This is a genomic window from Psychrobacillus sp. FSL K6-1464 (genome assembly GCF_038003145.1).
Lineage (GTDB): Bacteria > Bacillota > Bacilli > Bacillales_A > Planococcaceae > Psychrobacillus > Psychrobacillus psychrotolerans.
The window spans coordinates 2476041-2533711 of record NZ_JBBOOP010000001.1; the positions used below are offsets into that span (position 1 = coordinate 2476041).

Here is a 57671-nt window from a genome sequence, read left to right on the forward strand (position 1 = left end):
GACCAGCATGAACATATTGAAAAAACCTTACTAGCAGATTACGCTTTTGAGTACGGGATAAATCACACTGCCATCCTGCTTGGGTATGGTATGTTATTTAATCATTCATATGAACCTAATGCAGACTATGAGATTAATTTTGATAATCACACATTTGATTTCTTTGCTTACGTCGATATTAAAGCTGGAGATGAAATTTTGATTAATTATAATGGTGAAATAGATAACAAAGATGAACTTTGGTTCAATAAGGAATAGAAAAAACTTGTAACTTACACATTCGTTTATATCATAAAAGAGTCATTCAAAAGTATATTTTGAATGACTCTTTTTGTTTTATTCTTGCATGCTACAAACAACTTGTCCGACAGCTTTTGCTGCCACTAACAGTGCATCTTCGTCGATGTCAAATTTAGGGTTATGGTTGAAATATGGTTCTTCAACGCCCTTTGGAGTACACCCGATATAAAAGAAACAAGCAGGAAACCTTTCCGCATAATACGCAAAATCTTCAGAAGGAGCCATTGGTGGGACCTCCATTACTTCTGTAATTTCCTTCACATTCGCATTTAATAATGTTACCGCTACTTTCTCTGTAAGTTCAGGATTATTGTATAAAGGTGGATAGTCGGGTGTATATGTAAGTTCACAACTTACATCAAACTCCTCCTCAAGTCCTCTGACAAGACGTTTTACTTCCCGTTCTATCGTTTCTTTCGTTGCATCTGTCATATACCGAATATCACCCTCTAGTACTACGCTATCTTTAATAACATTAAAGATACCAGCCCCATCAAACGACCCAATGGTGATCACACCAATATCAAATGGACTTAATCTTCGGCTTATAATAGTTTGAACAGCAGTTACAAAATGTGCCCCTGACACAATTGCATCATTTGCTAAGTGAGGCGATGAACCATGCCCGCCTCGTCCTTGTATTTTCAATTTCATGTATGCCCTACCATTGAAAGCATAGCCCTTATTGTACCCAACCATTCCAACAGGAGCAATTGGAAGTAAATGAATCCCATATACTTCATCTAAATCATCCAACAGACCAGATTCTACAATACTTTTCGCACCACCTGGTGGTACTTCTTCCGCATGCTGATGAATTATTTTTATCGTTCCAGCTAGCTCAGACTTCAGTTGAATTAAACAATCAGCCAGAACTAACAAATAAGCTGTATGACCATCATGTCCACATGCATGCATGACACCCTCATTTTTCGATTTGAAAGTTACAGGTGTTTCTTCGACAATCGGAAGCGCATCAAAATCTGCCCGTAACCCTATTGTCTTTCCTCGTTTTGCCCCTACTATTGTTACAATAATTCCATAACCATTTCCGATGTTCGTTTGTACATCTACGCCTTTACCTTTGTAAAATTCTGCAATATATCGAGAGGTCTTTTCTTCTTTAAATGATAATTCAGGATGTTTATGTAAATAGCGACGAATCTGAATCATTTCATCTTTACGTGCATCTAGCATTTCCATAAGTTTTTCTCTCATATACCATAAGCTCCTTTGTGAGAAATTACTGTTCCTACGTTGATTGGAATTGAATAAATTCAACTTAGAAATAAGCATACACCTTTATGAACTTATTAGTAATTTTACTGATTCATTCACAGCCCTATCAAAAAAATTCTCATCATTTATCGTTCACTCTGTAATATCGATTTTAAAATAACAAAATTTTCATCAAAAAACTGTTGATGCTTTTCGATTCCACGGCGTTTACACCATCCAAGTGAATTAAATGCATCTGTAAAACGATAAAACGGCAAGATAACCTCTAAATCTATTAATGGACGAATAGATTGATACCCCTTTTTGTACGCTTCTAATGTTCCGGAGTTTTTAGTAAAAATATCACGATTGATTTTGGTGAAATCCATTTCCGTGGAACCAAAGCGAGCACTTTCAAAATCTATAATTCCAGAAACTTGGTTGTCCTGAATAATAATATTTGCCGGACGGAAATCCATATGTATAAAGCTCGGTCCATCTGAATGAGGCAGACATTTACGTTGCTCTTCAAAAAGCTCAATAGATTTTTTTAACAAGTCCTCTGGTATCACCTCTTTTACATCTTCCGCAAATCCATAAAAATGCGATTTCATAAAAGTAGACCATTGTTCATACACATTTGAAATCCCTTTAAATGAATTACCTTCTTGTGGAGTCACATTATGCATTTTTGCATGATGGACGCCAATATCATAGGCTAATACTTCACTCACATTTCCAGTGATTGGCTGCCCTTTCATCTCTGACAGCAACATAGCACCTGGAATATTATCATCTCCTTCCCAAAATTCCAATAATCTAGGAACAGGTAGCGCTTCACTTAAGATTTCTATCGCTTCATATTCACGTATTAGTTTCAATTTGGAATATGGGATTTTCAAATATACTACTTCTTTATTAATCTGTTCCACTCTATATACAGTCGAGCTAAATGAATTAGGTACATCCTCTATGGAAAGAACATTTATTTTTAGCTTTTCAATAATTTGACCTAATTGTTCCAATTAATTTCACCCATCTCTTATAGACTTTGCATGTACTATTCCAAGCCCCCCTAGGGCATTTTGTTTAAATCAATCCCCCAAAATTAGTCTGAGTCACTGTTAGTATTAATAGAACTCCAAATATTAACTGGCTGATTGTAAATATATAATCTTTTTTGTTTACTGCATACTTCCACTCCATCACAGCTCTAACGGTTTCAGACACAACTATAAAAACAATCAATAAAAACCATGTTTCGAAAAACCAAAACCACTCCATTGGCTCCGTCGTAACATTTATGAAATTCCCTAGCAGCAGTACCACTAGAAAAACGACCCTTATAGTCCAATCCATTTTTTTGTGTTTCTCATTAATATGATTATATGAAAACAGTTTCTTCTTCTCGACTTGTAGCCATTTTCTCATAACAGCATTAAACAATAGGAATAGTAACATAACAATTGTTAGTAGGAGAAGTAAGGCAAGCCAATCAGTTCCATACATAATTTTCACCTCCTCAGCATCCTTTTGTTAGCTAATATAAATACAAAAAGCACCGCTATGTGCAGTGCCATTTTGTATTTATATATTCTAGTAATAGATTGACTTAGATTACTAGTCTTCCATAGTAGACAAATCGCCGGTTGGCAGTTTTAACTCCCAAGCTTTTAATACACGGCGCATAATTTTACCACTTCTTGTTTTTGGTAGCTTATCTTTGAATTCGATCTCTCTAGGTGCTGCGTGTGCAGCAAGTCCTTTTTTCACAAATTGTTGAATATCTGTTATTAGTTCTTCCGATGGTTCGTACCCTTCGTTTAACGCAACAAACGCTTTAATAATTTCGCCACGGACAGGATCGGGTTTTCCAATAACACCAGCTTCTAAAATAGCTGGGTGCTCTAATAATTTACTTTCTACTTCGAACGGCCCAACGCGTTCGCCAGAAGTCATAATAACATCATCTACTCGACCTTGGAACCAAAAGTATCCATCATCATCCATATAAGCAGAGTCCCCAGAGAAATACCACTCATCGTTAATGAAGTATGACTCATACTTTTCTTTATTGTTCCACACCTGACGCATCATGGCTGGCCAACCCTTTTTAAGAGCCAGATTCCCCATTGTATAAGGTGGGACAATGTTCCCCTGATTATCTATAATAGCTGCTTCAGTCCCAGGAAGTGGTTTCCCCATTGAACCTGGTTTAATAGGCATGCAACCATAATTACAGATCATCAGTGCACCAGTCTCTGTCATCCACCAAGTATCATGGATTCGTTTATTGAAAACTTGCATACCCCATTTGATAACCTCCGGATTTAACGGTTCGCCAACTGACAACACATGACGTAATGAAGATAAATCATGCTTTTTAACGATGGCATCTCCTGCTCCCATCAGCATGCGAAACGCTGTAGGTGCACTGTACCATACCGTTACTCCATAATCATCTATCGCTTTATACCAAGCATCTGGTGAAAATCTGCCACCAAGAATAAGGGAGGTAGTTCCCGTGAGCCATGGACCAAAGATGCCATATGCCGTTCCCGTCACCCAACCTGGATCTGCGGTACACCAATAGATATCGTCATCTCTTATATCCATCACCCATTTCATCGATTGGTATTGCTGTACCATCGCATTATGGGCATGTAAAATCCCTTTTGGTTTTCCTGTGGAGCCAGATGTATAGTGTAAAATCAGGCCATCTTCTCTATCGACCCATCTAATTTCAAAGTCTTCTGATGCATTATGTAATGCTTTTTTGAAATCGATGAACTTATCGGATTCCTCTATATTTTCACCAACTATAAATACCGTCTCTAATTTAGGTAATTTATCCATTGGAATTCTATCTAATAATTCCGGTGTTGTAACAATTGCTTTTGCTTCACTATCTTGTAAACGATCATAAACAGCGCCTTCCATAAACGCTTCAAAAAGTGGACCAACAATTAACCCCATTTTTGTAGCACCAAGAAGTGCAAAATACAATTCTGGTGATCTCGGCATGAATATAAACAGACGATCCCCTTTTGACAAATTTGAATGGGTTACGTATACATTTGCAGCTTTATCCGTCCATTTTTTCATATCGCCAAATGTATAAGATTCCTTACGATCTACATCTTGATAATGAAGTGCGACTTTATCCTTTTTATCGGATTCTGCATGACGATCAATTGCTTCATACGCCATATTCACTTTGCCAGTTTTATACCATGAGAACTCTTTTTCTGCATCTTCCCATTTAAAGTTTTTTGCAGTTTCCTCATAATTTTTTAACTGAAAGTCCCCTTGAACTACTTGTAATGTTTCCATCTTCATCCTAATCACCCTTTCTATAACTATACTATTTCATTCTACAACACTTTTTATCCTTTTTGCTAATCTTTCTACTTTTTAGAATCTTTTATCAAATAATTATGGTAATCGCTTTCTCTGTTTAAAATCATGTATAATAAATACAATTACAATACTATTAATGGGTGGTGAATCCTTGATACATACCAAAACGTATAACTCCATGCAGAAAGAGACGGTACATGGCACTGTCATTATAGAGGGTCCTGTTCCTTCCGAGGAAATTGCCAGGCTTCAGTTCCATGAGGATTTGGTAGCTTTTCGTGCACCTAAACAACAGCATCAAGCAATTATTGAAATTGCCAAGTTACCTGAAGGAAGAATAATTATTGTGCGTGATCAAGAAACAATTGTAGGTTATTGCACATATTTACATCCAGACCCCTTAGAAAGGTGGTCACAAGGTAATATGGAAAATTTGATAGAATTAGGAGCAATCGAGGTAATTCCAAAATTCCGTGGCACCGGAGTTGGTAAAACACTCCTTCGTGTCTCCATGATGGATGATGCGATGGAAGATTATATTACGATTACGACAGAGTATTATTGGCACTGGGATTTGAAAGGCACTGGTTTAAATGTTTGGGAGTATAGAAAAGTAATGGAGAAAATGATGCAAGCAGGTGGACTTGAATATTTTGCAACGGATGATCCTGAGATCAGTTCCCATCCTGCTAATTGTCTAATGGCGAAGATTGGTAACAGGGTGGACAATGAATCTATCCAACAATTTGACCAATTACGATTTATGAATAGATTTATGTATTAATCTTTGAATACTATCTGACAAAAGGAGTTCATGCCAATGCTAGTTGAACAAATCATGAATACTTCCGTACCGAGTCTAACTCCGGATCACACGATAAATGATGCATTAAAACTACTGAAAGAGAAGAAAATACGTCATTTACCAATTATTAATGACAAGCGTCAAGTATTAGGAGTTGTGACCGATCGAGATTTAAAAGATGCAACTCCGTCCACCTTACAAAATGTATCAGACCCTGAAATATATAATCGTACATTAGAAGAAATTATGACTAAAAATCCAATCACAGGCCATCCTCTAGATTTCGTAGAGGAAACTGCAAGTATATTTTATGATAATCGAATTGGTTGTTTACCAATCGTATCGCACGGAAAACTGGTAGGAATGATCACCGAGTCCGACTTACTTTACAAATTTATTGAACTTACAGGTGTACATCAACCAGGTTCCCAAATTGAAATTCGAGTTCCAAATAAGCCTGGTGTTCTGTTCGACGTTTCAAAAGTTTTCCACGACCAAAAAGTCAATGTATTAAGTGTATTAGTTTATCCCGATAAGGATCACAGCGACTATAAAATCTTAGTGCTTCGCGTAAAAACGATCAATCCACTTGAACTTATCAAATCTATTCGTGCTGAAGGCTATGAGGTATTATGGCCGAATCATCCAGGACTGGGACTATGAAAAATGCTGTATTCGTCTTTTCCGAAAACCAATTAGGCTATAAGTTTTCGGATACTCATCCATTTAACCAAAAACGCCTAACATTGACGGTGGATCTATTAAAAGAAGTAAATGCTTTATCCTTATCAGAAATTGTTTCTCCTAGAATAGCAACGGACGAGGAATTACTTCTCGTCCATGATGCAAACTATATTGAAATGGTAAAAGAAGCTAGCAAGATAGACGCTGATAGCACTAAATATGAGAGTTACGGCATCGGTACGGAAGATACACCTATCTTCCCAGATATGCATGAAGCAAGCGCAAGCCTTGTAGGTGGAACGTTGACTGCTGTGGACTATGTAATGGAAGGTAAATCTACTCATGCGGTAAACTTAGGTGGAGGTCTTCATCACGGTTTTAAAGGTCGTGCATCTGGTTTTTGTATTTATAATGATAGTTCTGTTGCTATTAAATATATGCAAGAAAAGTATAATGCTCGTGTTCTTTACATAGATACAGATGCTCACCACGGAGATGGTGTCCAATGGAGCTTTTATGATGATCCAAATGTATGCACGATTTCAATTCATGAAACAGGAAGATATCTATTCCCCGGCACAGGGAATATTACCGAGCGAGGGACAGGAGAAGGGTACGGAACGTCTTTTAATTTCCCTATTGATGCATTTACAGAGGACGAGTCCTTTTTAGATATTTACCGGACAAGTTTTCGTGAAATTGTAGAAGCATTCAAACCGGATGTCATTCTAAGCCAAAATGGTGCAGATGCTCATTATTTTGATCCACTTACACATTTATATGGAACAATGAATATCTATCGAGAGATTCCTAAGTTGGCGCATGCGCTCGCACATGAATTTTGTGATGGCAAATGGATTGCAGTTGGTGGTGGTGGCTACGATATTTGGAGAGTAGTACCTCGTGCATGGTCCTACGTATGGATGGAGATGAATGATATTCCATTGCCAGAAGGCGAATTACCAAAAAGTTGGTTGGATCGATGGTCGAAAGAAGCACCAGTCCCACTCATCCCTACTTGGCAAGATCCAAATCCGCTATACGAACCTATTCCACGTAAAGAAGAAATTACCGAAAAAAATAAACATATGCTCGATAAAGCACTTTACCAGTTGCGAAATCAGCAAGCATTTAAAAAACACCAGTAACTGTTTAGTTTACTGGTGTTTTTTTTATTTAACTGATTTTCGTTCCTCAATCCAATACGGAAGAATTACGTTATTCTCTTCAATATTTTCTTTGTTCATATGCTTCGTCAGCAATCGCATTGAGACTGCCCCAATATCATACAATGGTAATACGACACTCGTTAGTTGAGGTCTAACCATTCTTGTTAGTTTCGAGTTTTCAAAACTCATTACTTCTATATCCTCGGGTACGCGTAATCCGTTATCTTGTGCACCATGGATTAGACCAATAGCAATTTCATCGTTACCAGCAAAAAATGCTGTTGGCGGATCCTTTAACTCTCGTAACTGATCCCATGCAACAAGACCATCGTCGTATGTATTATTAACACCTACTATAAGATCTGTGTCAATTTCGATACTAGCCTCATTTAATGCTCTTTCATAACCTGATACCTTGTATAGTTTAGTAATGGTGCTATCAATAGATCCAGATACAAAAGCAATGCGTTTATGTCCATTTTTAATCAGACGATTCACTGCGTCCACTGCTGCATCATGGTATTCAATATTTACAGATGGAAACGAGTTTGATGTTTCCACTGTTCCTGCTAAAACAATTGGAACGGTTGCTCTGTTCATTTCATGCAACATTTCAGGGGAAATTTCATCACTCATCATAACTACCCCATCTACTTGCTTACTAAGTAGTGTAGATAGTAATTGAACTTCTTTATCTTCTTGCTGATCGGAGTTTGTTAAGATGATGTTATAACGGTACATCGTTGCAATATCCTCAATACCACGTACTAGCTCTGCATAAAATACATTTGAAATATCGGGAATGATAACGCCGACCGTTTTTGTTTTTTTACTCGCTAGTCCTCGTGCAACAGCATTTGGTCGATAATCCAGTCGTTCAATTACTGCCAATACTTTTTGACGGGTAGCTGGCTTCACATTCTGATTTCCATTAACAACGCGTGAAACAGTTGCCATTGATACATTTGCCTCTCTGGCAACATCGTAAATTGTAATAGTCAACATATATCCCTCCTTCACCTTTTTTACATACAAAAATTTATATATATATTAATAATACTTGATAACCTTCCTAACTTTCAATCAAATAGTAAAACCGACTCTAAAATTAGAGTCGGTTTTGTGAATTTTTTCACTATCTATGCGTGGATCTCATGATTTTTCAAGAATTTCTGTACAGAATCATAAAACTCATCAAATTGTTGTAAGTTCATTTGTTGAGCCGCGTCCGATAAAGCAACAGCTGGATCTGGATGAACTTCTGCCATTACCCCGTCAGCACCAATAGCAATTGCGGCTTTAGCAGCAGGTAGAAGTATATCACGACGACCCGTTGAATGTGTTACATCTACAAATACTGGTAAATGTGTTTCCTGTTTCAATATTGGCACCGCAGATATATCTAACGTGTTTCTTGTCGCACGTTCATACGTTCGAATACCACGTTCACATAAAATAATCTGGTCATTACCTTGAGACATTATATATTCAGCTGCATGGATGAATTCATCCAATGTAGCAGCCATTCCTCGTTTTAATAGGACTGGTTTATTGATAGAGCCTACTGCTTTTAATAATTCAAAGTTTTGCATATTACGAGCACCGATTTGAACTACATCAATATAGTCTAATGCTTCGTCTAAATGACTTGGCGTTACAATCTCAGAAACTGTAGACAAGCCAAATTCTTTTGAAATTTGTTTTAAGATTTTTAGTCCTTCTAATCCTAGACCTTGGAAATCATACGGAGAAGTACGTGGCTTATATGCTCCACCACGGATTAGCTTCAATCCTTTAGATTGGATAGCTGCTGCTACCTCTGCCACTTGTGTATAGGACTCAACTGAACATGGTCCAAATACAAACGATGGTGTACCTGTTCCAATAAGTTCTCCATTAATATTAACGATCGTACTCTCAGGTTTTCTTTTACGAGACACAAGAAGTGCTTTCTTTTGATCATCTACTTGTATTTCCAATGCAGTTTTGAAAATTTCTTTGAAAATATGCTCAACAGTTGATTGTGGAAGTGGTCCAGCGTTATTTTCTTTCAAGTGATCTAGCATATGTCTTTCACGAAGAGGATCATATCTATTAACACCCTGTTTTTCTTTTACTTTACCAATCTCTTGAATAACACCAGTTCTTTCGTTTATTAACTGTAAGATCTCTACGTTAATTTCATCAACACGTGCGCGTAAAGCGTCTAAATCTACATGACTCATAGATAATTCTCCTCTCTTCTCTCCATCGGTACTTTATAACGACTGAAAATTGTGATACATTTTTAGATATAAGACATATTATAATCAATGCATGAGAAAATGTCACGCATTTTATTTTAGCGATTCAACTCGTTAAAGTATTTGTCTAAAAAAGGACGTGGGAATTTGGCATCTAAATTATTTGCATTAGATATTGGGACAAGGTCAGTAGTGGGAATCATTTTAGAAGAGCATGGGGAGTCTTTCCATGTTGTTGATATATTAGTAGAAGAACATAAGGAAAGAGCAATGGTTGACGGTCAAATACATAATGTCTTAAAAGTGGCTGAGATAATTCAGTCTGTCAAAGAAAAGTTAGAAAAAAAGCATGGCAAGCTAGAAAAGGTTAGTGTAGCTGCTGCTGGTAGAGCACTAAAAACAGAGCAAGCTGAAGACATAATGGATATTAAAAATAGACCTATCTTCTCAGAAGACGATATGAGTCGACTTGAGTTATCAGCAGTACAAAAAGCACAAAGTAACCTACTTCAAAATAGTACGGACAAAAACACCAATCATTATTATTGTGTAGGCTACAGTGTTGTCTATTATCGATTAGATGGAGAAGAAATAGGCAGTCTAGTTGATCAACAAGGAAACGAAGCATCTATAGAGGTTATTGCTACATTTCTACCTCGGGTTGTTGTAGAATCTCTTATTTCTGCATTAAAACGAGCTAACTTAGAAATGGAAGCATTGACACTGGAACCAATTGCCGCGATTAATGTGTTGATCCCTCCTTCTATGAGAAGATTAAATGTAGCATTAGTCGATATTGGAGCAGGAACATCCGATATTGCTATAACAGATTTGGGAACTGTAGTTGCCTACGGAATGGTTGCAACGGCTGGTGATGAAATTACTGAGGCTTTAAGTGACATTTACCTATTAGACTTCCCATTAGCCGAAGAAGCAAAAAGAACCCTCAATACCGAAGAATTCATTCAAATACAGGATATTTTAGGCTTCGAACAAGACATTCCAAAAGAAGAAGTTGTCGACTCACTAAAGCCAGCTATAGAGGTTTTAGCTAGTTCCATTTCAAACGAAATCCTTCGACTGAATAATAATAAACCTACGAAAGCGGTAATGCTTGTTGGTGGAGGAAGTTTGACTCCAACGTTGCCTCGTATTTTAGCTGAAAAACTAAATTTACCTGCCAATCGAGTAGCTGTTCGTGGCATTGATGCCATTCAGAACTTAACGAAAGCAGATCATATCCCAATTACACCTGAATTGGTGACTCCTATTGGTATTGCTATCGCTGCAAAGCGTGCACCAATCCAATATATGTCTGTACAAGTAAACAATCAAATTGTTCGGTTATTTGAACTCAAAGAAATGACTATAGCCGATGCCTTACTAGCCGCTAATATCTCTGCACGTAAACTCTATGGAAGGCCTGGTGAGGCCCTATCAGTACATGTGAATGGGCAAGTTATTCATATTCCCGGAGAGCATGGAAAACCTGCCGTTATTCAACTGAATGGTATAGAAGCCAATACAAAATCATCTATTCAAAATAACGATAAGATTGAACTATTGGAGGGCATCGATGGAAAAGAAGGAATGGCCACAGTTCGAGATCTTTTAGATGATGCTACTATTAAATCTATAACATTCCAAGGAGTTATGTATATAGTAGAACCTTCCGTACAAATAAATGGCAAGAAAGTATCTTTAGACACTATGTTGCAAGAAAATGACAAAATTACTGTGGAGACTCCACAAACTGTTGAACAAGTTTTGTATGCAATTCATAAAGAAAATTATTTGACTCAGCTCCATCCATACACCGTCACGATAAATAATAAAAATCATTTTATCCCGCCATTTTCAACCAAATTATCACTAAATGGCAGTCCAGTAAAACTTTCCTATTCTGTACAAGAGAATGATATTATACAAATGGAAACACATAATTCACCTACACTGGAACAACTGGCAAATCAACTCGATAAAAAACTGGTAGATCAGATAAAAATTACGTTCCAAAATAACACGCTAGAGCTTTCCAGAGATTGCGCCGTTGTTCATAAAAATAACGTCCAATTGTCCTCAAAGGATATTATTGCGAACGAATCGAAAATTCAGTGGCAAGATATAAATAGTTCCCCTTGGATCTTTCAAGACGTTTTTCGCTTTACAGAATGGACTATGCCTGAACAAGCTGGCTCCTTCCAAATCTTAAAAAATGGAAATCCTTCCCGTTTCGATGAAGAAATATTCGGTGGGGATCAACTGGAGATTGTCTTTGAATAAGAGCTCCCTTCGATATTGGCTACAATTTTAAATTGCATAAAAGCATGAAAAAACGAGCATCTGACATAGTCAGTCCTCGTTTTTATTTTGTATAAAATTACCTATTTCAACTTGAGCCTCAAGAATTCCAACTACAGTCCCGTTTATTCCAACTAAGCCCTTCAAAATTCCAACTAGAATAATCACCACTTTAAAAGTTCATCAAAATTACCCTTTTCTAGAAAATAATCCTCATTGGAATTTTTTAAAACGACATCAAAATTCCGATGATAAGGATGCATGAATAATTCATATTGAATTCTACGCATTTCATGAGATTTTCTTAAATAATTTATATCTGTTCCTCTTTCAGAAATATCACGGATACCCCTTCTTGTTAACTCAGTTTCTCCATCAGTATACAAATACACTTTTAGGTCATATAGAGCAGGATCTGTAAATGCAACACTCATCCCTTCGACTATATTAATATTATTTTGCGAAGAAAGTAACTTGCTCGTTGAATAATTCGTACCTATTGTATAAAAATCTAAACCATCTCTCATCATATGAATATCTCTCTCTAAAGCCAATATATTATGAGCAAAAGGGTGACAGGCTGTCATTTTATCATGATGAGTTTCGTTATGATATTCATAATCTATCAACGCAGATTTTCTAAGTTGTGATCCAATAATATAAGGGTCCGTATTAATATAATTTACACAGTCCTGTCCTAAAACCTTTATAAGATTATTTGCAAGTGTTGTCTTTCCAGATGCACCATGTCCTGAAATTCCAATAGTAATTCTTTTATCCGTCGCGCTTATCCAATTGGCTATTTTATGTATTACATTCTCCATGCGTCACCTCTTCTGCTCTGAAATATTAATATCAATCCAGCTTTACCTTAATCTAATATCGTTTCTTTTTGTGGATTCCTCAGAAACTCGAAGAGCGTTTTAATCTGTGACTCCGTATTTCTATTCGTAGAAAGCTCCGGTAAATTATGTTCCGAAAAAAAGTTAATACTATTCGTTTCAATTCCTAAAGTAGGTTTTCCCCCAATAATTTCACACAATATAAATATCTTATAATAATGATAAGCTTCAGGAGGATGTGGATGTTTATTTTTATCCATTAAAGCAATTAGTCTTATTGGTAGTACGTCAAAGCCTGATTCCTCTTTTATTTCCTTCATCACATTCTCAGATGGGGATAGTCCTATATCACAAAAGCCTCCTGGTAATGCCCATTTATCATCTATATTTTCTCTTACCATTAAAATTTGATTGTTTTTAAAAACCACACCCCGTACATCTACTTTAGGAGTTTGATAGCCAGTTTCACTTGTAAATAAACCCCTAATTTTATCCATTTCTAATTCTGTATGTTCTCTCATAATTTCTATACTAATCTCACGTAATTCTTCATAACGTTCGATATCATATATATCTTTAGAAAATGCCAGCCCTGACTGAGACAAAGCTTGTATTCTTTTTGCCCACTCTAACCATTGTTTGCTCATAAGATACCTAACTTAAAGGAACTTTTAAATTCTTTTATACTTTTAATTATCAAGTTGGGTTGTTCGCTAAATGTAGATGTTTGATACTCTGACAACCACTGTACCCCAATCGTGTACACATTAGCTTGTACCCCCGCAACTATATCAGCATCACTGTCACCTATGTAAATTGTATCCGAATTATTTACTCCTAATATAGATAATGCTTTTATCAGCCCCTCTGAATCTGGCTTCGGACTTATCACATCATCCCCCGTTATGATAACATCGAATAATTCATCCATATTCAATTCTTTTAAAGAAATATCTAAACTTCTTTTTGCCTTTCCAGTAAAAATCCCTATTTTAATATCTAGCTTTTTCAAGTAATTCAGCAATTCTAGAATTTCAAGATTAGTCTCTACTAATCTATTATGATGCTCAGAATACGTTTCGTAGTAATATTCAATAGCCTCTTCCTTATTTGCACTAGACAAATTATTTCTTATAATACCTGTTTCAGAAGGACCAAACATATCCTTTATACCATCGGAAGAAATATCCTTATTATCAAACTTTTTAAACACATTTTGAAAAGCATAAAAACAAATAGGTAAAGTATTAGCCAATGTTCCATCAAAATCAAATATAATTGCCTTCATAATTGTCCTCCTCATGTTCTACAAAAATCACAAAATATTTCTCCCTTTTTTCTATATGCAATCAATGACGTTTTTAAAGCAGCGTAATTGCCTATCTCTTACTTAAATTCTATAGGAACAGGAAATTCCCTCTTATTTTTTTAAAAACAAAAAAAGCACTGCTAGATGCAGTGCTTCCTTTGATATTTATTTTATTCGATTACTTTTTATCTGATTCGGCAACAGCTTCTTTGATAGCCTCTGCTACTGCAGTTGCATTTTCTTCTTGTTCTGTTAACTCCTCAGTTGTATGAGAGATCGTTTCCATAAATTCCATTGGCTCTTCTCCCTCAGAAGAAGCAGTACCATCATCAAGAGGTGAAGAAGCACTTGGTTTAATAGCTTTTACTTTATCAACCAATTGTCCAGATTGTTCTTGAATTTGCTTAGAAAGTTGTGTTGTTTTTTCTTTTGCAGTTGATGAAAGATCGATGGTTTTATCTTTAAGCTGATTAGCTTGAGTGGAAAGATTTCCACGAAGCTCTGTTCCCGTTTTAGGTGCTAATAATAATGCCGTTGTTGCACCGATAATACCACCGATTAAAACACCGATGATAAAGTCCTTACCATTTACTTCTTCATCACGATAAATATCATCGCTATTATAGTAAGGTACTGGCGGATAATTTGAATTTCCTTGCTGATTATAAGAAGGTTGGTTTGCATAGTATTCATGATTATAAGTTGCTTCATTGTAGTTAGGTTTAGTCTGTTTTTGATTTGTCATGTAAATTCCTCCGATTATTGTGGTTTATTTTGATCGTTTTCATAGGTATAATACCCAGCACGTTCTAATGCTTTGCGTTCTTTCCATTTGTCGCGAACACCTAAGAAAACGTTACTCCATTGCACTACTTGCGCTATCTTTTCTTCATTCTTCTCCACTTCAGTTGTTACGGAAGTTGTTAAGCGTTGGATAGAATGATTAAATCCATTAACTGAACTACCTACATTTTTTACTGCATCTACTACTGTGTTCAGCTTCTCAGATTTAACTTGAATGTCTTCTGCTAAGTTATTTGTTTTATGAAGTAGTTCCGCTGTTTCTTTCGTCATATTCTGCAGATTTGTTTCTAATCCATCTAACGTGTCTGCTACATTATTTAGCGTCTTTTTAACTGAAAATAATGTCATTGCCAAACTAATACATAAGATTAGAAATGCAACAGCGGCTATAATAGCTGCTATGTATAAAAGATTTTCCATTGTCCATCCTCCTAGAAACTTGTATGTCTTATTACATTTTTACCCTATTCAAATCAAATTAAACTTCCTACCTATACTATACTACGTTTCTTTTAAATATCCTTCAAAAAAAAGCTTAATCCTCATCGGATTAAGCTTTTTCTTATTTATTTAACTTTTTTTCAAAAGCTTGTTGATACTTCTGTACGTCGCCTGCTCCCATAAATAAGAAAACAGAATGTTCATTTGTCTTTAATTCTTCTACATTTTCTTCTGTCAGGATATGACTTCCTTCAATAATATCTCCAAGCGTTTCGATGGTTAAATTCCCTGCGTTCTCTCTTGCAGAACCAAAAATATCACATAGATAAACCCGATCTGCCAAGCTCAAACTCTCACTGAATTCTTGTAAAAACTTTTGTGTTCTTGTGAAAGTATGTGGTTGGAAAATCGCAATAACTTGATGATTTGGATACTTTTGTCTAGCAGATTGAATTGTTGCTCTTATTTCTGTCGGGTGATGAGCATAATCATCAATGATAATATCATTACCTACGACTGTCTCCGTAAACCTTCTTTTAACCCCTTCAAACGACTCTAAGCCTTTTTGTATAGTATCTGCAGGGACACCTTCATATTGGCAGAGAGAGATAACTGCAAGGGCATTTAGAATAGTATGATCTCCAAACAAGGGAATTGCGAAGCGATCATAATATTCGTTACGAACAAATACATCAAAAGATGTACCTTCCGGCGTTATTTCAATATTGCGAGCTGCAAAATCATTATGTTCTCCAAAACCGTAGTAGACTACAGGAACTTCTGATTTTATTTGTTGCAAGTATTTATCATCTCCACATGCAAAGATGCCTTTTTTCACTTGCATCGCCATAGATTGAAATGCCTGGAATACATCATCAATATCTTGGAAATAATCAGGATGATCAAAATCAACATTTGTCATTATTGCATAATCCGGATTATAGGCTAAAAAATGACGTCGATATTCACAAGCTTCAAACACAAAGTTAGATGCATTTAGCATACCTTTTCCTGTACCATCACCTATTAAATAAGATGTCGGTTCGTGTCCGCTCAATACATGCGATAACAATCCTGTAGTCGACGTTTTTCCATGAGCGCCGGTAATTGCTATAGATGTAAACTGACTCATATAATTGCCTAAGAAGTCATGGTAACGAATGATTTCCAAGCCAAGTTCTCTAGCTTTGACTAACTCTGGATGACTGTCAGGAAATGCATTTCCTGCAATAACAGTCATGCCCTCCTGAATATTGGATTCATCAAACAATAAAATCTCTATATTCCGCTCGTGTAATGGTTTTTCAGTAAAGAAGTATTTTTCAATATCAGAACCTTGAACTTCATAGCCAGTATCATGCAAAATTTGCGCTAATGGACTCATTCCAGACCCTTTAATGCCTGTAAAATGGTACTTTGTCATACGTATAAACCTCCTGGGATTAGCCCCACTCATATACATTATATAATTCATGCGTCTTTTTAGACGTATTTATAATTATATCACTATTTCTTATAATACTTAAAAAATAATTTTAACCAAATATTCCCTCTAATGTTTCACTTGTTAATAATACGTCTCTTGCTTTACTTCCTTTTTGTTCTGTAATATATCCATTTTCATACATTGCATCTATTAATCGGGCTGCACGGTTATATCCTAGATGAAACTTACGTTGTAGCAACGACGTAGATGCTGTGCCCTGTTCTACGATAAAACGGCAAGCCTCTTCAAATAATTCATCCTGCTCAGAAGTAATTTCTTTTTGTAGAAGTTCCTCTTGCTCAAACAAATAATCAGGATTCCCTTGACTCCTCGCATATTCAATAACACTTTCAATCTCATCATCAGAGACATACGTACCTTGGATTCGTACAGGGCTAGACATACCATTTCCTTGATAAAGCATATCTCCCTTACCTAGTAAACGTTCTGCCCCTTGCTGATCCAAAATAGTACGAGAATCGATTTGTGATGAAACAGAAAACGCAATTCGTGTAGGGATATTTGCTTTAATCAGTCCAGTAATAACGTCAACAGAAGGACGCTGTGTTGCTAATACTAAGTGTATTCCACATGCCCTTGCTTTTTGTGCAATTCGACAAATAGCATCCTCTACTTCCGTTGGCGCCATCATCATTAAATCTGCAAGCTCATCGATGACAATAACAATATAAGGAAGTTTTTGTGCAAACTGTCTCTTCTCCGTAGCCAGCGTATTATACCTAGATATATCGCGAACGCCGATATGAGCAAACAGCTGATAACGTCTTTCCATTTCCTCCACTGCCCATTTCAATGCAGCTGTTGCAGCTTTTACATCCGTAATAACTGGGCTTACAAGATGAGGTATATGATTGAAAGGTGCAAGTTCTACCATTTTAGGATCGATTAATAGTAATTTTACTTCATCAGGCGTCGCTTTATACAATAGACTTACTAATAATGAATTAATAAATACAGATTTCCCAGATCCGGTTGCTCCAGCTATGAGTCCATGGGGCATTTTCCGAAGATCCAATGTCACTGGCTTACCTGTTAGATCCAATCCCAATGCCGCTTCTAGAGGTGAATCGGATTTTAAAAATGTATCTGTATTTATCACTTCCGATAAGCGCACTGCTCGAGACTTTCTATTCGGGATTTCTATTCCTATGGAACTCTTTCCTGGAATGGGTGCTTGAATACGAATATCTTTCGCTGCTAACGCAAGTTTTAGATCATCTGCTAGATTGCGTATTTTACTTACCTTTGTTCCTTGACCAACCGTTATTTCAAATTGAGTAACCGCTGGTCCCTGTACCATTTGAACAATCTCACCTGTTACTTGGAAATGGGACAAAGCATCTATTAATGTAAAAGCTTGCTCCTCCATCCATTCTCTATCCTCTACATTCATTTCGGGAGGTAGTAAATGACTAATAGATGGTCTCACATAATTTGATTGTTTCGCTTTTTGCTCCTGTTCCTTTAAGGTTTCAACTTCTTGCTCACCTATTGGAACATTTTCTTTTATTTCTTTTTGCTCCTGCTGAATAATTGACTTTGTTACAGGAACCGCTTTCTGTGCTATCGGAGATAATTTGTTCATAGTATCTATTCTATTCATTTTACTTTTATCTGATTTCAGCATTAATACATTAAATGGTCTAATCTTTTCTTTGACAGGTTTTTCTGTTGCTAAAATATCCGTAGTTTGCATTGGAGCATGTGTTATTTCAGGTATTTCAGTCACTGCTACCTCTGCTTGTACAGCTTCAACAAGCTCATTCACTTGCTCCAACTCGTCTACTATTTCAGCTATTTGTATATCTTCGTTTACTACCTCTATTATTTGCAAATCCTGTTCTAAAACATCCACTTGGGGGTTTTCGCCTAGTTCTGTAACAGGCGATAATTCTTCAAATGGTTTCACTGCTGCTTCTTCAATAATATTTTCTACTAACTCTATTACTTGTACATCCTCGTTTACTGCCTCAGTTACTTGCATATTTTGTCTGTTTACATCTGCTACAAGGACTTGCTCTTTTACTTCGCTCAGTTCTGGACCAGGCGTAATAGCTTGAGCATTATTTAATACGTTCGGATTTATCGTTTCCGTTCTTTGTTCTTTTTCTTCCACTTTTTTATTTAGGTTTGCTCTTGAAAATCCATAAACTGGTGATGGTACTTCTGTAGGCGTGAATGCTCTTTTCTTTCGAATTACAGGAGGAGTATCAGCTACTACTTTTTCCTCCACTATCTTCTTCTCTGCTCGGTGAACGATAGTAGGTTTCTGTGCTCGTTGTTTCCAAAGATCTTGTGTATATAGAGGTTTATATATTTGCTCTTCAACTGGAGCCTCTTCTTTATAATTTTCACCTATTTGCTCTTCCTTTGGATATCCATATACAGTTTCATTTTTTTCTTCGTCTGATATCAATGGGAAACGAAAAGGAGTTTTTTTCTTTGTAGGATCTAACGTTTGTTGCTTCTCTTTGTATTCCTCTTCATATTCTTTCTCATCTGAGGCAAATAATTTTTTTAACCAATTCAAATTCATCACTCTTTCTAAAAGATACCTCTTATTCTACCAATAATAATAGGTTTCGTCTGTATTTATAAGGTAGAATGGTAAAAAAATCATGTGTTTTAGGATTTTATCCGAGGGGAATATGCCACTTATGTATCGGAATAGCAAAATTTATGGTTAAATATTCCACTCACTTTGTTTCTTTTTAGGAACAAAAGCGTAAGTACTATATCCTCCTGGACGACACTGGAGTCTGGAAAAGATTCAATTACAGATAGTTTTGGGTCCAGAGTTTTATAATTTTCTTTTCATCAAAAAAGCACACCTTAAAGGCATGCTTGTCATTTCTTTATACTATAAATTCACTTCCAACTTCTTTTTGCTCATCTAGGATTAAAATCCCTTTTACTTCAGGTGCATTCGGAATAGCCAATTCTCTTGCAGAACATAGCATTCCACTTGAAGCTACACCTCTAAGTTCAGCATCCTTAATAACCATACCTGAAGGCATAATTGCTCCAACTTTAGCTACTACTACTTTTTGACCTGCTTCTACATTCGGAGCACCACATACAATTTGTAAAGTCGATTCACCAACATTTACTTGGCATACTTTTAACTTGTCCGCATTTGGATGTTGTTCCAATGAATCTACAAGGCCTACCACAAACTTAGGAGATAGATCTGCTTCTAATGTATAAGAAACACCGTTTTTCTCTAATGTTTTTTGCACGGTTTCGATTAATTCTGCAGTTAAAGATATATTACCTTGAACATCTAGCTCTTTGTATTTGCTAAATTCAAAAATGTTTATAGCCAGTACTTCATTTGTTGTTGCATCTTTTACTTGTGTAACATCACCATTAGTTTCCGTAATAACTTTTTCTGTTTTTTCAGGTGTTAGTTGGATTAATAGTACATCTCCAACTCCAGGTTTGTTGTAAAAAATATTCATTTTTCCTCGTTCTCCTTTGATACTCGATTTTTCGCCATGATGAATATAGGCTCTAAATCTCCGTTTTCGTAGATGAAAGATAATGAAGTAATAGGCACTGTTCCAACCGTGAAGAAATGCATCGTCATTTGCGCTAGAACATCGTAACCTGTTTCATTTCTTATATCACCAATTATCATAACATCTTGATGGGGTACAGAAATAGTCATATCTCCAGTAATTTGTTTTTTCATATCTTTTAATAGCGATTCGTTCAATATACGACTTGCATCATATCCATCGTTATTATTAAAGAAATAAAAAGTATTACCTGCTACCTCATCTATTTTATAATGATTTTCTAATTTTCTCACTTGGAAGAGTGCTCGTTCCCTTACTTCCGTTTCTCTGACTTTCCACTCCAACAACATTTTTTCATCTAGTAAACGGTAAGTCTTACCAAGATCGACTGCATAGTATACGCGTGTTTCTGCTGTATGATCTTTCGTTATAAAACGGTTACCTTCATTCGATTTAAGTGGAAAGGAAGTGGAGCGGATAACGGGATACACGGACAATGATGGATCTATTTCACCGGCCATCTCTTTTTCCATCGCTTGGAATGTTTCGTTTATTGTATATACAACCTCGTTAATCGCCACTTCTTTTTTCATTTCATATTTAGCTAAAATCGGAGGGATTGAAATCTCAATTCCCTTTCCTATTTCTTTATGAGTCAAGCGTAGCTTGTTTGTTTCTCTATTATAATCATACGTGTATATATCTTCGGAAAGCTTTGTTTTTAAATGCCTTACAAGTTCAAGTGCTTTCATTTATTATCTAGTCCTTTCAAAGTGAAACTTCAAGCCGTCGGGTTACTTATCCTGTTGAAAAACGGAACCATACAGGTTTCCCCCAGAAGTTGAACTGCCACTAGGGCATGTTTGGCTATCCTTTGGGGTGGCAGTCCTACTACTTCAGAATAAACAAAACGGTCCACTAGGTGAACCGTTTGGATGGGGTTAAATCGATTGAAGAAATGATTCAATTTCTTCTCTAGTTTTACGGTCTTTACTAACAAACCGACCTTTTTCTTCGCCATTTTCATATGCTAGAAAACTAGGGATACCAAATATATCAAGCTCGATACATAAGTCTATGAACTGATCACGATCTACAGAAATAAATGTAATATCTGCAAATTTTTCTTCTATCTCTCCCATAAATGGATCGATGAAATGACAATCTGGACACCAATCAGCTGTGAATTTAAATACAACTTTTCCTTGCTGTTTTATCTCTTTGAATTGTTCTACTGAAGCTAGGTTTTCCATATGTACCACTCCTCTAGTTTGTTGAAATGGAACGAACGATAAGCATCATTTTTTCTAAATTTTTCGCAACATCTTGTTGGTCAGAAATAGTTGTTAGTTTGATGCCACCAATGCTCGTTATAAGTTCATACTTTTCTTCACTATTTTCAATAATTGCAGCAAATCCAAATCGTCCATTTTGCTCAAATGTTTTTTCTTCTAATACTTTTAAATTTTTATCAGATGTCATCAAATCATAGTATAGTTGACTACTAGGTAATTCATTTGGATTAATAAAGAGTATAAATGATTCTTTTCCTTTAGAAAGAATAATATTTGTTTCATTAGATTCTTCTTCTATCGAAAAACCACTAGGTATAAAAATATTAATATCATTTACTTTTTCATTTGGTTTTTCTGCGTCGCCTTGAAAAGCTACTTTTGCGTTCTCAAGTCCATCTGAAGTTTGTTCTTCCAAAGAAGAGCATCCTGCTAATAAAATGACAGCTAATGACGCGATCAATAATCGCATCCAAATTCGGGTCATTCTCTTTCCTCCATTCAGTGATAACTGCTATATATTTTATCGATGATTCCCTACAGTTGCAACTACTTGGGCTTATTAGTAAATTCAAATTGCCCAATCAATAATAACATTATATGCTCGAACATTGCACTTCTATTAACAAGTCCATTGGAGAAGACACCAATGGCACCTTCATCGTGACGTATACCTTTCTTATTAGTATAGACGTCCATTACAGGTCCAAGTTCGGCACCGCCTCGTAATTGTTCAGCTATTTCCCCTGGTAGGGGTACACCAGCTCCTGTAGCAGTAAATACGTCACCGGCAGGCGTCGCCAATGCCCCCCAATTACAAATATACAATTGACCATCTATTTCTTGTACGCCGCCTTCTAAACCTATACCAAATAGTGTGTCTGAATCTTCCATTAGCTCATCTATTAACTGCTTTGCTCGGTTAATAGCACCTTGCCTAGTCTCTTCCTGACCCATCGGTTGATCGGACACTAGTGATGGAACTTCTTTGTTTTCATAATTTGCCTCTGGATAATATATACTAGTAATAGTTTGAACTGCTTTTGTTTTAGCTCTATTATGCGTACCTATTAATATTCTCATGCAATAATATTCCTTTCTAGTTAAAAAGATGCCCCGGAAGGCATCTTTTTAAAAGTATAGAGTAACATAGTCACTCCACTACTTATACATTCGATTTAATTGTCTCTAAAGTAGTACGGTCACATGATTTAACTAGTTTCACAATAAGCTCTTTGGCTGCAGCATAGTCATCTGTGTGGATGATAGATGCAGAGGTATGAATATATCGTGAACAAATACCAATTACTGCACTAGGAATACCTTCATTCGAAGTATGAACGCGTCCCGCATCAGTACCCCCTTGTGAGATGAAATATTGATATGGAATATTATGTGTTTCTGCAGTATCTAATACGAACTCACGCATTCCACGGTGTGTCACCATTGTACGATCGAAAATTCGTAAAAGTGTTCCTTTTCCTAGTTGTCCAAACTCATTTTTGTTTCCAGATGCATCATTTGCAGGACTCGCATCCAAAGCAAAGAATAAGTCTGGATTAATCATATTCGCAGATGCTTGTGCACCACGAAGACCTACTTCTTCCATTACATTTGCACCGGAATATAGCATGTTCGGAAGTTTCTCGTTTTGCACTTCTTTCAAAAGTTCAATAGCCAATCCACAACCATAACGATTGTCCCAGGCTTTAGCCATTATTTTTTTATCATTCGCCATAGGTGTAAACGAACAAACAGGTAAGATTTGATCACCAGGCTTTATACCCATTCGTAGAGCATCCTCTTTATCGTCTGCTCCAACATCTATTAGCATATTTTTTATATCCATCGGTTTGCTACGAAGTTCATCACTTAACAAATGGGGAGGAATAGAACCGATTACTCCTGGAACTGTTTGAGTCTTAGTAACAACTTCCACTCGTTGTGCAAGTAAAACCTGGCTCCACCAACCACCTAGAGGTTGAAAACGAATCATTCCATTATCTGTGATCCCAGACACCATAAATCCTACTTCATCCATATGGCCCGCAACTAAAATTTTCGGTCCATTTTCATCACCTTTTTTAAGACCAAATATACCGCCTAAATTATCTTGAACAATTTCATCTGAATATTTAGTCAGTTCATTTCGCATAAAGGCACGTACAGCATATTCATTCCCAGGTGCTCCTGGTAGTTCTGTCAATGTTTTAAAGAGCGAGCGCGTTTCTGCATTCATTAAAAAAGCCTCCTAAAGCTGTGTAGAAAATTATCTTCCCCTCTATTGTAATAAAAGTTGGGTTCGTTTACTACAATAAAACTTCGTAAACCGAAAAATTTAATCGGAACGAGGATGTATGATACACTAAAAAAAATACGATGAGGAGGAATACTGATGAAATTAAAGGATTACATGATGGGACTTGGAACTGGAATTGTAATTGGTGTTATAGCCAGCCAAGCCACGAAACAAATGGATTTCAATCGTTCAGCAGAATTAGTATTAAATGAAATTAAAAGCTCATTCAAAAAAGAGGGTCCAATCGATGGATCCTGGATATATATGACCCCTGAGAAGTTTCAAAAAGAAGCAATAAGTATGAATGTATATAAAGGCGGAATTTCTCGAGTGAAAGAAGGGGAAATTGAGCAATTTGAGTTCGCAGCAGATGCAAAAACAGGATCCGTCGTAGAATTGGTGAAAATTTAAATTTAAAAGTGGATGGTTGGTCATGATTTTCTCATGATCAACCATTTTTTTGTCATCTAATATAGTTTAGTTGGAATTTTTGGGGAGTTAGTTGGAAAAGAGTAAATTTTCCACAAAAATAACGAGGGCTGACATCGTCAAGGCCCTCGCTTTTTATCTGTCCAACGCTAGAACTGTGTCTGAGTCACTCAAGATTTCAGAAAAGTCAAAGGACGCCTTAACTTAAAATCTACCAAGTGATTATCGGGGCTGAAATAGGTAATTGAACTTTTCTTTTTATCTACTTCTCTCAACTAAATCTACTATTTCTTTTCCATCTTCGGACCATTTGATCATTCGATAGAAAGCATCGTGATAAAAGCTGAACCAATAATTTTGTTGAAGTGCTTGTTTGACCCATTTTTCTTTTGCAAACACTGAAGTCATCGGATAATCATCATATGCAAGCACCCACAGTGGGTTTTGGTGAGCATGGGTAGGCATTAGATCTGCCATATGTATGACAGTATCCTCCTGCTGCTTGAATACAACAATACTATGGCCGTCACTATGGCCTCCCGTGTGAATCATCTCAATTCCCTCTACTATTTTAAGAGAATTTGTAAATGGTATCACTTGGTCTTCTATTGGCTCCCAATTTTCTTTCCAATATGTGTTTTTAGAGCGAATGTTAGGATTTTTCATTTCATTCCATTCCACATCGGATACATAAATTTTAGCATTTGGAAAAGTGGAAACAATTCGGTTTTCATCCCATTTTGTTAAACCACAGGCGTGATCGAAGTGAAGATGAGTCATCATAACAATATGGATGTCTTCTGGCAATAATCCTAATTCTACAAGATTATCTTCCACTTGAGATTGATCGGTAACACCGTAGTTTCGCAATTGCTTCTCCGTCATTTTCCGGTAGCCAAGACCTGATTCCATTAAAATGTTTTGCCCCTTATATTGGATGAGTAATGGATCCGATGGCAGTTCAATTTGATTTTTCTCATTGACAGGATATTTCTTTTCCCATAATGGTTTTGGAACAACTCCAAACATGGCACCCCCGTCCATAAAAGTTGTTCCTCCCTTTAACCATGTAAATGACATTTCGTGAAATTGAAACTTGTCCATTCTCCCACGCCCCTTTTCAAATATTCCTCGGTGTATACATTTATCGAGCTAACTAGCATTTCCACTCACTAAAGTTACACGTATTTTGCTTCAACTCGGTATATTGGTTGACCTTTTGCAGAAAACTTTTCTTCATATTCCGTCATAATATTATCTTCCGGCATATTAACATGCAAATCGAGAGAGACCTCTTTGATAAGCATTCCAAAAGCTGACATACTCGTTAATGAATACTCAAATAAACCTCGATTATCTGTTTTGAAATGGATTTCAGCATGATCTACTAGAATCGATTTGTATAGTTCTAAAAACTCTGCATGTGTTAAACGTCGTTTCGCATGCCTAGTTTTTGGCCATGGATCTGAGAAATTTAGGTATACACGGTCTACGTCATTTTTTTCAAAATACTTTGCAAGATCAGATCCGTTTACTTTCAATAATCGTAGATTAGGTAATGGCTGAGCGGCAATCGCATTTTCTAGCGCTGACACTATCACACTGTCATATAACTCTATGCCAATATAATTGATATCGGGATTTTGCTTTGCCATTCCTGTTACAAACTGCCCTTTTCCTGAACCTACTTCAATATGCAATGGATTGTTATTCTTAAATACTTCTGCCCATTTCCCTTTAACTTCTTCTGGATTTGGGATAACTATTTCCGGATGAGCATTTATAAAATCCTCTGCCCATGGTTTATGTCTTAACCTCATTATTCAAACTCCTCTTTCTTTAACGGTTTGCTAAATTCCATGCATGTGCTTCTATTGAACATGAATAAGCTATATCTTTTTCTGTTATACATGAAAACTCACCATCCACATGGCCATACACTTCATCATGAATAACCATATTAAAATCTGATGATTGATACTGTTTTACCTCTTTAAATTTAGTATGTTTTCCAAAGAATACTGTACCAAAAATAAATAACAATTTCCATCTTGATAATTTGCTTACTACTGTCATCTCAAGTAATTGATCATTAGGAATGGAATCAGGAGAGATTTTCATTCCACCTCCAAAAAAAGGCTGATTACAAATTACAAAAAACCAAACATCATCATATCGAGTGACTTCATCTTTATTATGTAAGGTAAAAGAAAACGTTTTAAACGTTAGTAACTCTTTTATAAGAAATAATATGTATGCAAGTTTACCTAGCCTAAAAAGGTTCAGCCTGCTTTTCCAAACAGAATAATTTGCAAGGTAAACAACTTTTGCATCAAAACCAAATCCGGCATTATTAACAAATTTGTATTCCGATTTTGGAGTGTTTACTGTTCCAATATCCATCTTGGTGTGGGAATTACTATGTGCGACTTCCTTGAGGTCTTTCAATGTATGAAAAACATAAAAAGTTCGTCCAAAGTCGTTTCCACTCCCAGCCGAGATTATTCCAACTCGAACATGCTCAAAACCAACTATACCCAAAATAATTTCGTGAATAGTACCATCACCACCAACTCCAACTAAAAGCAAATCATCCATTGATTCGGCGCATTTTTTGGCTATTTCGGTGGCGTGATCTTCTCTTTCCGTCATATAAACTGTGTGAGGAAAATCGATTGTTTCTCTCCATTTCCTCCACACCTTCTTGCCTAAACCATTCCCTGCGTGCTCATTTACGATAAAGACAATATTATTCATTGGTTTCCTCATTACCTATATCCCAACTAGATCTAGAATATGAAGTGGTTTGTACTAGATCTAATATCGCCTGGGCTGCTTTAAATTGCATATGCTTCATCGGAGAATGTGAAGATTTCAATGAAAGAAACCATTCAGGAAACTTTCTCGTATCGACAAATTCTGTATTAAACGAATTCCCCGGATAATCAATATAACCATTTCTTGAAAGAATTACTTTTTTTATCGGCAATTCTACGTCCTGCTGTTGGAAAATTCGTCCTAATATCGATTCCATTCGATTTAGATTAATCGTAGGATTTAATATTTTCTTTTCATCTTTCCCACTTTTCTTAAGCCAGAATCGTTCCCCACTCCCTATAAAAGCATCGGAATTTTTGCCCTCAAGTACTACAATACAAACAACTTCAGTAGGAAGTATAAGTATGATATCTAGCTCTATTGGAGCCTTTTTTAGCTTCAAGATTGGATAATAAAAGACAAAATAATTATCTGGTAGTTTCAGTGTAAAATCCCTCAGTAGTGTGTCACGCATATATTTTGGATCTACATAAGACTTTTCACGTAAAGTGGAACTTGCCCATTTTAATTGAAAGTGAAACAGCTGATCTAGATACATACGTTTTAACTCTTCTTTTGTTTGAGGTTTATAAACTAGTTTAGGTTCAAAAAGCAACGTAGTAGATTCTTCTGATACTGGAATCTCTTCCGTCAACTCTTTATTTTCCCAGTCTAAGTCTTCTACTATTTCTTTCTTGCTTTTTGGAAACAGAATCGAGAAAAGTGATTTTTTCTTGTATTCTACAACTACTTCATCTTCCTTTTCAATCCACTCAGAAGTAAAAGAACCTCTTTCCCACTCTTCCTTTGTACGATCCCACTGTTGTTTTTTTAAACGTACAAACTGCGTTGGGTATCTTTTTAAATCTACTTGATAACGGGAAACATAATCTTGTAATTTAACTAGTTGGGCCATTATTTTCACCCCTCCTCCACTTAACTGTGCATATTTCTTCATAACGCGGAGACCGATTCACATTAACGGTAAAAATGGAGAAACTTAATACGTCAAAGACTACATCAGATAAGTTGAACGCTTTTAAATTTAGCAACTCCAAAGAAGCCCATTTTTTTGCCATTGTAATATGAGCAGTGAAATCGTTTGTTTTCTGTACCTCTATAAAGTTACTTAACAGTTGCACAATTTTTTGCTGCAATAATTGTAAAGAATCGCTTTTTTCTAATGACGTATATACAACACGCGGGGTAGCTTCATTACCAAAATGAGCTACTCCACTTGTTTTCAATTCGAACGATTCCCACTCTAAACGATTTAGCGAATGAATTATTTGCTGTAATATACCATCTGCTACATGCCCTAAATAATAGAGCGTGATATGAAGATCTTCTGCAACTGGTAAGATTTTATGAGTCCTGTGTAAATTGGTTTTATCACGTTCCTGAATAATTGCAGCAGCTAACTCCTTAGGGATTTTTATAGCGATAAAACAATGCTTGTTCATGCTTCAACGGATGTAGGAATTCTTTTTTCAAAAGCTAATTGTAGCTTTTCAGCCCATTCGCCACGTTTTCCAGTACCAATTATTTTATCGTCAATCGAAATGATTGGCATTACTTCCGCATTCGTAGAAGACATAATCATTTCATCCATTTCTAATGCTTGCGCTTTTGTAAATGCTTCTTCCACTACCGGCAGTCCTACTTCTTCACAACAATTCAAAATAACTTGGCGTGTAATTCCGTTAAGTATTAAATTACTAACAGGATGTGTATACAAAACTCCATCTTTAATACCATACATATTAGAAGATGAACCTTCTGTAATTGTTTCTCCACGATGTAGTACAGCCTCATAGCAGTCTTTACTAACAGCTTCTTGTTTTGCTAGAACATTTCCTAACAAATTTAACGATTTGATATCACATCTAAGCCAACGAACGTCCTCTACAAAGCAAGCTTTTACTCCATTTTCTAACTGTGTATGTGGGCGTGTTGTTTCTTTTGTATAGGCTGTTAGAACAGATTCCACTGCTGGAACTGGAAAATTATGCTGACGCATGCTTGTTCCTCGGGTAACTTGAAGATACACTTGACCATCTTGAAGTTCATTCATTTCAATAAGTTCGTGTAACATTTTATGCATCACGTCTTTTGTATATGGAATAACTAGTTGAATCTTGTCTGCACTCGCATATAGTCGATCAATATGCTCTTTAGCTGTGAACATATCGCCGTTGTATATTTTGATCACTTCATAAATTCCATCTCCAAATTGATAACCACGATCTTCGAATCCAATTTTCACGTCTTCTTCTTGTACAAATTGATCATTCCATAATACTTTTACCATGTTCATTCTCCCTCCGAATTTGAGCTTCCAGCAAGTTCAACTATTGCATCTGCATAAATAGCAGTTGCTTTTATTAAATCTTCGATATCTACATATTCATCCACTTGATGTGCTACATCTTTTCTGCCAGGGAACACCATACCAAATGCTACCCCTTTTTCTAATACTCTTGCATACGTGCCGCCACCGATAGATAATAACTCTGCTTTTTCACCGGTATGTCTTTCATATACTTTTTGTAAAGATTTAATAAGTATATCTTCTTTATCGACATAATGAGGCTTAGAATTAGTACTTAAATCCAAAGTAATGCCTGAACCACTAAGTACTTCTCTGCAGGCACTTAATTGTTCGTCAAAAGGATAGCTTACAGAATAACGCAAACTTACTTGCGTACAAGATCCTTGTGCAGGGGCATAGTGAATAACACCAGGATTTAAGGTCGTATCTCCTGAAAGCTCATCTGTGAAATTGAGTGCCAGGGCATGCCCTCTACTATCTTCTCCAAATGAATTTACTAAAAAGTTAACGAAAGCTTTGGAATGTGGAGTAAGATTAATATTTTGTAAAAATTTAGCCAATAGTATACCTGCATTAATCCCATCATCTGGCTCCATTGCATGTGCAGATTTACCAAAAACAAGCACTTTAACCATAGGGCCTTCTTGTGTGACTTCTCCCTCAACATTAAATTCAGCTGCAAATGTTTGGAACTTTTCTTTAATCATATGGAGACCACCGTAGATAACTGCGAATGCTTCATCTGGCACCATATTTGTACGGTTACCTGCTTGGAAAAACTGAATCGTTTCTGTATCAGCAGAACCAGTTTGTGTAAAGATCAAACTCGCGATTCCTTTTTCTGCATTAATAATTGGGAAATCAGCATCCGGTGCAAATCCCATCTGAGGCATTGCTTCTTTTGCAAAATATCTATCCATACAACGGAATCCACTTTCTTCATCTGTCCCAATAATGAGACGGACTTTTTTGGATAGCTTAATCCCTGCTTCTTTTACTAATTTCATGGCCATCCATGCAGCAATAGTTGGACCTTTATCATCTATAGCACCACGGCCATACACTCTATCGTCAGCTACAACACCTTCAAACGGTGGATACATCCAATTTTTACCTTCTGGCACGACGTCAACATGACAAAGGATTCCTAATATATCTTCGCCTTCACCCATTTCAATATGTCCAGCCATATTATCTACATTTTTTGTGATAAATCCTTCTTGCTCACCTTCGTTCAACATGTGGAGAAGAGCCTCCAACGGTTTAGGTCCAAAAGGCATTTCATCACTACCTGCTTTTTCATCCATCACACTTGGAATTTGTATTAATCTTTGCAATTCTGCTATGATATCTGCCTTTTTGGATTCTGCTAGTTCTAACCAATTCATATTAATATCCTCCTAAGTAATGCTTATATTCCATTTTACACTTTTTATAGTAAAAGACACAAAAAAAGAAGGCATTTTATAACCTTCAGACAGTGTTTTGCCAACAAAATAACATTCTTTTCTGACTTGGTATTCACTGGCAAGAATTGTGAATGTTTTGTAAATATGATTATATCTATAGAAATTTTAATAGAAATCTATTATAATGGAATTGTCAGAAAGTAAATACTTTGACTATCATTTTGTAAAGGGGCTGTAAATTGCAATTACTCAGTTGCTTTTCACCCAAGTCGTCCGCTAGTCTAGCCAAGGGATATCATGATGAAGGAGTGGTTACTTATGAAACCAACTACTGATCGGATGCTAACTCGAATAAAAGACATGTATATGTTCATCCGTGATCACGGGACAGTTACAACACAAGATTTAGTCGATGAATTTGGCATCACTCCTCGCACAATTCAACGAGATTTGAATGTGCTTGCTTTTAATGACTTAATCATTAGCCCAACAAGAGGTAAATGGACCACGACGAACAAACGCGTTAAAATGACATCTTAGATAAACAATATGAAAAGAATGACCAAGCTAAAACTTAAGCCTGGTCATTCTTTTGCTGTATTTGTGTTAGCTCTTCTTCTGTTAGTTCTCGATATGTACCTTCTGCTAATGTAGCATCCAACTCAAGTAACCCCATCGAAAGCCTTTTTAAGTAAACTACGTTTTTTCCAACTGCTTCAAACATTCTTTTCACTTGATGAAATTTACCTTCTGTAATGGCCAATTCGATTTCAGAAATAGAATCACTTTTTAAAACTTTTAGTATGCCTGGCTTTGTATGATAGCCATCATCTAATATTACTCCATTGGAAAAGGCTGTAATATCCGATTCATCTACTACACCTCCTACTTTCGCGTAATACACTTTGGGTACGTCTTTGTTTGGTGATAGAAGTCGGTGTGTCAAAGCCCCGTCATTCGTTAATAGAAGAAGACCTACAGTATCCTTATCTAATCTTCCTACTGGATATGGTTCAAAATGACGTACGTCTTCATCTAATAGATCTATGACTGTTTGCTCCCTAGAGTCCTCTGTCGCAGAAATTACTCCAGGTGGTTTGTTCATCATTAAATAGATGAACTCTTTATATACTACTACGTCTCCGTAAACTGTCACTTTATCCTTCAGCTCGTTCACGTGCATGGAGCTGTCTTTTACAACAGCTTCATTTACTTGAATAGCTTTGGATTTGACCAATATTTTTACTTCTTTTCTTGTACCATATCCCATATGAGATAGAAATTTATCTAATCGCATTTTATTCTCCTAAAAACCAATTTTTTTGGTAAAGCGTGTAAGTCTCTCTCCGAAGAGTTTTTGAGCAAGACCCAAGCGTAATGTAACAAAAGCATAAAATACAGCTCCAATACCAGCACAAACGATAATCGCAAGTAATCCTTCTAGTTTAGTATCAATCGTCATGAATTGTCCAAATCCTAATTTGACTAGGAACACAAGCACTAACATGATTACATTGACGATAATAATAAGCATTACTCTTCGAACGACCATATTCGATTTATAATGTAATGTCTTGCGAATAGCAAATAAGTTTAACCCGATTGCCACTAGATAACCACATGCTGTAGCGATAATAGCACCATCAGTTTCAAAAGCTTTAATAAGCGGCGTATTTAGGATAAGCTTCGTTAGAATTCCAAGCAATAAGTTTAAAATTATTAACTTTTGACGATCAATTCCTTGTAATATCGCAGTCGTTACTGGATATAAAGCAAACAATATAGCAACTGGAGCGTAATGGGCAAGTACGGTTGCCCCTGTTTCACTAGCTTCATAAAACACTAAGTAAAATTCATCTGCTAACACAGAAATCCCCATTGCTGCAGGTACAGTTAAAAACAATAAAATTTGGAATGATTGGTCCAACGCTTTACGAACCTGTACAAAATCTTGTTTTGCATAATAACTAGTGATCAACGGGATTAGCGTCATACTAAAACCAGTTGCGAGCATGACAGGAATCATTACAAGCTTATGGGTAGTGTAATTTAACATGCCTAATAATGTGTTAGATATATCCCCACCTATTCCAATGACAGACATCGCATTATTAAACGTAATCATATCGATAAATTGGAATAAAGGATTAATAACTCCTACAAGCGCAAAAGGAACAGTATAAATTAACATTTCTTTATAAATATTTGTTAATGATACATCTGAACTAATCTTCCCTGATGTAGTTAACAAATTGTTAAACTCCGGCTTCAATTTTTTCCAATACCATACGAGAACGACTAATCCTGCAATTGCACCTAAAAACGCGGCAAATACAGCAAAGGATACTGCAGTCTTTTCTGTACCATTGAATACATAAACAACAAAGAAACCACCAACTAACACAAATAGAATTCGAACAATTTGTTCCCATAATTGAGAAATTGCTGTAGGTGTCATATGTTGATATCCTTGGAAAAATCCTCTTACTAAGCTCATAACCGGAACTACAATAACTGCAAAACTGACAAATCTAATCACAGAAGCTACATCATTTACGGAAAATACTGCTTCATCATCTTTAATAATAAGATTAGCTATTGGATCTGCAAGGAAGTAGAGGATTAAAAACCCTAAAAACCCGGTCACTCCCATAAGCAACATGCTCGACTTCACGAGCTTTCTTCCAGTAGCATAATCTCCTTGGGAATTATATTTAGATACGAACTTTGATACAGCAATTGGTACTCCAGATACTGCAATTGCTAGCATGATGGAATATGGAGTATAAGCGTATTGATAAAGTGCAATATACTCCTCCCCCACTATTTGATAGAAAGGTATTACATATAGAACACCTAGTATTCTCGATAATAAGAGACCAATTGTTAAAATCATTGTCCCTTTCAGTAAATTTGATGCCATCTAACCCTTCCATTCTTATCAAATTCGCCTCGGCGAATGTGCTCCTGCGTAATCTCGTCGCAGAAAACAGTGCGCCCAGATTTTTCTCAAGCTCGCCTGAGAAATTCATCTAAAAATCTGTGGCATCCGCCGGAGGCTTTAACTTTATTAAGCAGAGGTTTGTGGATACCATTTAGTTGAATACATATTTTGCATTCACCACATCACTTATAGAAGTGGGATACTTCTGCTCCTGAGCAAGCTCGTCGCAAAAAATATTTGCTTAATAAAGTTAAAATGTCTATCTTACAGTTTACAACTGTCTAAACAAAACCACAATCATGTATAATAAAGAAAAAACTGAAAGTGTGAATATATTATGTATGACGTTATTGTAATTGGTGGGGGTCCCTCAGGACTTATGGCTGCTGCGGCGGCTGGGGCAGAAAACAAAAAGGTACTACTGATCGAAAAAGGAAATAAGCTTGGGAAAAAGCTTGCTATATCTGGTGGTGGTCGTTGTAACGTTACAAATAGACTACCTCAAGAAGAGATTGTAAAAAATATCCCTGGAAATGGCCGCTTTTTATTTAGCCCTTTTTCTGTATTTAATAATGAGGATATCATCGAGTTTTTCGAAAATCTAGGAGTTGCTTTAAAAGAAGAAGATCACGGAAGAATGTTCCCAGTTTCTAACAAGGCGATGGATGTTGTAAATGCTCTATTAGATGAATTAAAAAGACTACAAGTAGAAATCAAGTTAAATTCAGTAGTTTCCAAGTTGTTAATGAATGATGAAAAAGTAATTGGCGTAAGACTAGCTTCAGGTGAAGAAATCACTTCCGGTGCAATTGTCGTAGCGGTTGGGGGCAAAGCAGTTCCTCAAACCGGATCTACTGGAGACGGATATCCTTGGGCAGAAAAAGCGGGTCATACTGTCACGGATTTATATCCGACAGAGGTACCTCTTTTATCCAATGAGACATTCATCAAATCGAAAGAACTTCAAGGCCTTGCACTTCGAGGCGCTGGTGTTTCTGTGTTAAATAAAAAAGGAAAACCAATAATTACGCATGAGATGGATATGTTGTTTACTCACTTCGGCTTAAGTGGACCAGCCATCTTAAGATGCAGTCAATTTGTTGTAAAAGAACAAAAGAAAAATGGCGGACAACCTGTCTCTGTTCGAATTGATAGCCTTCCAGAACAAAATGAAGAACAAACTTTTCAAATGCTTCTATCTGCTTTGAAAGAGGATCCCAAAAAAGCAGTAAAAAATGTGTGGAAAGGTATTGTTCCTGAAAGATGGCTATTGTTTTTACTTCAACGTACTGCTATTCAAGAAAGTGAAGATGGCCAAAACCTTCCGCATGAAAAGATTCGTGCACTCGCACATGAGTTAAAACAATTCAATGTCTTTGTTTATGGGACACAACCATTAGAAAAAGCCTTTGTTACTGGTGGAGGTGTATCCATCAAGGAGATAGAACCAAAAACAATGGCGTCGAAGAAGAAGCCTGGACTCTATTTTTGTGGGGAAATATTAGATATCCACGGATACACAGGCGGCTACAATATCACCTCTGCTCTTGTTACAGGTAAAATTGCTGGAATGAGTGCCGCAAAATCGATTGAATTATAAGATAATTTATATTACAATATACGTTAATAAGCGATTAGGAAGAATAGTAACTTTATGAAATGCTCTAGAGAGCTGACGGTAGCTGCGAGTCAGTGCAAGCAATAAAGTGAATGGGCTTCTTAGCTCCAAAGCTGAACGTATATAATCAGTAGGTTTTGGCGTTCGTCTACGTTATAGGACTCGCAACTGTCAGGTTGCAATAAGTGGATTACAATAGTAATCAATAAAGGTGGCACCACGGCTCCCCGTCCTTTGCGATGGAGGGCCTTTTTGTGTTTAGTTAAGTTAGTTGAGCTGAGATTAGTTAAGAATAGGAGAGCTGAGAAATGACAGTTGAGACAAAAAGTTATCAAATGAAAGAAATCCAAGGAGATATGATGACTCCTATATCCATTTACCAATCTTTGCACGGAAGGAAAAAAGTGTTATTTGAATCCTCCGCTAAGCATGAGGAAAGTGGAAGATACTCCTTTATTGCAGTTGACCCTATAGGGGAACTAACCGGAGACCAGCATGGATATTCACTATCCGTCGAAAATCGTGCAACCGAAAGTGAACACAGGTCAGTGATAGAAAAGCTTAAACAGATGATGCCAATTCATCAAGACTGCTATCCATTTTCTTTTTTTGGTGGTGCTATTGGCTATTTCGGATATGAAACTGCTTTTTATAATGAAAAAATAGGAGATTTATTAAACGACGAATTAGATATGCCAGATGTACATGTTATGTTTTACGATACGTTTATTATTTTTGATCATCTAAAACAGACGGTTTCCATAGCTGCGATCGATTTATTCCAAAATGGGCGTTCTTCAGATTCGATGACTGATGCTATTGATAAGATATTGTCTGAACTAGAGCAGGGACCGATAAATCCTGAACGAACGGAACCCTCTCTCTCTTTTAAACCACATATTCAGGAGAAAGATTTTACGAATATGGTGGAAACAGCAAAGGAACATATTTTAAAAGGCGACATATTCCAGGTTGTCCTATCTCAACGTTTTAGCTCTCCATTTGACGGAGACCCTTTCTCGTTGTATCGACAGCTTCGTACTTCCAATCCATCTCCTTATATGTTCTATATGGACTTTGAAACTTACACTATTTTGGGGACATCTCCCGAAAGCTTAGTAAAAGTAAAAAATGGAATAGTAACAACGAACCCTATAGCAGGAACAAAGCCTCGCGGGAAAACTCCTGAGGAAGATGCTCGCATTGCTCATAATTTATTGCATGATGAAAAAGAAGTTGCAGAACATCGAATGCTCGTAGATCTTGGACGTAATGATATTGGTAAAATAGCTGAAATAGGAACTGTTCAAATTGAGAAATATATGAAAGTTGAATACTATAAATACGTCATGCATATTGTGTCTGAGGTGACTGGTCAACTAATTGAAAATGCACATATTTTAGATGTGTTAACTACCTGCTTACCTGCTGGAACTGTTTCAGGAGCACCGAAAATTAGAGCTATGCAGATTATAAATAATTTAGAACCAATGAAACGTGGGATCTACGCGGGGGCTGTCGGCTATGTATCTGTTACAGGTAATATGGATTTGGCACTTGCCATTCGTACAATGGTTGTAAAGGATCATTATGCCCATGTTCAAGCTGGAGCTGGTATTGTCCACGATTCTATTCCAAAGAGCGAGTATGAAGAAACGATTAATAAAGCTAAGGCTCTCTTGGAGGTGCAGCGATGATTTTGTTAATCGATAACTATGATTCTTTTACGTATAATTTATATCAACAAGTCAGTATGTTAGGCAAAGAGGTTAAAGTCGTTCGAAATGATGCTATTACTATTGAAGAACTGGAAGAACTGAACCCTGAGGCTATTATTATCTCTCCTGGCCCTGGTACTCCTGTAGATGCAGGTGTTTCGATCGACATTATTCAGAAGCTATATAAAAAGTATCCCATTTTAGGTATCTGTCTTGGCCATCAATCGATTGGCGCAGCTTTTGGAGCAAAAATTGTGCAGGCAAAAACCATTAGACATGGTAAAATGTCCACCATATCTTATAGTCCTCAAGCTTTGTTCAAAACTTTCGAGGAGCCAATTTCAGTCATGCGATATCATTCGCTTGTGATAGACGGAGAGTCATTAATAGACGAGCTAGAAATTCTAGCAAGGTCAGAAGACGACAATGAAATAATGGCCATCAAACATGTCGACTACCCTTTATATGGCCTTCAATTCCACCCGGAATCTATTGGGACAGAACAAGGAAGCCGAATAATGCAGTCATTCATCGAAAGCTTCTGAGAAAATATATAAAAGGGAGCTCCTAGGATCGTTCTAGGAGCTTTTTTAATCCGAAAAATCTCTTACAGGTGTTTTAGTTGGAATTTTGGAGGGTTTAGTTGGAAAAATGAGAAGTTTAGTTGGAATTTTGAGCACGCTAGTTGGAATAAACAAAAAATAGCAAAAAGCAGCTTATCCCTATAAAGGACAAGCTGCTCTATAAGATATTAACATCTAACATGCTTGCGTTTAAAACCAATTCTTCCTTTATCTACCGCTGTTTGAATACTGTCATAAGCATTTAAGAAACTGCTTTTTTTGTTGTCTCTTTTGACTTCAACTATACCTATTTCCTTTGCAGTCTCCAGTGCTTTTTCATGCAGAGGTACATAAGAAGTTCCCACAGTTAATATAAAGTTATTCATCGAAGATTTTGTTCGTTCAGGTGATTCATGAATCTTATTTTTCACCATATCAAGCATATTAGACATTTTGCTTTGGGAAAACTCAACGTCTTTTCGATTCCCCAAAAGCCAGCAGTAGCAACTCCACCCTGCTGACATTTTCAACTCATCGTCGCTTGTAATCCATTTGTCCGCAACTTCTTGAGCGATATCGGACTCTGACAAAGTTACAGCTACTACAAAATCAGAAAGCATATAAAAATATGCTGAATCCATCCAGCGATCATAATCCGCTTCAGTCATGCCGTTTGGATCTGCAATAATACCGGCAAAATACATGGCATCATAGTTCCCTGTTGCGTATAGCTCATCCGCTAACTGTTGATTTATTTTTATTTTCTTTGAAATTGGTTTCATCACACCAGTAGCCACGCCGAAAAGTGGCTCATGTGCTCCATTGGATATGTATATTTTTTTAGTTCTTTCTTTACCAAGAGCTTCGAGTTCCTGCATAACTTCTTCAAAATTCATCTATTTGCACTTCCTTTATTTTTGATTTTCACAGATATAACGCTCGTTCAAATATCACTAAATCATTTTAATCCAATCTATCCTTGAAAGTAGGACTCAATTCACTCCATACATCAAACATATTCCCGTCTAAATCATAGAATACAAAATTGGTGCCGGGATGCCCCCGATTTTCAATTTTCCCAACACGTACTCCCTTTTCCTGAAGAAAGCTGTTAAATTCTATTAATCGATCTATTCCATTCACTTCAAAAGTCATTGTAAAATGTTCCTGTTCATAAATATCCAAAAAACAAGACCGTTCTCCTTTTTTGGCCTTAACAAGAAAAAAACTTTGATCTGCAAATTCTAAAATCGCTTTGTCCATATTTCTAAAATTTTCAACAGCTCCTAGCATTTCTTGATACCATAATGATGATTTCTCTGGATTAACAACTGGTATGTATGTAGTTCCCACTCTTTTAATAAATGAACTCATTGCACACATCCCTCCCATATTCTTATAACCTTCATCATATCATTTTTTAGAACTTTCAAGGCATAGCAGGAAAATAATTCAGAAAAATCCAAACTTTAAAGCTCTAGGAATCGTTTATATATGGAAAGGAGTTGTGGTTTTGATAAATATTAATGACCTAAAAACGTTAATGCTGCAATTTACAGAACCCCTAATACGTTTGGCTTATTACTACGTAAAGGATCTCCAAGCGGCAGAGGATATTGTACAAGAAGTATTCATAAAATTTTATCATAATCAGAACAGTTATGAAGAGCGCGGTGAGTTAAAGGCATTTCTGACAACAATGACTGTTAATAAAAGCAAAGATTATTTAAAAAGCTGGACCTATAGAAAAGTACAACTGCAAAACAAACTCTCCACGCCAACTAGCAAACGAAATACAGATGAACTGGTTAGAAAAGACGAGCAAGCAATTATTGGAGAAGCTATCCTTGAATTGCCTTTAAAACACCGAGAAGTTCTTATTTATTTCTATTTTAACGAGATGACCATTGGTGAGGTTGCCCATATTCTTTCTATTCCAGAAGGCACTGTAAAAACTCGATTGAGGCGTAGCAAGGAATTATTAAGAAATCAACTGAAGGGAATAGAATGGGAGGCGCTTTTAAATGAATAACTATATACCTTCTAAAGTAAAAGATTTAACAGCGAGTCGACAACGAGTTATGCGAAACGTATTGAAAGAAATAGAACTAAACGAGGAAAGACCAAAATATAAATGGCGATATGTCGTGATTAGCGCACTACTAACAATGAGTGCTGTGCTTTTTGTCTTAAACGAATCTATTATGGAAAATGAACAACAGTCTGCAACTGAACTACCATTGGATTTAACCAAACCCACATTTTCAGAAGAACAAGGTTTACTTTATCTTAATGGGGTTACATTAGGTGACTCACAATCGAAAGTAATAGAAAGCTTAGGTAAAAATTACTCCGTAGAATATCAAGAGGATGGCAGTATTGCTGACTTAATATTAGATTATGATGGTAAAGCAAGATTTTATTTTTATAAAAATAAATTAGACGTAATAATATTCCAAAAGACAGATGTAAAATACTTTGACAAACTTTTTAATAATTTTGATGGGATTAAAGTTATTTCTTCAACCGATGCTGATCGCTTTATTTACTCTAAAGAGACTTCTCATATTTTAAAGGCTACGTTCGTTCCAAACGGGGACCTTTACTTGTATCTATCATATGCCGGCCCGGATCTCTTAGAAAATCCTGATTTTTTAAATTTAGAGCAAGATGAGATTCTTGAATCACATGATAGTTATGATTTAAATATCGATAGTCCTAATTATTATCCTCTTGAAGAATTAGTTAAGATGACACCAGAGGAATTAATAGAAATAGGTTATCCTAACCCTTATGAATTCCAATAGTTATTGCAAATAAAAAAGCTGCTCATTTCTACTAACCATTCAACAAAAAAATCATCTCAACTCTAAGAAAAGCATAGAGTTGAGATGATTTTAAATACTCTTATTTATAGTCACAGCTTCATTAAATTACGATATTGACCATTTTACCTGGAATTGCAATAACTTTCTTCACTTCTTGACCATCCAACCATTGTTGAACTTGTTCTGAAGCAAGAGCTAATGCTTCCAACTCTTCTTTTGTTGCATCTTTAGCAACGTTCAATTTTGCACGTACTTTCCCTTTAATTTGAACTGGGATTTCTACTTCATTGTCTACTAGTTTCGATTCATCAAATGTTGGCCAAGATTCGTAAACGATTGTATCGTCATGTCCAAGAATACGCCATAATTCTTCTGCAATATGTGGAACGATTGGAGAAATAAGCTTCACAAATCCTTCAACATATTCTTTTGAAATTTGCTCCGCTTTATATCCTTCATTGATAAATACCATCATTTGTGAAATAGCGGTATTGTAATGCATTGCTTCAAAGTCTTCCGTTACTTTTTTAACTGTTTGATGATATGCTTTTTCCATATTATCAGAAGAAGTATCCGTAACTTTAGCACTCAACTTACCGTCTTCATCGACCAATAGACGCCATATACGATCTAGGAATCTTCTTGATCCATCTAAACCATTAGTAGACCATGGTTTCGAGGAGTCTAGTGGCCCCATGAACATTTCATAAAGACGAAGTGAATCGGCTCCATGACTTTTCACGATATCATCAGGGTTAACTACATTCCCTTTCGATTTAGACATTTTCTCGTTACCTTCTCCAAGAATCATCCCTTGGTTAAATAGCTTTTGGAATGGCTCTTTCGTAGTAACTACACCAATATCATAAAGGAATTTATGCCAGAAACGTGCGTACAATAAATGAAGTACTGCATGCTCTGCTCCACCTACATAAATGTCCACTGGAAGCCAGCGTTTCGCTAGTTCTGGATCGACAAGTGCCTCGTCATTGTTTGGATCGATATAACGTAGGTAATACCAGCAGCTACCTGCCCACTGAGGCATAGTATTCGTTTCACGACGGCCTTTTTTACCTGTTACTGGATCCACAACATTAACCCATTCCGTAATATTAGCTAGTGGCGACTCACCTGTACCACTTGGTTTAATATCTGTAGTAACTGGAAGCATTAACGGTAATTCAGACTCTTCTACTGGTGTAGAAGTGCCATCTTCCCAATGAATAATTGGAATCGGCTCGCCCCAATAACGTTGACGACTGAATAACCAATCACGTAGACGATACGTAATTTTCTTCTCACCTTTACCATTTGTTTCAAACCATTCAATCGCTTTGGCAATTGCTTCTTGTTTGTTTAAGCCATTTAAAAACTCAGAGTTAATAAGTGTGCCATCAGCAGTGTAAGCTTCTTGTGAGATGTCTCCACCAGCAACTACTTCCACGATTGGCAAATCAAATTGTTTTGCGAACTCGTAGTCACGCTCATCATGTGCAGGAACTGCCATAATAGCACCAGTACCGTATGTCGCTAATACATAATCAGCAATCCATATTGGCATCTTCTCTCCACTTACTGGGTTAACGGCATAAGCACCTGTAAATACACCTGTTTTATGTTTTGCAAGATCTGTACGTTCAAGGTCACTTTTTAATTTCACTTGATCTTTATAAGCTAGCACTGCTTCTGCTTGTTCCTCAGTAGTTATAGCATCCACAAGCTTATGCTCAGGTGCTAATACTGCATAGGTTGCACCAAAAATTGTATCCGGACGTGTTGTAAATGCACGGAAGGATTCTTTCGTGCCTGCCACTTCAAAAGTAAGCTCCGCACCCTCTGAACGTCCAATCCAATTACGTTGCATTTCTTTTAAGCTGTCTGGCCAGTCAAGATCATCTAAATCTTCTAAAAGTCTGTCTGCATAAGCAGTTATACGAAGTACCCATTGTCGCATCGGACGACGTTCTACTGGATGTCCTCCACGCTCTGACACACCGTCAATTACTTCTTCATTAGCTAAAACAGTTCCTAATGCTGGACACCAGTTTACCGGCACTTCATCTACATATGCTAGGCCTTTTTTGTACAGCTGGATGAAAATCCATTGAGTCCATTTGTAATACGAAGGATCTGTCGTATTTACCTCTCTGTCCCAGTCAAAAGAAAATCCTAAATCCGTCATTTGACGTTTAAAAGTAGCAATATTTTTTGCCGTGAACTCTGCAGGATCGTTCCCAGTATCAATTGCATATTGCTCCGCTGGAAGTCCAAAAGCATCCCACCCCATTGGATGAAGAACGTTATAACCTTGTTTACGTTTAAACGAACTTAGAATATCCGTTGCGATATATCCAAGTGGATGACCTACATGTAGACCTACTCCTGAAGGATAAGGGAACATATCCAATGCATAGAATTTTGGTTTAGACGGATCATCTGTCATCTTATACGTTTTGTTTTCTTGCCAATACTTTTGCCATTTTTTTTCGATTGCTTCATGATTAAAGCTCATAAATTTTTCCTCCTCCAATGTATGAAAAGCGGAAGCGTCTATTTCTGCCTCGACAGGCAAATGTGTTTAGGATAGATCTGTAAAGTGCGCCACATCCTGTGGCATAGCAGACATAACCCGAATCGTGCGGACCTAGGAAGAAGCACCTCAGCCACATCAGCTATTTCACATTTGCCCCGAGAGGTTAGACTCTAAAGCTAGACATAAAAAAACTCGCCCCTTAAAAAACTAAGGGACGAGAGATATACTCACGCGGTACCACCCAAATTAGTGAAAAATTCACTCAACTTGATTCCTTAACGCGGAAAACGGTACAAGCTACTATTAGTTCACTTATACAGACTCAAAGGCGAGTTCAATAATTCGTAACGCTAACTTACACCATCCGTTAGCTCTCTAAAGATACGAGATTTATTTACTAATCCTTTTCACAGTCGACTTCTATTAGTTTTAATAATAATGGATTCCACTTTAAAATACAAGCTGATGTTAAATAGAGACATTTTCCCTTACGTTATTAATTATAAGTTCCGCTTCTGTAGCATCTATAATATCCTGAACAGAGTAACCCTCGAATACCTCTTTCAATTCAAGTCCATTTTCTGTTACTTCTATCATTGCCCGTTCTGTTATTATTTTATTCACAACTGCCTTGCCTGTTAAAGGTAATTCACATTGTTTTTTAATTTTAGCAGAACCGTCTTTTGCACAATGATCCATAATGACGATAATTTTCTTTGCACCGTGCACGAGATCCATTGCCCCTCCCATGCCTTTAATCATCTTGCCTGGGATCATCCAGTTAGCGAGGTCACCTTTTTCGGATACTTCCATCGCACCTAAAATAGCCACGTCGACATGTCCTCCGCGAATCATCGCGAATGACTCTGCACTATTGAAAAAAGCAGAGCCTGGAATAGTCGTTACTGTTTCCTTACCTGCATTGATAAGGTCAGGGTTAACTTCTTGCTCGGTTGGGTACGGTCCAATACCAAGTAAGCCATTTTCCGATTGTAAAACGACCGTTTTATCGGGAGAGATGAAATTCGCAACTAAAGTCGGAATTCCAATTCCTAAGTTTACGTAGTTTCCATTTTCAATTTCTTTTTCCGCTCTTCTTGCAATTTTTTCACGTGAATTCAATCGAAACTCCTCCTTAAGAACGTGTCGTTAAACGTTCGATTCTTTTTTCTTGTTCCGCTTGGAATAGACCTTGAACATAAATGCTTGGTGTATGTATTTGAGCAGGATTTAAATCTCCTGTTTCTACAATTTCTTCTACCTCTGCAATGGTAATTTTACCAGCAGCAGCCATCATTGGATTAAAGTTTTGCGCTGTCATATTATAGATAAGATTTCCGAATTTATCTGCTTGAGCTGCACGTATGAAAGAATAATCCGCTCGAAGTGCCTCTTCTAGTACATATTCTTTTCCATCATAAACTCGCACTTCTTTACCTTCCGCCACTGTAGTACCTACACCAGCAGGAGTAAAGAAAGCGGGAATTCCAGCCCCACCAGCACGGATTTTCTCCGCTAGAGTTCCTTGTGGAGTCAATTCCACTTCTATTTCACCCGAGATTACTTGTCTTTCAAACTCTTTGTTTTCTCCAACATATGAACCTATCATTTTCTTTATTTGCTTATTTTTAAGTAGCAGACCTAGACCCCAGTCATCCACGCCACAATTGTTCGAAATAACCGTTAAGTCCTTCACACCTTTATCGACTAAAGCCAGTATTAGCTGTTCTGGAATTCCAACTAGTCCAAAACCTCCAACCATCAGCGTCATTCCATCTTGCACCCCTGCAACAGCCTCTTTAGCTGAATTGTAAATAGGTTTCATGCTCCAATCCCCTTTCATCTAAGCTTGATACATTATTATTTTCTCAAATATTCGACAACTTAGCAAACTATATTCTTATACCTAGATACTAAGCATTATTATTCTGAATCGCACCTAGAATTGAATCCAAAGTTTTTATATAAATAGAATACTTATTGACTAGTGTAGCCACCATCCAAAACAACTGCTTGCCCAGTCATTCCTTTTGCGGAATCACTTGCTAAAAAAAGAGTAAGATCTGCAACTTCCTTCACTTCTAACAATCGTTTTTGTGGAACTAAAGGATATAACACGTCTTCCAATACAGATTCCACTGGAACATTTCGTACTTTTGCTAAGTCTTTGAATTGGTTTCGAACGAGTGGGGTATCCACGTAGCCTGGGCAAACTGCATTGACAGTTATTCCATCTGCTGCTGTTTCCAGAGCTGCAACTTTCGTAAGTCCAATTAAACCATGTTTAGCTGAGTTATACGCTGCTTTCCCAGCAAAACCGACTAAACCATTTATAGATGCCATATTGATAATTCTCCCGAATCCGTTCTTCCGCATATGCGGAAGAACGTGTTTAGTTGCTATAAACGGAGCAGTCAGCATTATTTTTATCAATAGTTCAAAGCGTTCTGTTGGAAAATCTTCCAACATTGCAACGTGCTGCATACCGGCGTTATTAATAAGAATATCCACACTTCCATACTTCTCTATAGTGACATTAATTGAGTCAATAATATCTTCTTCCTTTGTCACATCGCATTTAAGACCTAATACATCATCCCCTAAAAGTTTTGCGGCTTCTTTTACTTTTTCTTCATTTACATCTGTTAGTACTACAATCGCCCCAGCCTTATAAAATTCATGAGCAATCTCCAACCCAATGCCCCCTGCTGCTCCCGTAATAAGGAGCACTCTATCTTTTACCATTTTATAACCTCCAGAAATATGTCGTATAGTAATTTTAAATCCCTAATCCAAACGAGAAGAGAATAATCGCAATTATTACACCAAGTGTTGGTACGACTACAGTGGTCGCAGCAACTGGCCAATAAGCTGCACTATGTTTTTCACCACAGATTGATTGAATAGTAGTGACGACATAGCCATTATGCGGCAATGAATCAAGGGCACCCGAAGAAATGGCTACGACCCTGTGTAATGCCTCAGCATTTACTCCCATATCTAGATAATGCGGGGCTAACAATGGCAATGCAATTGTCTGACCACCCGATGAAGAACCCGTCATACCAGCAATTACCGATACCGCAATTGCAGCACCAATTAGAGGTGAACCAGGAATATTTGTCATTGCCTCTACTGCCGTTGTAAATGCAGGTACGTTTTTAGCAACTCCTCCGAAACCCACTACTGCGGCAGTATTTCCGATTGCTATAATCGCACCGACTGTACCTGCTGAAAATGCTTCCCAGAAATTTTTAGAATATTTTCGTCCAACAATATAAGTGGCAATTACACCACCAAGTAATGCAATTATTAAAGCCGACTGCGCAAGTTTATCATGGAAAATATATGAGATTATTAGTACTACTAGTAATGGAATCATTGCTAAAAACGGATTTGGCAGATTTCTATTAGTATCAAATGTTGGATCTGTTTCACGATCTATAAAACGTTCTCCTTTATTGACAGCCTTTTGAATAATACGTTTCAACCACCAGTATCCAAAAGTGGCCATAAACAAAGCGACAATTATACTTACTTCCCAACCCGCATATGCATCAGTCCCTAAATATTCAATTGGGATCCAGTTTTGAATTTCAGGTGAACCCGCAGATGTCATCGTAAACGTGACAGATCCTAAGGCTAATGTTGCTGGTATAAAACGACGCGGTAAATCTGCTTGTTTAAACAAAGAAATAGCCATTGGATAGACAGAAAAAGCAACTACGAAAAGACTTACTCCTCCAAATGTTAATACCGCACAAGCTAGGACAATAGCTAGTACTGCATACTTCATCCCCAACTTACCAACAATCCACTTGGATACGGAATCTGCCGCACCACTATCCTCCATGACCTTTCCGAAAACCGCTCCAAGTAAGAACATCAAATACCACGAAGCGATAAAACCAGTAAAACCTGACATATAACTCGTAACATAATCAGCCTCATCTTTACCAGCAAGCTGGGAAAATAAAGGCATTCCACTTGTCACAGCTACCAATAGTGCAGAAATAGGACCAGCTATTAAAATATTAACGCCTTTCATAGTCAACACTATCAGTAAGGCTAAACCTCCTATAAGACCGACCATACTCAATATTTCCATTTACATTTCCCCCAATTATTTAAGAGTAATAAGTTGTATTTGTAGCATCCGTGTATAAAAGTGATTGAAATAAATAACAAAATCAAGTAAGAAAAAATTAAGTGCGCGATCATCCTAATCGTAAATTCATTTACAACCAATTTTCTTTGCTAGTATCCAAAATCTAAACTCTGCAGTGAATAGATTTCTTCCTTGGTTAACTTTTGAATACAAAATTTTAAAAGCGCTTTCATAAGTCATTAAAGCACAACCATAATTTTCTATCAATATAAAATGTGACAGAAATGTTAACTGTAAATATCCTTAAAATCCGAATTTTCGGATATAAATTTAATCAAACTTGTTATCAAGAGGTATTTAGAAATAAAATAAAAATCCACTTTTCTGGATACGTGTCCAGAAAAACGGATTTAGGTCATAAGTTGTGTTTTTTTATCTTCTCGTAAAGTGTTGATCTACTGAGCCCAAGTTGTTTGGCAATTTGTCTTTTATCAGACTCTTCCTCTAAGTAAGATTGAAGTACTTTCTTTTCTACTTCTGCTAATATATCCTCAAGCGTCCCCGTAGTTTGAAAAGAAGGTACATTACTTAACTTAATCTGGGAAGGCAGAGCGGAAGGCATAATAGTATCTTTTTCTGCTAAGTAAACAGCAGCCTGTAAAATATTTTGTAATTCCCTTACATTACCTGGCCAATGATAGGATTGAAGTAATTCCCGAGTTTTTGTTGCGAGTGTGATATGTCTTCGCCCCGCGTGAAGCATGAACTTTTGTAAAAAGAAATTCAGTAAATCAACAAAATCTTCCATTCTTTCTCTTAAAGGTGGAATTTTCAATGTAATTGCTTGTAAACGATAATATAAATCCTCCCTAAATTTCTTTTCCTCAATTAGTTGAGAAAGGGAAATGTTGGACGAAGCAACTATTCGTATATTTACTTTTTCACTCTGCTCCGAATTCAGTGGAGTAATTTCCTCTTCTTGCATTGCTCTTAATAACTTTGCTTGAAGTGTCAGCGGAAGTGCACTAATTTCATCTATATATAGAGTCCCTTTATCTGCTTGTTTAACTCTTCCATTTTGGACAGTTTCAGTAAGTGGATTATATACACCAAATAGTTCCCTTTCCAATAACTCAACCGGAACTTCTGCACAATTCACTTTAACAAAAGGAAAGTCCGAGCGTTCAGAAAGCTGATGTATGCTATGTGCAAACATATCTTTTCCAGTTCCACTCTCCCCTTCAATTAAGACTGGAAGATCACTAGGTGCTATTATTCCAGTAGTTTCTTTAATCTTCCGGATAGCTGGTGAACTTCCTTTTATGTCTTCCAATCTGTACTCGGTATAACTATTGTCTTCTATATTTAACTGCATTCTTTCCATTGTGGTACGAACATGAGAACTTAGTCTTTTCCAATCGGACATATCTCTGAAAATTACACTTCCAAAAGCCCCAACAATCTTTCCGTCTACAAAAAGAGGAACTCGATTCGCTAGCATATACGTTCCTTTAATATAATGTGGAGATGCATTGTCTGGAACACCAGACTTTATAACTTCATGCATTTTCGTATTTTCAATAATATCAGCTACTGGTTTACCTATCGCTTCCTCTCTCGTTACTTCAAGAAAGCGGCAATAATCTTCGTTGATATATAGAATTTTCGAATCTGCATCTACTACAACAAACCATTGAAATGCATTTTCTAAAATTTCGGCAAGTACAGAAGTTGGTAAATGTTGTTGAAAATTATCCAAACTAAATCACTTCCTTCTCCAGCTCTGCTTTCTTCAGTGGTCGATCATATAAAAGCGTAGGAATTATCGCTAACCCTATTAGCAAAGTTAAAACAAAGAACATGGCTTGAATACCATATACATCTACTAAAATACCTCCAGCTAACGGACCAATCATTCTTCCGATAGTAGCCATGCTATTCACTATACCTTGATAAAATCCTTCTCTCCCTTTCGGTGCTAACTGTCCAGCCAATGTTGGTACTGCTGGCCAGATAAATACCTCCCCGAGTGTCAGGATCACCATTGCAACGATAAACATTGTATAATCTTCCGCATAAGAAACAACAACAAATGACGCCATAAATATAGCTATGCCAAGAATCATTTGTGTTTTTATCTTATGCTCCAATCTATTTATAATTGGCTTTATAAGTGGCTGAGCTGCCAATATGAGTCCGCCATTTATAGTCCATAGTAAACTATATTGTTTTAATGTTATACCTAAATCCAACACATGAGTAGAAATGGTAGAAGTCCATTGTACATAAGCTACCCATGTAAACATATAACCGATAGTGACAATTAACAACGCATAAAACGGTGCTTTTTGTTTGACTTTTTTAGAACTTTTCAGTACAGAAGCATTAATATTTGGTGCAAGTCCCATTTTGCGGTAATAGACGCCTGCAACCACTAAAAATAATACATAAGTCAATAAATTTGCTAGAAAAATATTATTAATATTATGATCTGCAACCAATCCTGCCACGGCTGGACCAAGAGCCACTCCTAAATTTTGGGACAAGTATATAGCATTAAACGCCTTACGACCACCTTCGGGCCAGACACTACCTACTAACGCATACATGCTAGGGAAAATAATACCACCACTAAAACCTAAAATTGCCACAAACCATATATATTCTGGCCATCCATGCCAAAAAGTTAAAAGCACAAGAGAAATCATTGACAATATAATTCCGAACATAATAGATTTATATCCACCTATTCTGTCAAATAAGTAACCACCAAGTAAGTTACCAATAACTCCAGTTCCAGCATTAATCATTAGCACGATTCCTGCCATCGTTAGTGTTTGTCCTAAATGCTCATGCATATATATTGTATGTAATGGCCATAAAAAAGAATTTCCCATTGTATTGATAAACATTCCAATTATTAAAAACCATACTGCTTTTGGCAATTGTAACACCCCATTTCTATTGCACTCAGAATATTGTATTCCTTTTCAAATAGCACTTCAAGAAGATTAGAACAAACTTCTCAAAGTCATGTTAAAATAATCCTGTTAAGGAGTGAAGAATATGAATGAAAATAACTTTCCATTCCCTTCAGATGGGAAACGGTATTATACATGGAATCGACATTTAAGAGATAGATTTGGCATGAAGATTTTCAAAATAGCTTTAGATGCGGGGTTTGATTGTCCAAATAGAGATGGTACTGTCGCTTTTGGCGGCTGTACTTTTTGTAGTGTCGCAGGTAGTGGAGATTTCGCTGGCGATAAAGTAGATTCTATACCAGTGCAATTCGAAAAGATTAAAACAAACATGCATGAGAAATGGAAAAACGGAAAATATATAGCTTATTTCCAAGCTTATACGAATACACATGCCCCCCTCCCTGTTTTAAAAGAAAAATTTGAAGCTGCATTGGCCTTAGAAGGTGTGATAGGGATTTCTATTGCGACAAGACCTGATTGTCTACCCGATGATGTAGTTGAATACCTAGCTGAGCTCAACAAACGAACATTTTTATGGATAGAGCTTGGACTACAGACAGTTCACGAGCGAACTGCTAATTTAGTAAACCGTGCCCACGACTTCCCTACTTATATAGAAGGAGTTAATAAATTAAGAAAACATGGAATTTCTATATGTACGCATATTATAAACGGGCTACCCTTAGAAAACCGAGACATGATGATGGAAACCGCTAGAGAAGTTGCCAAACTCGATGTTCAAGGGATAAAAATACATTTACTTCATCTGTTAAAAGGAACACCAATGGTTAAACAGTATGAAAAAGGAATGTTAGAGTTCATGGAGCGTGACCCCTATATTCAGCTAGTAGCTGATCAGCTAGAAGTTTTGCCTCCTGAGATGGTCGTACAGCGTATAACTGGAGATGGTCCCATTGACTTAATGATTGGACCAATGTGGAGTGTAAATAAATGGGATGTATTAAACGGGATAGATGCGGAACTTGCTTCACGAGAAAGTTATCAAGGAAAACATTATGAAAAAAGTGGTGTAGTAAAATGAAACTAAAAAGAGTACTACCTTTTGCGAAACAATTGCTCATGTCTACGGTTGAACCAGGAGATACTGTAGTAGATGCAACTGCAGGGAATGGACACGACACCTTGTTTTTAACCGAGCTTGTTGGTGAAAATGGACATGTTTATGCTTTTGATGTCCAGGCCGAAGCTATTCAAGCAACTAGCGACAGATTAGAAGAAGCAAATAAATTAGAGCTAGCGACATTAATTCAAGATGGGCATGAAAACCTACACCTTTATATCCAGCAAGAAGTTTCAGCAGCCATATTCAATCTAGGTTATTTACCTGGAAGTGACCATGAAATTATTACTACGGGTAATTCTACATTACAGGCAATTGAATCGTTACTTCAACTTCTCAAAGTTGGTGGAATGATCGTACTAGTCGTTTATCACGGTCACCCCGGAGGTAAAGAAGAAAAAGAGGCTTTACTGAGCTATGTTCAACAATTACCTCAATCATTTGCTCATGTATTAAGCTATCAATTCTTAAACCAACAAAACAATCCACCATTTATCATTGCAATTGAAAAGATGAAAAAGTCTATATAGACTAATACAACCATAAAAAGAGCTCAAATTCAGTTATGAAATGAGCTCTTTTTATCATTAGTGCCATGTATAGTTTTTGAGTAATTTTCCACACAACACATAAAATACACGGTTTGGATAGTAAGAATTTTTCTTATTCAATAGTTCAGTAGCATTTTCCACAGCTTCCTCGAGTGTGCTAAAACTAATTAGTTTTTCAAATGAAGAATAAAGAATAAACGGTGAATCTGCATCCATCTTTAAAAATAAAAATGTATAATAATTATGCTTTTCTTCTTGATTATGCCCGGGGTTTTCAATTACTTCTAAGTCATTTTCAGGAAAGTAAGTCCATTTTTGTTCTTTTAAAATACCGATACGTTTCATCACCCAAAGATTTGTGTAACCCATATCAATTTCTTCGTACATCCGATTCTCTATATTCTTTAACTGCTCCTCGAACATTGGAAAATGTGGACTTCGATTTGTCATATATACAAAATACTTACGATTGTCTTTTTCATCGAGCAATTCTTTTTCTAACATGTATCATGCCCTCCGTTTTCAAAAATGCTGATTTTAAGCTATGCCCTTTTCTTCCCAACTGCTAAAAGAGATGCCAGATGAACCGCATACTACCCCTTATGAATATATATTCTTTTTTCCCATGTAATAATCCTTTTTAAAAAAACTATATGTAAAACTAAATCCTAATCTTGTTCCTACATAAGATATTACAGTTTATTATTAGAATATTTAGGGAAACATAATGATATTAATAATATGAGAGCTTACATAATCCTTTCCAAGCGATTCAAAATATACTTTTCTTTAGCGACCCTCTATAGCACATAGTTGCATATATAGAAGTAACAAGGGCAAGTTATTAAGAAAAGAAAATGTAATATGACATAGCTTGTGAAGTCCCTAAAGCTTAATGAGAATAAATTTAAAGGAGACACTTCATGCCGAAAATTGCTTCGATTAGTACATATAACCCTCCATATTCCTTGGAACAATCAAACATAGAGAATCTAACAAAAGAACTATTTCATGATAAGATACCCCAATTGAACAGACTATTAAAGGTGTTTGAAAATGGAGATATTCAAACTCGCCATTTTTGCGTGCCCTTAGAATGGCACCAAAGTGAACATAGCTTTGAAGAACGTAATAATTTGTATATTGAGTTAGCCACACAATATAGTGTGGAAGTAATACAGCGTTGTTTAAATAGTAATGAGTTTTTAGAAACTCCCTTGCATCCTAGTGAAATTGATGCCATATTTTTTGTTAGTAGTACTGGTATATCTACCCCGAGTATCGATGCCAGAGTCATGAATCATCTTCCCTTTTCAGATCGTATGAAACGGATTCCACTATGGGGATTAGGCTGTGCCGGTGGTGCCTCAGGGATAAGTAGAGCATTCGATTATTGTAAGGCGCATCCCACCTCAAAAGTATTAGTAGTTTGCATAGAACTTTGTAGTTTAACCTTTCAACCAAATGACTTTTCAAAGAGTAACCTAATTGGAGCTTCGCTGTTTGCAGATGGAGCCGCTTGTGCATTAGTTTGTGGAGATGAGGCAAAGCTGGCAACAACAAAATCAGTTCCTCATATTACCGCAACTGCTTCTAAATGGATGCCAGATTCTGAAGATGTAATGGGTTGGGATATCAAAAATAATGGATTGCATGTTGTATTTTCTAAAAGTATCCCTTCTATCATTTCTACATGGTTAGGACCCTTTATAGATGAATTTTTAAGTGAGCAACATATTAAGAAGGAGCAACTAGCGAACTTTGTGGCCCATCCAGGTGGAAAAAAAGTATTACAAGCATATGAGCAAACATTACAATTAACAGAAGAACATACGAATATTTCACGTGATGTATTAAAGAAGCATGGGAATATGTCGTCTCCTACGGTTCTTTATGTGCTAGAGCAGTTTATGAAGAAACAACGCTCAAATGATGAATTAGGTTTACTAGTAGCATTAGGACCTGGTTTTTGTGGGGAAGCTATTTTATTAAATTGGAGGGATTAGTTTGTTATTCTTCATCCTTATCTCACTAGTGATTATTCAGAGACTTATTGAAGTGGCTGTTGCAAAACGCAATGAAAAAAGAATGCTTGCACAAGGGGCTTATGAAGTGGGAGCATCTCATTATCCATTTATGGTTGCAATGCATGTTTGTTTTTTTATAAGTTTGATAGCAGAAGTTTTAGTATTTGAACGAGGTCTTTCTCCTTTGTTCCCAGTATTTCTGCTACTCTTTATATTTGTTCAATTGCTCCGTGTATGGTGTTTGACCTCTTTAGGATCTTTTTGGAATACAAAAATAATCATCTTACCAGATGCAAATGTTGTTAAAAGTGGTCCTTATACATTCATGCGACATCCAAACTATGTAGTTGTTTGTGTGGAGATTGTTTTATTGCCACTCATGTTCCAAGCATATTTTACGGCTATAGCTTTTACCCTTTTAAATCTGGCGATGCTCTCTGTCCGGATTCCTACAGAAGAAAAAGCTTTGCGGGAAGTCACTAACTATGAAGACAAATTTAAAAAGAAGATTTCGGCATCATAGCCGAAATCTTCTTTTCTTATTTAGTCATTTCTTTATTGGCAGCTTCTTCTACTGCTCTGGCAACTAAATGATGCAATGTTGGATCCAACGGGTTTGGAATCAGTTCACCTGGTTTAGTATGCTTAACAATTGCTAATGACGCAGCGATTAACATTGGATAAGTAATCTCTTTTGCGCCAGCATCTAAAGCTCCCTTGAAGATACCTGGGAATCCGATAACATTATTTACCGAGCGTCCGTCCGCTGCAAATGCTGCTCCTGCCGCAATTGCATCAGATGGTAAAATCTCTGGATTTGGGTTTGATAATGCTAGTATTATTTGCCCTTCTCGAACCATCTCAGCTTTAATAAGGCCAGAAACTCCAGTTGTAGCAACAATAATATCACATTTTTCCATTATCGCTTCTAATGATTCTGAAGTTTTTCCGCCGTAATTAGTTAAACGCTCTTGTGCAGCTTCTTGTCTATCTAAACCGTAAACTTCCTCTACTCCATATGCCATTAACATACGACAAATTGCTAAGCCTGCGGCACCAAGTCCAATTTGTCCGATTTTTGCATGTTTAATATCCAAGTTAGTAGCTTTACAAGCAGACAATATTGCAGCAAGTGCTACTACGGCTGTACCATGTTGGTCATCATGCATAACCGGTATGGATAGTTCTGCTTTTAATCTTTCTTCAATCTCGAAGCAATGTGGAGAGCCAATATCCTCCAGTAAAATTGCTCCAAAACCTTTGTGAATATGTTTGACTGTTTCCACAATCTCATCTGGATCGCTAGTATTTAATAATATTGGTATTCCACTTAGTCCAACAAATTGGTCTAACAGTACCGCTTTTCCTTCCATAACTGGCATCCCTGCAACAGGTCCTATATTCCCTAGACCTAAAATAGCAGTTCCATCCGTTACAATAGCAACAGAGCTACCAATGGAAGTAAAATAGTTCGCTTTTTCTGGATTGTGTAAAATCTCCATACAAACCGATGCAACACCCGGTGTGTAAATACGTTGAAGATCGCGTAGAGAACGAACATCTAGTCTGCTCTTCATCGCAATTTTACCGCCTTCATGCGCCTTTAGTACATCATCAGTTACAGCATGAATTTTCACGCCGTTATCAATCGATTCTATATTGGAAATCACTTGATCTAATTGGGTTTTTGATTTACAAGTAATAGTAATATCTCGAATAGTTGTTAACGCACCACTTTTAAGAGTAGTAATGTCCCCGATATCTCCCTCTGCCATACCGATTGCAGTTGCGACTTTAGCAAAATTACCAGGTTTTGAAGGTGTTTCTACAATAATGTTACGAATAATATGTTGGCTTTGCATGTTAAATCTCCTAACTCTATTCTCTTTTTCAACCAACAAATTATAACATAAATAGCATACCTATGCCTTGACATCTCTTTTAATAAATGTCATGAAGCTTAATGCTATAAATATTATTGCGTAAACTCCAAGGACAGCTAGTGACATAAAGAGAGTAGTTTCTTCTATAAAAAATTCTTTTCTCAGATGTTGTGTTAAGTCTGAATGTGTTAACCAGATATATTCCACTGGTATATACTTTTGCAAAAGCATAATAATCATAGGTCCCATCATTAAAAATAACATAGACAAAGCTATTGCAATAGAAGGTGAACTAAATACCGTTCCGATAAAGAATGCAAAAAGGATAGACATAGTGAAATCCCCTAGAGAATACACGTACGTTAAGAATATATCTTTCATCGTATTTGTCTGTTGCACTACCCCATCAACAATAGTCAAATCAACCCCAGTAGCTGTTCCAAATAAGATAAATCCAATTACAGTTGTAAGAACAATTGTCACTAATATTAAAGTAAATCCAAATAAGAATATCGTTATTAGTTTAGATGTTAATACTTTAAAACGACTAACCGGTCTTGTTAAAAGCATCTTAATCGTACCATCTGTAAATTCCTGCGATACAATCGACGCGCCTGGAATCACAGTCAATAATGTTATTAGCACCATTATAGATGCCCCAAATGCCATATTCCCCTCCATACTTTGGTTCACTTGAGGTGCTGCGTTGTTGTCTAAGCGATACTGCGCCATTTCTTTTTGTTCCTCATACATTTGAATGGACCATTCATCTAAATCTGGAGTTTGAAGCTGTGTATTAGCGTCTGTAATCATAGCTTGTTGTTCCTGTTTCCAATCTGAGTCATTCACTTCTTCCATAAATACTTTATCTAACACACCAACACCGATAATAACTAATAGTAAAATAACTAAAATTGCCCATGTGCCTTTTTTATGCCATAACTTCATCCATTCATTCTGTATCAAATTAAACAATTTGACCGCCTCCTGTCATTTGAAGGAATTGCTCTTCAAGTGTTTCATGCACGGCTGAAACAGCAAATATTTGAACCTGTTGTGCAACTAATTCATTGATAAGATCAGGTACCTTATCCTCTTTTAACTCAAGTAAAAATACCCCTTCTTGCGTTGTAAATACATAGTCATTTGAACTTAGATAGTTTTCTACCAATTCGAATGGCTCAGCCTTAAGCTTCATACGTGCCTTTTCATCGCTTTGAATCATCCGTTCATCTATCAGCTTACCATTTTGAATAACAGCAACCCTATCACACATTAACTCTATTTCTGATAAAAGATGACTAGAGACGAATATAGAAACGTTATTTTCCACGGCTATTTTTCGAAGATACGTCCGGAACTCTCGAATTCCTGCAGGATCTAAACCGTTTGTTGGCTCGTCTAGTATTAAGAATTTAGGATCATGCAGTAGTGCTTGTGCTAATCCTAATCGCTGCCGCATCCCCAATGAATACGTCGATACTTTCTCATTAATACGCTTTGTTAAACCTACTTGTTTAACTACTTCATCAATTCGTTCTTTTGAGACATCTTTGTGCATTCGAGAGAAATGAATTAAGTTCTTGTATCCCGACATATATTTGTACATTTCCGGATTTTCTACAATTACCCCTACATTCGAAATTGCCTTTTCGTAATCATCTGCTATAGATGCACCCTCAATTGTAATTGTTCCACTAGTTAGACGCATAAGACCTGTCATTAAACGAACAGTTGTTGTTTTACCAGCC

General features: G+C 36.6%; 57 protein-coding genes and 2 other annotated features (2 of these 59 cut by a window edge). Of the genes, 16 read left to right on the plus strand and 41 right to left on the minus strand.

The window, feature by feature from the left end; genetic code table 11:
* Positions 1-258, plus strand: partial view of an SET domain-containing protein gene (locus tag MKX39_RS12470; RefSeq protein ID WP_340762952.1) — the 3' portion only. 120 nt of this gene lie to the left of the window's left edge; 258 of the gene's 378 nt are visible here — the last part of the coding sequence; the start codon falls outside the window, past its left edge; the stop codon is at positions 256-258.
* A 78-nt stretch (positions 259-336) separates the two neighbouring features.
* Here MKX39_RS12470 and MKX39_RS12475 read toward each other — a convergent pair whose 3' ends face one another.
* The 4 genes from MKX39_RS12475 to acsA form a co-directional block, all read right to left on the minus strand.
* A complete protein-coding gene (locus tag MKX39_RS12475) occupies positions 337-1518 on the minus strand; it encodes an amidohydrolase (protein WP_340769734.1) in 1182 nt (393 codons plus the stop codon).
* Between the two features lie 146 nt (positions 1519-1664).
* Positions 1665-2543: a phosphotransferase family protein gene (locus MKX39_RS12480; RefSeq protein WP_340769735.1), complete on the minus strand. Its 879-nt coding sequence runs from the start codon at positions 2541-2543 to the stop codon at positions 1665-1667.
* Positions 2544-2607: 64 nt separating this feature from the next.
* The gene (locus tag MKX39_RS12485) at positions 2608-3027 is read right to left on the minus strand and encodes a DUF4181 domain-containing protein (protein WP_340769736.1); all 420 of its coding nucleotides are present in this window, start codon (positions 3025-3027) and stop codon (positions 2608-2610) included.
* Positions 3028-3138: 111 nt separating this feature from the next.
* Complete coding sequence (gene acsA, locus MKX39_RS12490) at positions 3139-4857, minus strand: acetate--CoA ligase (RefSeq protein ID WP_340762957.1); 1719 nt, start codon at positions 4855-4857, stop codon at positions 3139-3141.
* Between the two features lie 172 nt (positions 4858-5029).
* Here acsA and MKX39_RS12495 point away from each other — a divergent pair, with 172 nt between their 5' ends.
* Genes MKX39_RS12495 through MKX39_RS12505 form a run of 3 tightly spaced genes read left to right on the plus strand, consistent with a single transcriptional unit; the run spans position 5030 to position 7515 of the window.
* Positions 5030-5662, plus strand: a complete 633-nt coding sequence (locus MKX39_RS12495) for a GNAT family N-acetyltransferase (protein ID WP_093536851.1) — start codon at positions 5030-5032, stop codon at positions 5660-5662.
* A 36-nt stretch (positions 5663-5698) separates the two neighbouring features.
* Positions 5699-6346: an acetoin utilization AcuB family protein gene (locus MKX39_RS12500; RefSeq protein ID WP_093536850.1), complete on the plus strand. Its 648-nt coding sequence runs from the start codon at positions 5699-5701 to the stop codon at positions 6344-6346.
* A complete protein-coding gene (locus MKX39_RS12505) occupies positions 6343-7515 on the plus strand; it encodes an acetoin utilization protein AcuC (RefSeq protein WP_340762960.1) in 1173 nt (390 codons plus the stop codon). The genes MKX39_RS12500 and MKX39_RS12505 overlap by 4 nt, the downstream gene beginning before the upstream one ends.
* 24 nt (positions 7516-7539) lie before the next feature.
* On the opposite strand, the gene ccpA is transcribed toward MKX39_RS12505, so the two are convergent.
* Positions 7540-8538 carry a catabolite control protein A gene (gene ccpA, locus MKX39_RS12510; RefSeq protein ID WP_340764507.1) on the minus strand — a complete coding sequence of 333 codons (999 nt, stop codon included), beginning with the start codon at positions 8536-8538 and terminating at the stop codon, positions 7540-7542.
* 137 nt (positions 8539-8675) lie between these two features.
* Entirely contained in the window at positions 8676-9761 is a 1086-nt protein-coding gene (locus tag MKX39_RS12515) for a bifunctional 3-deoxy-7-phosphoheptulonate synthase/chorismate mutase (RefSeq protein ID WP_093536848.1), read from the minus strand.
* A gap of 165 nt (positions 9762-9926) precedes the next feature.
* Here MKX39_RS12515 and pilM point away from each other — a divergent pair, with 165 nt between their 5' ends.
* Entirely contained in the window at positions 9927-12062 is a 2136-nt protein-coding gene (pilM, locus tag MKX39_RS12520) for a pilus assembly protein PilM (RefSeq protein WP_340769737.1), read from the plus strand.
* 182 nt (positions 12063-12244) lie between these two features.
* Here pilM and MKX39_RS12525 read toward each other — a convergent pair whose 3' ends face one another.
* The 13 genes from MKX39_RS12525 to MKX39_RS12585 form a co-directional block, all read right to left on the minus strand.
* Entirely contained in the window at positions 12245-12904 is a 660-nt protein-coding gene (locus tag MKX39_RS12525) for a uridine kinase family protein (RefSeq protein ID WP_340769738.1), read from the minus strand.
* Positions 12905-12951: 47 nt separating this feature from the next.
* Entirely contained in the window at positions 12952-13569 is a 618-nt protein-coding gene (locus tag MKX39_RS12530) for an NUDIX hydrolase (protein WP_340769739.1), read from the minus strand.
* Positions 13566-14213: an HAD family hydrolase gene (locus MKX39_RS12535; RefSeq protein WP_340771442.1), complete on the minus strand. Its 648-nt coding sequence runs from the start codon at positions 14211-14213 to the stop codon at positions 13566-13568. The genes MKX39_RS12530 and MKX39_RS12535 overlap by 4 nt, the downstream gene beginning before the upstream one ends.
* 196 nt (positions 14214-14409) lie before the next feature.
* A complete protein-coding gene (locus tag MKX39_RS12540) occupies positions 14410-14976 on the minus strand; it encodes a YtxH domain-containing protein (RefSeq protein WP_340762965.1) in 567 nt (188 codons plus the stop codon).
* Positions 14977-14990: 14 nt separating this feature from the next.
* Positions 14991-15455 carry a DUF948 domain-containing protein gene (locus MKX39_RS12545; RefSeq protein WP_093536837.1) on the minus strand — a complete coding sequence of 155 codons (465 nt, stop codon included), beginning with the start codon at positions 15453-15455 and terminating at the stop codon, positions 14991-14993.
* 142 nt (positions 15456-15597) lie between these two features.
* Positions 15598-16899, minus strand: coding sequence for a UDP-N-acetylmuramate--L-alanine ligase (murC, locus tag MKX39_RS12550; protein WP_340769740.1), 1302 nt, complete (start codon positions 16897-16899; stop codon positions 15598-15600).
* Positions 16900-17011: 112 nt separating this feature from the next.
* Complete coding sequence (locus MKX39_RS12555) at positions 17012-19513, minus strand: DNA translocase FtsK (protein ID WP_340769741.1); 2502 nt, start codon at positions 19511-19513, stop codon at positions 17012-17014.
* 325 nt (positions 19514-19838) lie between these two features.
* On the minus strand, positions 19839-20444 hold the full coding sequence (gene ytpR, locus MKX39_RS12560; RefSeq protein ID WP_340762967.1) for a YtpR family tRNA-binding protein: 606 nt from the start codon (positions 20442-20444) through the stop codon (positions 19839-19841).
* On the minus strand, positions 20441-21256 hold the full coding sequence (locus tag MKX39_RS12565) for a DUF1444 family protein (RefSeq protein ID WP_093536833.1): 816 nt from the start codon (positions 21254-21256) through the stop codon (positions 20441-20443). The genes ytpR and MKX39_RS12565 overlap by 4 nt, the downstream gene beginning before the upstream one ends.
* Positions 21257-21445: 189 nt before the next feature.
* Entirely contained in the window at positions 21446-21757 is a 312-nt protein-coding gene (locus MKX39_RS12570) for a thioredoxin family protein (protein WP_093536832.1), read from the minus strand.
* A 13-nt stretch (positions 21758-21770) separates the two neighbouring features.
* Positions 21771-22283: a hypothetical protein gene (locus MKX39_RS12575; RefSeq protein WP_093536831.1), complete on the minus strand. Its 513-nt coding sequence runs from the start codon at positions 22281-22283 to the stop codon at positions 21771-21773.
* Positions 22284-22345: 62 nt separating this feature from the next.
* Entirely contained in the window at positions 22346-22879 is a 534-nt protein-coding gene (locus MKX39_RS12580; RefSeq protein ID WP_340769742.1) for a DUF84 family protein, read from the minus strand.
* An 82-nt stretch (positions 22880-22961) separates the two neighbouring features.
* Positions 22962-24035 (minus strand): M42 family metallopeptidase, encoded by a 1074-nt coding sequence (locus MKX39_RS12585; RefSeq protein WP_093536829.1) that lies wholly within the window; start codon positions 24033-24035, stop codon positions 22962-22964.
* 156 nt (positions 24036-24191) lie between these two features.
* Here MKX39_RS12585 and MKX39_RS12590 point away from each other — a divergent pair, with 156 nt between their 5' ends.
* Entirely contained in the window at positions 24192-24506 is a 315-nt protein-coding gene (locus MKX39_RS12590) for a hypothetical protein (protein ID WP_093536828.1), read from the plus strand.
* Between the two features lie 276 nt (positions 24507-24782).
* Here the strand turns inward: MKX39_RS12590 and MKX39_RS12595 are convergent, their stop codons facing one another.
* The 7 genes from MKX39_RS12595 to pepV form a co-directional block, all read right to left on the minus strand.
* Positions 24783-25628, minus strand: coding sequence for a YtnP family quorum-quenching lactonase (locus tag MKX39_RS12595; protein WP_340762971.1), 846 nt, complete (start codon positions 25626-25628; stop codon positions 24783-24785).
* Positions 25629-25702: 74 nt separating this feature from the next.
* Positions 25703-26344: a tRNA (guanosine(46)-N7)-methyltransferase TrmB gene (trmB, locus tag MKX39_RS12600; RefSeq protein WP_340769743.1), complete on the minus strand. Its 642-nt coding sequence runs from the start codon at positions 26342-26344 to the stop codon at positions 25703-25705.
* A 19-nt stretch (positions 26345-26363) separates the two neighbouring features.
* The gene (locus MKX39_RS12605; protein ID WP_340769744.1) at positions 26364-27281 is read right to left on the minus strand and encodes a diacylglycerol/lipid kinase family protein; all 918 of its coding nucleotides are present in this window, start codon (positions 27279-27281) and stop codon (positions 26364-26366) included.
* Positions 27274-28257: a nuclease-related domain-containing protein gene (locus tag MKX39_RS12610; protein WP_340769745.1), complete on the minus strand. Its 984-nt coding sequence runs from the start codon at positions 28255-28257 to the stop codon at positions 27274-27276. Before MKX39_RS12610 ends, MKX39_RS12605 begins: the two co-directional genes overlap by 8 nt.
* Positions 28241-28804 carry an RNA 2',3'-cyclic phosphodiesterase gene (thpR, locus tag MKX39_RS12615; RefSeq protein ID WP_340769746.1) on the minus strand — a complete coding sequence of 188 codons (564 nt, stop codon included), beginning with the start codon at positions 28802-28804 and terminating at the stop codon, positions 28241-28243. Before thpR ends, MKX39_RS12610 begins: the two co-directional genes overlap by 17 nt.
* Positions 28801-29652 carry a D-amino-acid transaminase gene (gene dat / locus MKX39_RS12620; protein ID WP_340769747.1) on the minus strand — a complete coding sequence of 284 codons (852 nt, stop codon included), beginning with the start codon at positions 29650-29652 and terminating at the stop codon, positions 28801-28803. Before dat ends, thpR begins: the two co-directional genes overlap by 4 nt.
* A 2-nt stretch (positions 29653-29654) precedes the next feature.
* Positions 29655-31061, minus strand: a complete 1407-nt coding sequence (gene pepV, locus MKX39_RS12625; RefSeq protein WP_340769748.1) for a dipeptidase PepV — start codon at positions 31059-31061, stop codon at positions 29655-29657.
* 339 nt (positions 31062-31400) lie between these two features.
* Here pepV and MKX39_RS12630 point away from each other — a divergent pair, with 339 nt between their 5' ends.
* Positions 31401-31622 carry a DeoR family transcriptional regulator gene (locus MKX39_RS12630; RefSeq protein ID WP_093536820.1) on the plus strand — a complete coding sequence of 74 codons (222 nt, stop codon included), beginning with the start codon at positions 31401-31403 and terminating at the stop codon, positions 31620-31622.
* Positions 31623-31656: 34 nt separating this feature from the next.
* On the opposite strand, the gene MKX39_RS12635 is transcribed toward MKX39_RS12630, so the two are convergent.
* Together MKX39_RS12635 and MKX39_RS12640 are read right to left on the minus strand one after the other, a co-directional pair.
* Positions 31657-32379 (minus strand): pseudouridine synthase, encoded by a 723-nt coding sequence (locus tag MKX39_RS12635; RefSeq protein ID WP_340769749.1) that lies wholly within the window; start codon positions 32377-32379, stop codon positions 31657-31659.
* A gap of 9 nt (positions 32380-32388) precedes the next feature.
* Entirely contained in the window at positions 32389-34005 is a 1617-nt protein-coding gene (locus MKX39_RS12640; protein WP_340769750.1) for a putative polysaccharide biosynthesis protein, read from the minus strand.
* 358 nt (positions 34006-34363) lie between these two features.
* Here MKX39_RS12640 and MKX39_RS12645 point away from each other — a divergent pair, with 358 nt between their 5' ends.
* The 3 genes from MKX39_RS12645 (at position 34364) to MKX39_RS12655 (ending at position 37907) form a co-directional block, all read left to right on the plus strand.
* Positions 34364-35626, plus strand: a complete 1263-nt coding sequence (locus MKX39_RS12645; RefSeq protein WP_093536817.1) for a BaiN/RdsA family NAD(P)/FAD-dependent oxidoreductase — start codon at positions 34364-34366, stop codon at positions 35624-35626.
* A 24-nt stretch (positions 35627-35650) separates the two neighbouring features.
* Positions 35651-35882: a binding site (T-box leader), on the plus strand.
* A gap of 70 nt (positions 35883-35952) precedes the next feature.
* Positions 35953-37341: an anthranilate synthase component I gene (gene trpE, locus MKX39_RS12650; protein ID WP_340769751.1), complete on the plus strand. Its 1389-nt coding sequence runs from the start codon at positions 35953-35955 to the stop codon at positions 37339-37341.
* On the plus strand, positions 37338-37907 hold the full coding sequence (locus MKX39_RS12655) for an anthranilate synthase component II (protein ID WP_340769752.1): 570 nt from the start codon (positions 37338-37340) through the stop codon (positions 37905-37907). The genes trpE and MKX39_RS12655 overlap by 4 nt, the downstream gene beginning before the upstream one ends.
* Before the next feature lie 206 nt (positions 37908-38113).
* Here MKX39_RS12655 and MKX39_RS12660 read toward each other — a convergent pair whose 3' ends face one another.
* Both MKX39_RS12660 and MKX39_RS12665 read right to left on the minus strand, forming a co-directional pair.
* Positions 38114-38821 (minus strand): DNA alkylation repair protein, encoded by a 708-nt coding sequence (locus tag MKX39_RS12660; protein WP_340769753.1) that lies wholly within the window; start codon positions 38819-38821, stop codon positions 38114-38116.
* A 67-nt stretch (positions 38822-38888) separates the two neighbouring features.
* Positions 38889-39299: a VOC family protein gene (locus tag MKX39_RS12665; protein ID WP_340762987.1), complete on the minus strand. Its 411-nt coding sequence runs from the start codon at positions 39297-39299 to the stop codon at positions 38889-38891.
* Between the two features lie 133 nt (positions 39300-39432).
* Here MKX39_RS12665 and MKX39_RS12670 point away from each other — a divergent pair, with 133 nt between their 5' ends.
* Together MKX39_RS12670 and MKX39_RS12675 are read left to right on the plus strand one after the other, a co-directional pair.
* Positions 39433-39957, plus strand: a complete 525-nt coding sequence (locus tag MKX39_RS12670) for a sigma-70 family RNA polymerase sigma factor (RefSeq protein ID WP_340769754.1) — start codon at positions 39433-39435, stop codon at positions 39955-39957.
* Entirely contained in the window at positions 39950-40732 is a 783-nt protein-coding gene (locus MKX39_RS12675) for a hypothetical protein (RefSeq protein WP_340769755.1), read from the plus strand. Before MKX39_RS12670 ends, MKX39_RS12675 begins: the two co-directional genes overlap by 8 nt.
* Positions 40733-40853: 121 nt before the next feature.
* Here MKX39_RS12675 and leuS read toward each other — a convergent pair whose 3' ends face one another.
* The 7 genes from leuS to MKX39_RS12710 form a co-directional block, all read right to left on the minus strand.
* A complete protein-coding gene (gene leuS, locus MKX39_RS12680) occupies positions 40854-43265 on the minus strand; it encodes a leucine--tRNA ligase (RefSeq protein ID WP_340769756.1) in 2412 nt (803 codons plus the stop codon).
* A 228-nt stretch (positions 43266-43493) separates the two neighbouring features.
* Positions 43494-43706 (minus strand) — a binding site (T-box leader).
* Positions 43707-43754: 48 nt separating this feature from the next.
* On the minus strand, positions 43755-44408 hold the full coding sequence (locus tag MKX39_RS12685) for a 3-oxoacid CoA-transferase subunit B (protein WP_093536811.1): 654 nt from the start codon (positions 44406-44408) through the stop codon (positions 43755-43757).
* Between the two features lie 13 nt (positions 44409-44421).
* Positions 44422-45111, minus strand: coding sequence for a CoA transferase subunit A (locus MKX39_RS12690; RefSeq protein ID WP_093536810.1), 690 nt, complete (start codon positions 45109-45111; stop codon positions 44422-44424).
* 152 nt (positions 45112-45263) lie between these two features.
* Entirely contained in the window at positions 45264-46031 is a 768-nt protein-coding gene (locus MKX39_RS12695; RefSeq protein ID WP_340769757.1) for a 3-hydroxybutyrate dehydrogenase, read from the minus strand.
* Between the two features lie 34 nt (positions 46032-46065).
* The gene (locus MKX39_RS12700; protein ID WP_175496246.1) at positions 46066-47388 is read right to left on the minus strand and encodes a GntP family permease; all 1323 of its coding nucleotides are present in this window, start codon (positions 47386-47388) and stop codon (positions 46066-46068) included.
* Positions 47389-47809: 421 nt separating this feature from the next.
* Positions 47810-49153, minus strand: a complete 1344-nt coding sequence (locus MKX39_RS12705; protein WP_093536807.1) for a sigma-54 interaction domain-containing protein — start codon at positions 49151-49153, stop codon at positions 47810-47812.
* A gap of 1 nt (position 49154) precedes the next feature.
* Positions 49155-50339, minus strand: a complete 1185-nt coding sequence (locus MKX39_RS12710; protein WP_340769758.1) for an MDR family MFS transporter — start codon at positions 50337-50339, stop codon at positions 49155-49157.
* A gap of 121 nt (positions 50340-50460) precedes the next feature.
* Here MKX39_RS12710 and MKX39_RS12715 point away from each other — a divergent pair, with 121 nt between their 5' ends.
* Entirely contained in the window at positions 50461-51420 is a 960-nt protein-coding gene (locus MKX39_RS12715) for a TIGR01212 family radical SAM protein (protein ID WP_340762998.1), read from the plus strand.
* The gene (locus MKX39_RS12720; protein ID WP_093536804.1) at positions 51417-51989 is read left to right on the plus strand and encodes a class I SAM-dependent methyltransferase; all 573 of its coding nucleotides are present in this window, start codon (positions 51417-51419) and stop codon (positions 51987-51989) included. The genes MKX39_RS12715 and MKX39_RS12720 overlap by 4 nt, the downstream gene beginning before the upstream one ends.
* Before the next feature lie 57 nt (positions 51990-52046).
* Here MKX39_RS12720 and MKX39_RS12725 read toward each other — a convergent pair whose 3' ends face one another.
* Positions 52047-52514: a hypothetical protein gene (locus MKX39_RS12725; RefSeq protein WP_340762999.1), complete on the minus strand. Its 468-nt coding sequence runs from the start codon at positions 52512-52514 to the stop codon at positions 52047-52049.
* A gap of 419 nt (positions 52515-52933) precedes the next feature.
* Between MKX39_RS12725 and MKX39_RS12730 the strand changes: the two genes are divergently transcribed.
* Positions 52934-54016 (plus strand): type III polyketide synthase, encoded by a 1083-nt coding sequence (locus tag MKX39_RS12730; RefSeq protein WP_340763001.1) that lies wholly within the window; start codon positions 52934-52936, stop codon positions 54014-54016.
* A 1-nt stretch (position 54017) separates the two neighbouring features.
* On the plus strand, positions 54018-54560 hold the full coding sequence (locus MKX39_RS12735; RefSeq protein WP_340763002.1) for an isoprenylcysteine carboxyl methyltransferase family protein: 543 nt from the start codon (positions 54018-54020) through the stop codon (positions 54558-54560).
* Positions 54561-54576: 16 nt separating this feature from the next.
* On the opposite strand, the gene MKX39_RS12740 is transcribed toward MKX39_RS12735, so the two are convergent.
* The 3 genes in view from MKX39_RS12740 to MKX39_RS12750 are tightly spaced (at most 60 nt apart) and all read right to left on the minus strand, a layout consistent with a single transcriptional unit that may run on beyond the window.
* Complete coding sequence (locus MKX39_RS12740) at positions 54577-55899, minus strand: NAD-dependent malic enzyme (RefSeq protein ID WP_340769759.1); 1323 nt, start codon at positions 55897-55899, stop codon at positions 54577-54579.
* Positions 55900-55959: 60 nt separating this feature from the next.
* A complete protein-coding gene (locus tag MKX39_RS12745; RefSeq protein WP_093536799.1) occupies positions 55960-56895 on the minus strand; it encodes an ABC transporter permease in 936 nt (311 codons plus the stop codon).
* Positions 56888-57671, minus strand: partial view of an ABC transporter ATP-binding protein gene (locus MKX39_RS12750; protein ID WP_340769760.1) — the 3' portion only. It continues 122 nt past the right edge of the window; the window shows 784 of its 906 coding nt (coding positions 123-906); its start codon lies beyond the right edge, outside the window; it ends in the stop codon at positions 56888-56890. Before MKX39_RS12750 ends, MKX39_RS12745 begins: the two co-directional genes overlap by 8 nt.

Coding starts and splice junctions, on each gene's coding strand:
- thpR (WP_340769746.1), bottom strand. CDS start 28,804: ATGAACAAGCATTGTTTTATCGCTATAAAAATCCCTAAGGAGTTAGCT.
- MKX39_RS12675 (WP_340769755.1), top strand. CDS start 39,950: ATGAATAACTATATACCTTCTAAAGTAAAAGATTTAACAGCGAGTCGA.
- MKX39_RS12740 (WP_340769759.1), bottom strand. CDS start 55,899: ATGCAAAGCCAACATATTATTCGTAACATTATTGTAGAAACACCTTCA.
- MKX39_RS12640 (WP_340769750.1), bottom strand. CDS start 34,005: ATGGCATCAAATTTACTGAAAGGGACAATGATTTTAACAATTGGTCTC.
- MKX39_RS12565 (WP_093536833.1), bottom strand. CDS start 21,256: ATGAAAGCACTTGAACTTGTAAGGCATTTAAAAACAAAGCTTTCCGAA.
- MKX39_RS12475 (WP_340769734.1), bottom strand. CDS start 1,518: ATGAGAGAAAAACTTATGGAAATGCTAGATGCACGTAAAGATGAAATG.
- trpE (WP_340769751.1), top strand. CDS start 35,953: ATGACAGTTGAGACAAAAAGTTATCAAATGAAAGAAATCCAAGGAGAT.
- MKX39_RS12695 (WP_340769757.1), bottom strand. CDS start 46,031: ATGGTAAAAGATAGAGTGCTCCTTATTACGGGAGCAGCAGGGGGCATT.
- MKX39_RS12715 (WP_340762998.1), top strand. CDS start 50,461: ATGAATGAAAATAACTTTCCATTCCCTTCAGATGGGAAACGGTATTAT.
- MKX39_RS12580 (WP_340769742.1), bottom strand. CDS start 22,879: ATGAGAATATTAATAGGTACGCATAATAGAGCTAAAACAAAAGCAGTT.
- MKX39_RS12540 (WP_340762965.1), bottom strand. CDS start 14,976: ATGACAAATCAAAAACAGACTAAACCTAACTACAATGAAGCAACTTAT.
- leuS (WP_340769756.1), bottom strand. CDS start 43,265: ATGAGCTTTAATCATGAAGCAATCGAAAAAAAATGGCAAAAGTATTGG.
- MKX39_RS12655 (WP_340769752.1), top strand. CDS start 37,338: ATGATTTTGTTAATCGATAACTATGATTCTTTTACGTATAATTTATAT.
- murC (WP_340769740.1), bottom strand. CDS start 16,899: ATGACAAAGTACCATTTTACAGGCATTAAAGGGTCTGGAATGAGTCCA.
- MKX39_RS12545 (WP_093536837.1), bottom strand. CDS start 15,455: ATGGAAAATCTTTTATACATAGCAGCTATTATAGCCGCTGTTGCATTT.
- MKX39_RS12485 (WP_340769736.1), bottom strand. CDS start 3,027: ATGTATGGAACTGATTGGCTTGCCTTACTTCTCCTACTAACAATTGTT.
- MKX39_RS12690 (WP_093536810.1), bottom strand. CDS start 45,111: ATGAAACCTATTTACAATTCAGCTAAAGAGGCTGTTGCAGGGGTGCAA.
- MKX39_RS12575 (WP_093536831.1), bottom strand. CDS start 22,283: ATGACCCGAATTTGGATGCGATTATTGATCGCGTCATTAGCTGTCATT.
- MKX39_RS12515 (WP_093536848.1), bottom strand. CDS start 9,761: ATGAGTCATGTAGATTTAGACGCTTTACGCGCACGTGTTGATGAAATT.
- MKX39_RS12595 (WP_340762971.1), bottom strand. CDS start 25,628: ATGGACAAGTTTCAATTTCACGAAATGTCATTTACATGGTTAAAGGGA.
- MKX39_RS12730 (WP_340763001.1), top strand. CDS start 52,934: ATGCCGAAAATTGCTTCGATTAGTACATATAACCCTCCATATTCCTTG.
- MKX39_RS12585 (WP_093536829.1), bottom strand. CDS start 24,035: ATGAATGCAGAAACGCGCTCGCTCTTTAAAACATTGACAGAACTACCA.
- dat (WP_340769747.1), bottom strand. CDS start 29,652: ATGGTAAAAGTATTATGGAATGATCAATTTGTACAAGAAGAAGACGTG.
- MKX39_RS12570 (WP_093536832.1), bottom strand. CDS start 21,757: ATGGAAAACCTAGCTTCAGTAGAACAATTCAAAGAGATAAAACAGCAA.
- MKX39_RS12635 (WP_340769749.1), bottom strand. CDS start 32,379: ATGCGATTAGATAAATTTCTATCTCATATGGGATATGGTACAAGAAAA.
- ytpR (WP_340762967.1), bottom strand. CDS start 20,444: ATGAATATTTTTTACAACAAACCTGGAGTTGGAGATGTACTATTAATC.
- MKX39_RS12645 (WP_093536817.1), top strand. CDS start 34,364: ATGTATGACGTTATTGTAATTGGTGGGGGTCCCTCAGGACTTATGGCT.
- MKX39_RS12530 (WP_340769739.1), bottom strand. CDS start 13,569: ATGAGCAAACAATGGTTAGAGTGGGCAAAAAGAATACAAGCTTTGTCT.
- MKX39_RS12630 (WP_093536820.1), top strand. CDS start 31,401: ATGAAACCAACTACTGATCGGATGCTAACTCGAATAAAAGACATGTAT.
- MKX39_RS12720 (WP_093536804.1), top strand. CDS start 51,417: ATGAAACTAAAAAGAGTACTACCTTTTGCGAAACAATTGCTCATGTCT.
- acsA (WP_340762957.1), bottom strand. CDS start 4,857: ATGAAGATGGAAACATTACAAGTAGTTCAAGGGGACTTTCAGTTAAAA.
- MKX39_RS12725 (WP_340762999.1), bottom strand. CDS start 52,514: ATGTTAGAAAAAGAATTGCTCGATGAAAAAGACAATCGTAAGTATTTT.
- MKX39_RS12665 (WP_340762987.1), bottom strand. CDS start 39,299: ATGAGTTCATTTATTAAAAGAGTGGGAACTACATACATACCAGTTGTT.
- MKX39_RS12525 (WP_340769738.1), bottom strand. CDS start 12,904: ATGGAGAATGTAATACATAAAATAGCCAATTGGATAAGCGCGACGGAT.
- MKX39_RS12660 (WP_340769753.1), bottom strand. CDS start 38,821: ATGAATTTTGAAGAAGTTATGCAGGAACTCGAAGCTCTTGGTAAAGAA.
- MKX39_RS12590 (WP_093536828.1), top strand. CDS start 24,192: ATGAAATTAAAGGATTACATGATGGGACTTGGAACTGGAATTGTAATT.
- MKX39_RS12500 (WP_093536850.1), top strand. CDS start 5,699: ATGCTAGTTGAACAAATCATGAATACTTCCGTACCGAGTCTAACTCCG.
- trmB (WP_340769743.1), bottom strand. CDS start 26,344: ATGAGGTTAAGACATAAACCATGGGCAGAGGATTTTATAAATGCTCAT.
- MKX39_RS12610 (WP_340769745.1), bottom strand. CDS start 28,257: ATGGCCCAACTAGTTAAATTACAAGATTATGTTTCCCGTTATCAAGTA.
- MKX39_RS12605 (WP_340769744.1), bottom strand. CDS start 27,281: ATGAATAATATTGTCTTTATCGTAAATGAGCACGCAGGGAATGGTTTA.
- pepV (WP_340769748.1), bottom strand. CDS start 31,061: ATGAATTGGTTAGAACTAGCAGAATCCAAAAAGGCAGATATCATAGCA.
- MKX39_RS12505 (WP_340762960.1), top strand. CDS start 6,343: ATGAAAAATGCTGTATTCGTCTTTTCCGAAAACCAATTAGGCTATAAG.